Annotated in this window: 51 protein-coding genes and 1 tRNA gene (1 of these 52 only partly in view); 23 read left to right on the top strand and 29 right to left on the bottom strand. The window is 54.1% G+C overall.

The window, feature by feature from the left end:
- A protein-coding gene (locus AN476_RS08840; protein ID WP_054460882.1) for an acyl-CoA dehydrogenase family protein crosses the window boundary here: on the top strand, positions 1-699 show its 3' end. It extends 834 nt beyond the left edge of the window; the window shows 699 of its 1,533 coding nt (coding positions 835-1,533); the start codon falls outside the window, past its left edge; the stop codon is at positions 697-699.
- 33 nt (positions 700-732) lie between these two features.
- On the opposite strand, the gene AN476_RS08835 is transcribed toward AN476_RS08840, so the two are convergent.
- The 3 genes from AN476_RS08835 to AN476_RS08830 form a co-directional block, all read right to left on the bottom strand.
- A complete protein-coding gene (locus AN476_RS08835; RefSeq protein WP_157063719.1) occupies positions 733-882 on the bottom strand; it encodes a hypothetical protein in 150 nt (49 codons plus the stop codon).
- Between the two features lie 111 nt (positions 883-993).
- Positions 994-1,119 (bottom strand): hypothetical protein, encoded by a 126-nt coding sequence (locus AN476_RS23545; protein WP_083464295.1) that lies wholly within the window; start codon positions 1,117-1,119, stop codon positions 994-996.
- Positions 1,120-1,169: 50 nt separating this feature from the next.
- Positions 1,170-2,081, bottom strand: a complete 912-nt coding sequence (locus AN476_RS08830) for a LysR family transcriptional regulator (protein WP_054460877.1) — start codon at positions 2,079-2,081, stop codon at positions 1,170-1,172.
- A gap of 210 nt (positions 2,082-2,291) precedes the next feature.
- On the opposite strand from AN476_RS08830, the gene AN476_RS08825 reads away from it, so the two are divergent.
- The 3 genes from AN476_RS08825 (at position 2,292) to AN476_RS08815 (ending at position 8,338) form a co-directional block, all read left to right on the top strand.
- Positions 2,292-3,959, top strand: a complete 1,668-nt coding sequence (locus AN476_RS08825; RefSeq protein ID WP_054461107.1) for a GMC family oxidoreductase — start codon at positions 2,292-2,294, stop codon at positions 3,957-3,959.
- Positions 3,960-3,999: 40 nt separating this feature from the next.
- On the top strand, positions 4,000-6,507 hold the full coding sequence (locus tag AN476_RS08820; protein ID WP_054460875.1) for a CoA transferase: 2,508 nt from the start codon (positions 4,000-4,002) through the stop codon (positions 6,505-6,507).
- A 175-nt stretch (positions 6,508-6,682) separates the two neighbouring features.
- Positions 6,683-8,338, top strand: a complete 1,656-nt coding sequence (locus tag AN476_RS08815; RefSeq protein WP_054460873.1) for a BCCT family transporter — start codon at positions 6,683-6,685, stop codon at positions 8,336-8,338.
- 748 nt (positions 8,339-9,086) lie between these two features.
- Here the strand turns inward: AN476_RS08815 and AN476_RS08810 are convergent.
- On the bottom strand, positions 9,087-9,776 hold the full coding sequence (locus AN476_RS08810) for a class I SAM-dependent methyltransferase (protein WP_054460871.1): 690 nt from the start codon (positions 9,774-9,776) through the stop codon (positions 9,087-9,089).
- A gap of 85 nt (positions 9,777-9,861) precedes the next feature.
- On the opposite strand from AN476_RS08810, the gene AN476_RS08805 reads away from it, so the two are divergent.
- On the top strand, positions 9,862-10,782 hold the full coding sequence (locus tag AN476_RS08805) for a LysR family transcriptional regulator (protein WP_083464293.1): 921 nt from the start codon (positions 9,862-9,864) through the stop codon (positions 10,780-10,782).
- 235 nt (positions 10,783-11,017) lie between these two features.
- Here AN476_RS08805 and AN476_RS08800 read toward each other — a convergent pair whose 3' ends face one another.
- Positions 11,018-11,953, bottom strand: coding sequence for a GGDEF domain-containing protein (locus AN476_RS08800; RefSeq protein WP_054461105.1), 936 nt, complete (start codon positions 11,951-11,953; stop codon positions 11,018-11,020).
- Between the two features lie 424 nt (positions 11,954-12,377).
- Positions 12,378-12,680, bottom strand: a complete 303-nt coding sequence (locus AN476_RS08795; protein ID WP_054460868.1) for a DUF6476 family protein — start codon at positions 12,678-12,680, stop codon at positions 12,378-12,380.
- Here AN476_RS08795 and AN476_RS08790 point away from each other — a divergent pair.
- Entirely contained in the window at positions 12,679-13,719 is a 1,041-nt protein-coding gene (locus tag AN476_RS08790; RefSeq protein ID WP_054460867.1) for an RluA family pseudouridine synthase, read from the top strand. The genes AN476_RS08795 and AN476_RS08790 overlap by 2 nt on opposite strands.
- A gap of 150 nt (positions 13,720-13,869) precedes the next feature.
- A complete protein-coding gene (gene rpoH, locus AN476_RS08785) occupies positions 13,870-14,766 on the top strand; it encodes an RNA polymerase sigma factor RpoH (protein WP_054460865.1) in 897 nt (298 codons plus the stop codon).
- A 685-nt stretch (positions 14,767-15,451) separates the two neighbouring features.
- Here the strand turns inward: rpoH and AN476_RS08775 are convergent.
- The 4 genes from AN476_RS08775 to AN476_RS08760 form a co-directional block, all read right to left on the bottom strand.
- Positions 15,452-15,928 carry a DUF995 domain-containing protein gene (locus AN476_RS08775; RefSeq protein ID WP_054460860.1) on the bottom strand — a complete coding sequence of 159 codons (477 nt, stop codon included), beginning with the start codon at positions 15,926-15,928 and terminating at the stop codon, positions 15,452-15,454.
- A gap of 201 nt (positions 15,929-16,129) precedes the next feature.
- Positions 16,130-17,950: a M3 family oligoendopeptidase gene (locus tag AN476_RS08770; RefSeq protein ID WP_054460859.1), complete on the bottom strand. Its 1,821-nt coding sequence runs from the start codon at positions 17,948-17,950 to the stop codon at positions 16,130-16,132.
- Between the two features lie 172 nt (positions 17,951-18,122).
- Positions 18,123-19,088, bottom strand: a complete 966-nt coding sequence (locus AN476_RS08765) for an alpha/beta fold hydrolase (RefSeq protein ID WP_054460858.1) — start codon at positions 19,086-19,088, stop codon at positions 18,123-18,125.
- Positions 19,088-19,378 carry an SCP2 sterol-binding domain-containing protein gene (locus AN476_RS08760; protein ID WP_054460856.1) on the bottom strand — a complete coding sequence of 97 codons (291 nt, stop codon included), beginning with the start codon at positions 19,376-19,378 and terminating at the stop codon, positions 19,088-19,090. Before AN476_RS08760 ends, AN476_RS08765 begins: the two co-directional genes overlap by 1 nt.
- Positions 19,379-19,491: 113 nt before the next feature.
- Here AN476_RS08760 and AN476_RS08755 point away from each other — a divergent pair, with 113 nt between their 5' ends.
- From AN476_RS08755 to AN476_RS08735, 5 genes are all read left to right on the top strand, one after another.
- A complete protein-coding gene (locus AN476_RS08755) occupies positions 19,492-20,061 on the top strand; it encodes a tetratricopeptide repeat protein (RefSeq protein WP_054460854.1) in 570 nt (189 codons plus the stop codon).
- Between the two features lie 63 nt (positions 20,062-20,124).
- Positions 20,125-23,067, top strand: coding sequence for a helicase-related protein (locus AN476_RS08750; protein WP_054460852.1), 2,943 nt, complete (start codon positions 20,125-20,127; stop codon positions 23,065-23,067).
- A gap of 6 nt (positions 23,068-23,073) precedes the next feature.
- Positions 23,074-23,448: an RNA-binding S4 domain-containing protein gene (locus AN476_RS08745; RefSeq protein ID WP_054460850.1), complete on the top strand. Its 375-nt coding sequence runs from the start codon at positions 23,074-23,076 to the stop codon at positions 23,446-23,448.
- Between the two features lie 64 nt (positions 23,449-23,512).
- Positions 23,513-23,851 (top strand): ferredoxin FdxA, encoded by a 339-nt coding sequence (gene fdxA / locus AN476_RS08740; protein ID WP_054460848.1) that lies wholly within the window; start codon positions 23,513-23,515, stop codon positions 23,849-23,851.
- A gap of 332 nt (positions 23,852-24,183) precedes the next feature.
- On the top strand, positions 24,184-24,696 hold the full coding sequence (locus AN476_RS08735) for a CarD family transcriptional regulator (RefSeq protein WP_054460846.1): 513 nt from the start codon (positions 24,184-24,186) through the stop codon (positions 24,694-24,696).
- Between the two features lie 81 nt (positions 24,697-24,777).
- Here AN476_RS08735 and AN476_RS08730 read toward each other — a convergent pair whose 3' ends face one another.
- Positions 24,778-25,536: an adenosylcobinamide-GDP ribazoletransferase gene (locus tag AN476_RS08730; RefSeq protein WP_054460844.1), complete on the bottom strand. Its 759-nt coding sequence runs from the start codon at positions 25,534-25,536 to the stop codon at positions 24,778-24,780.
- Between the two features lie 100 nt (positions 25,537-25,636).
- Here AN476_RS08730 and cobT point away from each other — a divergent pair, with 100 nt between their 5' ends.
- Positions 25,637-26,653, top strand: a complete 1,017-nt coding sequence (gene cobT / locus AN476_RS08725; RefSeq protein WP_054460842.1) for a nicotinate-nucleotide--dimethylbenzimidazole phosphoribosyltransferase — start codon at positions 25,637-25,639, stop codon at positions 26,651-26,653.
- 62 nt (positions 26,654-26,715) lie between these two features.
- Here cobT and AN476_RS08720 read toward each other — a convergent pair whose 3' ends face one another.
- The 4 genes from AN476_RS08720 to AN476_RS08705 all read right to left on the bottom strand — a co-directional run bounded on the left by AN476_RS08720 (position 26,716) and on the right by AN476_RS08705 (position 33,214).
- On the bottom strand, positions 26,716-28,599 hold the full coding sequence (locus AN476_RS08720; protein WP_054460840.1) for a monovalent cation:proton antiporter-2 (CPA2) family protein: 1,884 nt from the start codon (positions 28,597-28,599) through the stop codon (positions 26,716-26,718).
- Positions 28,600-28,794: 195 nt separating this feature from the next.
- Positions 28,795-30,015 (bottom strand): PAS domain-containing protein, encoded by a 1,221-nt coding sequence (locus AN476_RS08715; RefSeq protein ID WP_054460838.1) that lies wholly within the window; start codon positions 30,013-30,015, stop codon positions 28,795-28,797.
- A gap of 62 nt (positions 30,016-30,077) precedes the next feature.
- A complete protein-coding gene (locus AN476_RS08710) occupies positions 30,078-30,533 on the bottom strand; it encodes an Lrp/AsnC family transcriptional regulator (RefSeq protein ID WP_054460835.1) in 456 nt (151 codons plus the stop codon).
- 122 nt (positions 30,534-30,655) lie between these two features.
- Positions 30,656-33,214, bottom strand: coding sequence for a hypothetical protein (locus tag AN476_RS08705; protein ID WP_054460833.1), 2,559 nt, complete (start codon positions 33,212-33,214; stop codon positions 30,656-30,658).
- Positions 33,215-33,387: 173 nt separating this feature from the next.
- On the opposite strand from AN476_RS08705, the gene AN476_RS08700 reads away from it, so the two are divergent.
- On the top strand, positions 33,388-34,107 hold the full coding sequence (locus AN476_RS08700) for an SIMPL domain-containing protein (RefSeq protein WP_054460832.1): 720 nt from the start codon (positions 33,388-33,390) through the stop codon (positions 34,105-34,107).
- Positions 34,108-34,193: 86 nt separating this feature from the next.
- Here the strand turns inward: AN476_RS08700 and AN476_RS08695 are convergent, their stop codons facing one another.
- Both AN476_RS08695 and AN476_RS08690 read right to left on the bottom strand, forming a co-directional pair.
- Positions 34,194-35,486 carry an O-acetylhomoserine aminocarboxypropyltransferase/cysteine synthase family protein gene (locus tag AN476_RS08695; RefSeq protein WP_054460829.1) on the bottom strand — a complete coding sequence of 431 codons (1,293 nt, stop codon included), beginning with the start codon at positions 35,484-35,486 and terminating at the stop codon, positions 34,194-34,196.
- Between the two features lie 185 nt (positions 35,487-35,671).
- The gene (locus tag AN476_RS08690) at positions 35,672-36,661 is read right to left on the bottom strand and encodes a hypothetical protein (protein ID WP_054460827.1); all 990 of its coding nucleotides are present in this window, start codon (positions 36,659-36,661) and stop codon (positions 35,672-35,674) included.
- Positions 36,662-36,819: 158 nt separating this feature from the next.
- Between AN476_RS08690 and AN476_RS08685 the strand changes: the two genes are divergently transcribed.
- Positions 36,820-37,239: a hypothetical protein gene (locus AN476_RS08685; RefSeq protein WP_054460825.1), complete on the top strand. Its 420-nt coding sequence runs from the start codon at positions 36,820-36,822 to the stop codon at positions 37,237-37,239.
- A gap of 36 nt (positions 37,240-37,275) precedes the next feature.
- On the opposite strand, the gene AN476_RS08680 is transcribed toward AN476_RS08685, so the two are convergent.
- Positions 37,276-38,151 (bottom strand): hypothetical protein, encoded by an 876-nt coding sequence (locus tag AN476_RS08680; protein WP_054460822.1) that lies wholly within the window; start codon positions 38,149-38,151, stop codon positions 37,276-37,278.
- A gap of 419 nt (positions 38,152-38,570) precedes the next feature.
- Between AN476_RS08680 and AN476_RS23540 the strand changes: the two genes are divergently transcribed.
- Entirely contained in the window at positions 38,571-38,942 is a 372-nt protein-coding gene (locus AN476_RS23540; RefSeq protein ID WP_157063718.1) for a helix-turn-helix domain-containing protein, read from the top strand.
- 56 nt (positions 38,943-38,998) lie between these two features.
- Here AN476_RS23540 and AN476_RS08670 read toward each other — a convergent pair whose 3' ends face one another.
- Positions 38,999-39,307: a hypothetical protein gene (locus tag AN476_RS08670; RefSeq protein ID WP_054460819.1), complete on the bottom strand. Its 309-nt coding sequence runs from the start codon at positions 39,305-39,307 to the stop codon at positions 38,999-39,001.
- 21 nt (positions 39,308-39,328) lie between these two features.
- Between AN476_RS08670 and AN476_RS08665 the strand changes: the two genes are divergently transcribed.
- Positions 39,329-39,404: transfer RNA gene (locus AN476_RS08665), tRNA-Thr, on the top strand.
- Here AN476_RS08665 and AN476_RS22385 read toward each other — a convergent pair.
- Both AN476_RS22385 and AN476_RS08660 read right to left on the bottom strand, forming a co-directional pair.
- On the bottom strand, positions 39,367-40,929 hold the full coding sequence (locus AN476_RS22385; protein WP_083464304.1) for a recombinase family protein: 1,563 nt from the start codon (positions 40,927-40,929) through the stop codon (positions 39,367-39,369). The genes AN476_RS08665 and AN476_RS22385 overlap by 38 nt on opposite strands.
- A complete protein-coding gene (locus AN476_RS08660; RefSeq protein ID WP_054460816.1) occupies positions 40,917-41,216 on the bottom strand; it encodes a hypothetical protein in 300 nt (99 codons plus the stop codon). The genes AN476_RS22385 and AN476_RS08660 overlap by 13 nt, the downstream gene beginning before the upstream one ends.
- Positions 41,217-41,779: 563 nt before the next feature.
- Between AN476_RS08660 and AN476_RS08655 the strand changes: the two genes are divergently transcribed.
- Together AN476_RS08655 and AN476_RS22845 are read left to right on the top strand one after the other, a co-directional pair.
- The gene (locus AN476_RS08655) at positions 41,780-42,502 is read left to right on the top strand and encodes a hypothetical protein (RefSeq protein WP_054460815.1); all 723 of its coding nucleotides are present in this window, start codon (positions 41,780-41,782) and stop codon (positions 42,500-42,502) included.
- Between the two features lie 82 nt (positions 42,503-42,584).
- Complete coding sequence (locus AN476_RS22845) at positions 42,585-43,895, top strand: hypothetical protein (RefSeq protein WP_157063717.1); 1,311 nt, start codon at positions 42,585-42,587, stop codon at positions 43,893-43,895.
- Here the strand turns inward: AN476_RS22845 and AN476_RS08645 are convergent.
- The 3 genes from AN476_RS08645 to AN476_RS23535 all read right to left on the bottom strand — a co-directional run bounded on the left by AN476_RS08645 (position 43,866) and on the right by AN476_RS23535 (position 46,918).
- Positions 43,866-44,933 carry a hypothetical protein gene (locus AN476_RS08645; protein WP_054460811.1) on the bottom strand — a complete coding sequence of 356 codons (1,068 nt, stop codon included), beginning with the start codon at positions 44,931-44,933 and terminating at the stop codon, positions 43,866-43,868. The two genes, AN476_RS22845 and AN476_RS08645, sit on opposite strands and share 30 nt — an antisense overlap.
- A gap of 72 nt (positions 44,934-45,005) precedes the next feature.
- Positions 45,006-46,364: a reverse transcriptase domain-containing protein gene (locus AN476_RS08640; protein ID WP_083464292.1), complete on the bottom strand. Its 1,359-nt coding sequence runs from the start codon at positions 46,362-46,364 to the stop codon at positions 45,006-45,008.
- Positions 46,352-46,918, bottom strand: coding sequence for an SLATT domain-containing protein (locus AN476_RS23535; RefSeq protein ID WP_083464290.1), 567 nt, complete (start codon positions 46,916-46,918; stop codon positions 46,352-46,354). The genes AN476_RS08640 and AN476_RS23535 overlap by 13 nt, the downstream gene beginning before the upstream one ends.
- Positions 46,919-47,990: 1,072 nt before the next feature.
- Between AN476_RS23535 and AN476_RS08630 the strand changes: the two genes are divergently transcribed.
- A complete protein-coding gene (locus AN476_RS08630) occupies positions 47,991-49,754 on the top strand; it encodes a reverse transcriptase family protein (RefSeq protein ID WP_054460806.1) in 1,764 nt (587 codons plus the stop codon).
- A gap of 221 nt (positions 49,755-49,975) precedes the next feature.
- Positions 49,976-50,482, top strand: coding sequence for an antirestriction protein ArdA (locus tag AN476_RS08625; protein ID WP_054460804.1), 507 nt, complete (start codon positions 49,976-49,978; stop codon positions 50,480-50,482).
- A 16-nt stretch (positions 50,483-50,498) separates the two neighbouring features.
- Here AN476_RS08625 and AN476_RS08620 read toward each other — a convergent pair whose 3' ends face one another.
- Entirely contained in the window at positions 50,499-51,173 is a 675-nt protein-coding gene (locus AN476_RS08620) for a hypothetical protein (protein WP_054460801.1), read from the bottom strand.
- A gap of 99 nt (positions 51,174-51,272) precedes the next feature.
- Between AN476_RS08620 and AN476_RS08615 the strand changes: the two genes are divergently transcribed.
- Entirely contained in the window at positions 51,273-51,827 is a 555-nt protein-coding gene (locus AN476_RS08615) for a recombinase family protein (protein WP_054460799.1), read from the top strand.
- 371 nt (positions 51,828-52,198) lie between these two features.
- Here AN476_RS08615 and AN476_RS08610 read toward each other — a convergent pair whose 3' ends face one another.
- From AN476_RS08610 to AN476_RS08595, 4 genes are read right to left on the bottom strand one after another with little or no spacing between them, the layout of a single operon-like run.
- Positions 52,199-52,726, bottom strand: a complete 528-nt coding sequence (locus tag AN476_RS08610) for a hypothetical protein (RefSeq protein WP_054460797.1) — start codon at positions 52,724-52,726, stop codon at positions 52,199-52,201.
- Positions 52,719-54,569: a type IV secretory system conjugative DNA transfer family protein gene (locus AN476_RS08605; RefSeq protein ID WP_083464289.1), complete on the bottom strand. Its 1,851-nt coding sequence runs from the start codon at positions 54,567-54,569 to the stop codon at positions 52,719-52,721. Before AN476_RS08605 ends, AN476_RS08610 begins: the two co-directional genes overlap by 8 nt.
- A 17-nt stretch (positions 54,570-54,586) precedes the next feature.
- Positions 54,587-55,855 (bottom strand): relaxase/mobilization nuclease domain-containing protein, encoded by a 1,269-nt coding sequence (locus AN476_RS08600; RefSeq protein ID WP_054460793.1) that lies wholly within the window; start codon positions 55,853-55,855, stop codon positions 54,587-54,589.
- Entirely contained in the window at positions 55,852-56,208 is a 357-nt protein-coding gene (locus AN476_RS08595; protein WP_054460790.1) for a hypothetical protein, read from the bottom strand. Before AN476_RS08595 ends, AN476_RS08600 begins: the two co-directional genes overlap by 4 nt.
- Before the next feature lie 217 nt (positions 56,209-56,425).
- On the opposite strand from AN476_RS08595, the gene AN476_RS08590 reads away from it, so the two are divergent.
- A complete protein-coding gene (locus tag AN476_RS08590; protein WP_157063715.1) occupies positions 56,426-56,956 on the top strand; it encodes a DUF6538 domain-containing protein in 531 nt (176 codons plus the stop codon).
- Positions 56,957-57,213: the final 257 nt, after the last annotated feature.

Below are 57,213 nucleotides of genomic sequence, written 5' to 3'. Positions count from 1 at the left end.
CATGCCCGCGCTGATGTGGCGCTGCAGGGGGTGGCGCATGCTGCGCGGGCCTATGACATCGCCAGTTCCTATGCGGCCGAGCGCGTGCAGGGGCGCAGAGCTGATGGGTCCCCGGCGCGCCTTGACCAGCATGCTGATGTGCGCCGCATGCTGACTGAAATCGACAGGCTTGCGGTCACCGGGCGCGCTATGGCCCATCTTGCCTGCGTGACGATGGAGCGGGGGGGCGACCCTGATTTGGTCGAGTTCCTCACCCCCCTGACCAAGGTCTTTTGCACTGAGGCCGGCATGCGCGCGGCGGAACTGGGCATGCAAGTTCTTGGCGGTTATGGCTATCTGCGGGAATACCGGTTGGAGCAAACCTACCGCGATGCCCGCATAACGGCGATCTATGAAGGGGCAAACGGTATCCACGAACGGATGCTGGCAACGCGCCTTGCGCCGGGGGCGGCAGGTGATGCATTTGAAGCCTATGTCGCCGCGCAAGCCGAAGAAACCCAGGACGACAGGATCCATCATGCTTTGCGCGCCTGGAGAGACCTGCGAACCCGCCTCGGAGAAGTTGAAGATCCATCTTCTCTGGCACATCAGTTTATGAGCAGTTCCAGTGACGTTCTCCTGGCCTGCATTCGAGCACGGATCAGTCAAATAGCGGCCCGTCATCCCAACCCAACCAGAATGCTAAGGCTGTCCGTGTAACGGACAGCCTGGTGGCCCTCGGCAGGGCGCAGTTCAGCGCATGTCGAAGGTATCGTCTTCATCTTTGTGGTCGATATAGATTACTTTTCGTGACCCTGATGCCCAAGTTTGCTTTTGAGCGGTTTCAGCAGTGTACGCTATCTCGTCAAAGGGCTGTTGAAACACTACGCGCAGGTCGATCACTGCATCGATATCCTGGTCCTTGCGTGTTTGCTTGAACATCGACGAGGCGGGATCGTTTTCAAGCCAATTTTCTAGAGTTTGGATTGACTAAGTACCTTTGCCATAAGACACCTAAACCCGCCAGCGACCATTGGCTTGGGCAACATGACCCAGATGCATCTGCATGGAACCTGCCAGACGTACCAATGGGGCTGAAAGGAACCGGCGACCAAAGATCTTGTCGCCAGGGCCGTTCATAGTCTTTTAGGGTGGCAACAGGTTGAATGTAGTGCCAGGCCCAACGGCAGTCACCATGAACTCTGCAACAGGTTGAACGTCTCTGCAAGCATCGGGGTGCCTTTGCGGCGCTCTAAGGCAACGAAACAAAGACAAGCAGGCACCGCAACTGAATTGCAGACCGCAAGACCGAAGGATTGTTTTTGGTGGAGCGCGATGGATTCGCGACAAAGGCTGAGGCCGATGCCAGATCGCACCATCTCGAGCATTGAGGCCTCTTGGTCGACACGTGCCACGACCCCCAGACGGTCGGCTGGATTTGTATAGATTTTGGACAAAAGGCGATAGTGGACGGACCGTTCGGGCGTGCCGATCCAAGGCAGTTTCGCCAACTCAGGCCAATCGGCATTCTCGATCTTCTTTTGCCACCCGATCGGACCGATCACGCGATAGGTGAAATCGGCAAGTTTGATCGCATGTATTGGATCTTCCGTATCCGATCCCATCAGGGATAGGTCGTCCGGTCCGCACAAATAGAAACCTGCATCAATCTGACCCCGTTTCAGCCATGTCATAATATCGCCGCTGACACCGTGGGTCAGTTCAGTTTCAATGTCCGGATGTTCTGTTCGCAGGCGCGCCAATATCCGACCAAGCCGGATAAACTCTGGATCAACGATCGTTCCGATCCTGAGTTTGCCGCTGATCCGGCCAGACCTTTGGCGGGCACTGCGCTGGAAATCACTCATTGCATCCAGAACCTGTTCGGCCTTTGCCAAGACTGCGGCGCCGTCATGGCTGATCTGAAGGCCGGTGGGTGTTCTGTTGAACAGTGTGATTCCCGTCTCTTCTCCAAGCCGTTTGATCTGGTGGCTAATGGCTGGCTGGGTCAGGTTCAGCACCTCAGCAGCACGCGAAACGCTTCCTTCCCGAGCCACGGTAACAAACGCCAGGATGGTGTTAATATTTGAAAAACGGTCCATATAAAAATCTCTAATATCGCATTGTGCGATTTGTCATTAGGTTTTTTCGCGTCCGTCGCCCAGAGATCATCGAAATCAGCGTTCTGGGAGGGACCGCGAACCGAAGCCCGAGCCTTCCACGGTCATTCGAAATGCCGTGTGTAAGCCATGGTTCTTTGCCTCTTTCAGCACGCCGGTCGCAAGGAAACGACGGATGGGTGGATGATCAAAATGTCTAAAGGTTTGAACGGGTTCGACTATATCGTGATTGGCGGCGGCTCCGCCGGGTGCTTGATGGCCAATCGCCTAAGCGCCGATCCGACCAAAAAGGTGCTTCTTCTGGAAGCCGGCAAGCCAGACACCTATCCTTGGATTCATATCCCCGTTGGTTATCTGTATTGTATCGGGAATCCGCGCGCTGACTGGATGTACAAAACCGAGCCGGACAAAGGTTTGAACGGGCGGAGTCTTCTTTACCCACGCGGCAAGACGCTGGGCGGGTGTTCGTCGATCAACGGCATGATCTATATGCGCGGGCAAGCCCGTGATTATGACAACTGGGCCGAACTGACAGGTGAAGCAGCCTGGAGCTGGGAAAACGCGCTTGCCGATTTCAAAGCGCATGAAAACCACTACAAGTTGGATGATGATGCTGATCCGGTCACGGGCAATAACAGCAGGTTTTCCGACATGCACGGGCATGGCGGCGAGTGGCGGATTGAAAAGCAGCGGCTGAGCTGGGATGTGCTGGACAGTTTTGCTGATGCGGCTGTTGAGACAGGCATCCAGAAAACCGATGATTTCAACAGTGGCGACAACGCCGGTGTCGGATACTTCGATGTGAACCAGCGTTCGGGCTGGCGTTGGAATACGTCCAAGGCCTTTTTGCGCCCCGCCAAGCAGCGCAAAAATCTGACAATCTGGACAGAAGCGCAGGTCGAGAAACTGGCTTTTGAGAAAGACGCTGATGGCGCGGTGCGCTGTGTCGGCGCAAAAGTTCATCGTGCGGGAAAACCGGTTACTGTAACTGCCACCAAAGAGGTTGTCCTGTCAGCTGGCGCCGTCAACTCTCCACAGATCCTGCAATTGTCGGGGATCGGACCTGCTGCTTTGCTGAAAGAGCACGGCATCGATGTGGTGATGGATCAGCCGTTTGTGGGTGAAAACCTGCAAGACCATCTGCAGATCCGCGCGGTCTTCAAGGTTAAAGGCACGCGCACCATGAATACCTTGGCCAATTCGATGGTCGGCAAGGCCAAGATCGGTTTGGAGTATCTTCTGAAACGGTCTGGCCCGATGAGCATGTCGCCCAGCCAGTTGGGCGCCTTCACCCGGTCTGACTCTGGTCGGACCCATGCCAATCTTGAATACCATGTACAGCCGCTGAGCCTTGAGGCCTTCGGAGACGATCTGCACGATTTTCCGGCCATGACGGTCAGCGTTTGCAACCTGAACCCAACCAGCCGAGGGCACGTTCGGATCACCTCATCTGATTTCCGCGATGCGCCTAAGATTGTGCCGAATTACTTGGACACCGAGGATGATCGCAAGGTCGCTGCAGACAGCCTGCGTCAGGTGCGCAGGATTATGGCCCAATCCGCGATGGCGCCCTATGAACCCGAAGAGTATAAGCCCGGCGTTCAGTATCAAACTGATGAGGATCTGGCCCGTCTCGCAGGCGACATCGCCAGCACGATCTTTCACCCGGTCGGCACAGTGAAAATGGGCCGTGACGACGACCCCACCGCCGTTCTCGATCCGCATCTGCGCTTGAAGGGTGTCGCGGGCCTGCGCGTGGTGGATGCCTCGGTCATGCCGGAAATCACCAGCGGCAACACCAATTCGCCCACGATCATGATCGCCGAGAAAGCCGCGGGCTGGATTCTGGCCGGTCAGTAACCCGGCATCTCTGAAATTCTGACGTCTAACTGGAGGTCACATGCGTAATTCGTTTTCCAACTTGCCGCTTACCGGCGTGAAAGTCGTTGATTTTGGCCAGTATATCGCAGGTCCCGCAGTTGCGATGTTGTTGGGGGATTTGGGCGCAACGGTTGTTCATATCGATCCTCCGAATGGCCCGATGTGGGACAGCCCCGCGAACGCCACATTGAACCGCAACAAGGTCATCGTGAACCTTGACCTGAAGTCCGAAGAAGGGCTGGAGCAGGCGCGCGCGCTCTGTGCTGAGGCTGATATCATCGTTGAGAATTTCCGGCCCGGAAAGATCGCAAAGCTGGGGTTCGATTTCGCAGCAATGCGCCAAGAGCGCCCCGAGCTGATTACGATATCTGTGCCCGGATTTGCGTCAAATGACACTGAACGGCGGGAATTGCGAGCCTATGAAAGTATCGTGGCGGCAAGCTCGGGTGTGTTCACCGATATGGGCTTGAACCGTGTGCTCATGGGGCTCAACCCGTCGTTCTCGCCACTGCCACTTGCCTCTGCCTATGCGTCTCAGATCGCAGCCTCGGCCACTGTTTTGGCGTTGCAATCGCGCCAGGTGACCGGCTTGGGAGATCAGATCGAAGTGCCGTTAGCGGCCGCCGTGATGGAAGGGCTGTGCTACAACTCAATCAAGGTCGATGGCATGCCCGAACGGTACCTGACCCAGCGTGAGGTTGAGATCGAACGCCGGCGTGTCGAAGGCCTGCCGATGAATGTTAGCTATGAGGATCTGCAGGAACTGATGGATCCCTTCTTCCGCAGCTATATGTGCAAAGACGGGCGGATGTTCTATGTTGTTTGTCCCAGCCACAAAAACCACGCACGGCGTTGTCTCGAGGTGCTCGGCATTTATGACGAATTGGTTGAAGACGGGCTGACCTCAGAGGAAAACACCTACAAGCCATGGTCGGAATGGGAACACGAAACCTCCTTGGGGGTCTACCCAATGCCCAAGGACTGGGCCGACAAGATCTCGGAGCGGATGAAAGAGGTCTTCATGACCCGCACATCGCACGAGTGGAAAAAAATGTTTGGCCGCGGCCTCATCCCCGGCGCGCCGCAACGCTGGCTGCAGGAATGGATCCACGATGAGTATGCGGAGACCTCCGGTCTGATGATTGATGTGCACGATCCGGTGTATGGCGACATGACACAACCTGGTCCGGTGGTCTGGATGGAAGAAAGCGGCGAAGAGGCTTTGCAGCCCGTTCCACGCCGTTGGGTGAATTTTGACGAAGCGTTGAAGATTCTGAAGAAGCACAGAACTGAAATTCCGGAACCTTCTGAAGAGACAGCACAGGACGGTTGGCTTACGGGCGTGCGAGTGCTGGATTTGTGCAACGTGATCGCAGGGCCGCATTCTGCAAGCTATTTGGCGCGGTTCGGTGCCGAAGTGATCAAGCTGGAACCAGCCGAGCCGATGTATGACAGCTGGAACACCGTTATCTACGGCATGTCACAGATGCGCGGCAAACGCTCGATCTTGGCAGACATCACATCGCGCCATGGGCGGCAGGTGTTTGAAGACTTGGTGAAGTCCGTTGATGTCATCGTTTGGAATGCGCCTGATAACCAGATCAAAAAGATGGGTCTGGATGCCGACAATTTGCGCAAGCTCAATCCAGACGCATTGTTCTGTAAGCTTGATTGTTTCAGCGGAGTGCGTCGCGGAACCAGAACCGACTATATCGGTTATGACGATCTTGTGCAGGCAACCACGGGCATCATGCTGCGCTTTGGTGGGGCAATGGACCGCCCCGAGGAACACGCCCATGTGGGCACTATTGACGTGATGTGCGGGTTTGGCGGTGCTTTGGGAGTCGCGGCGGCGCTGTATCAGAAATACCGTTTCGGCCGTATCGGACGCGGGCGTACATCCTTGTCGTCCAACAGCGGATTGCTGCAGGTGCCATTCGCCTTTGATTTCAAGGGGAGAGGGTTGTTCGATGAACCCTCGGGCCCAGAGGCGAGTGGCTATGACGCGCTGGCACGGTTTTACAGCACCGCATCGCGTCATATTCTCCTTAGTGCCTACGAGGCTGATCTTCCTTTGTTCCGCAATGTTGAGGGGCTGGAAGAGCTTCCTGACCTGCCCGAAGACGACCGTGCGGCCTATCTGGCAAATGCGTTCCTGACGCAACCGGCAACAGAGTGGGTGGAAGCCTTGCAAGCAGCTGATATTGGCGCAGTGGTTTGTGAAAATCTTGATGCTTTGCGCGCCCGGAACCTGCGCGACGCCGACGGAACGCCAGGAACCGATAACGGAAGCTATTCGTTCTCGAACTATCCCGACCACCCAAGTGGTCACGAGGTTATCCAGCTTGATCCCTACGCAGTGCGATCGGCTCGTGGAAAGGTCACCGCGGTCACACCCGCAGAAAAATTCGGAACGTCCACGCGCGCGGTTCTCAAGGACCTTGGCTATGCAGAGACCGCAATCGAAGCGATGATCAAATCTGGCAACCTCAGTGAAAGCTGGAGCGAGGAATACCTGCCCAGCTAATCAGATCAGCCGCCCTCCCAAATGCTGGGGCGGGCGGCTTTTGATGCAACAATAGGCCTGAACTCAATTTTAGGGCCCATCCACCCAAGCCTGACGCAAAAATTAGGTCGCGCGACGTTGCATCGCGCGGGAGGACCTATTGCGCCATGTGCTTGCGCGCCATTTAGGAGGAAACATGGCCAAGACACCCCCATTGATGGACTTACCCATCCAAACCGCAGATCGCGGCTTCTATGCTGGTTTCAGCAAAGATGTCGCGATCACATCCAAAATATTGATTGCTGCCCTTATTGTGTGGGCCATTGCCGTCCCAGAGACTGCAGCAAAAACCCTTGGAGCTCTGAACAGTTCTCTGCTGGGTACATTCTCCAGCTGGTACATCTATGTTGTCGCGCTTTTCCTGATCGCATGTGTGGTTTTGGCGCTTATCCCAAGCACAGGCCGGTTGAAGCTTGGTCTTGAGGGGGACGTGCCTGAGTTCTCGAACTTCTCATGGTTTTCGATGATGTTCGGTGCCGGCATCGGGATTGGCATGCTTACCTTCGCAACTGCGGAACCGATGTATCACTTCGCAACGAACCCGAATGTGATCATGGGAGACGCAGCCGGATCGTCCGCGGACAATGTCAACTACGCCTACATTTGGTCGTTTCTGCACTGGGGCTTTTCTGCCTGGGCCTGTTACGCAATCGTTGGTCTGTCGCTTGCCTATTTCTCGTACCGCCGCAATCTTCCCCTGACCATTCGCTCAGCGCTGACCCCTCTCTTCGGCGAAGGCCTGTCAGGCATCTTAGGCCACATCGTGGATATCGTCGCCGTCGTCGCTACCATTCTTGGTGTCGCACAGACGCTGGGCTTTGGGGTCGAGCAATTTGTGTCGGGCTTGCATCGCATCGGTTTTGGCGATTGGCTAATTGTCGCTGAAACGGGCAAACCGTCAACTGCAGGTGTTATCACCGCGCTTTTGGTCATCATGGGCGCGTCAACATTGTCGGCGCTGTCTGGTGTTGGCAAGGGGATCAAGTGGCTGTCCAACATCAACATGGGACTTAGCTTCTTTCTGCTTGCCTTTTTCTTGCTCTTTGGCTCGACCTTCTTCGGCCTAAGCGCGCTTGTCGAGGGCTTGGTCAGCTACATCGTTCAACTGCCCAAACTGCTTTTCACCGTTTGGACATCTGACGGTGTTGAGGGCAGCGAAGCTGCACAGTTGGCCGGCTGGCAAGGTGGCTGGTCGGTGTTCTATTGGGCATGGTGGATCGCGTTTGCTCCGTTCGTGGGCGTGTTCCTTGCGCGCATTTCCCGTGGGCGTTCCGTGCGCGAGTATATTCTTGGGGCGATCATCATCCCGTCGATCATGTGCTTTGTCTGGTTCACGGTCGTCGGAGGTACCGCCATAGACCTGACACTGAACGGCGGAGCTGGCGATGCGATCTCCGGTGCAGGGCAACAGAACCAGTTGTTCGCAATGCTCGACTTCATCCTTGGTACCGGCTCGGCCTGGATCATGGCTGTAATCGTTGTTGTCTTGTTGCTTACATATCTGGTGACCACAGCTGACTCCGCGATCTTGATCGTAAACACAATCAACGCAGCTGGGGCCGAGAGGCCATCCGGTCGCCCTCACATCATCTTTTGGGGCTTGGCTCTGTCGTTGGTTGTAGGTGGGTTGTTGATCGCTGGTGGTGTTGGTGCAATCCAATCCGCAATGGTCATCGGCGCCTTGCCATTCTCACTCGTGATGGTCCTGATGTGCGTCGCACTGGTCAAAGCGATCGTGAAAGACGGTATGCGCGAGAAAAACGGCGTTCAAACCGTTCATGTCGCCGAGTAAAAGCTGAAGGGGGGCCATGCCCCCCTTCTTTCCCTGCAGTTCAGACTAGAACTTGCAGCAATATCAGGTGGAAAATTAAGCGATCCCTGCGCGCTTGTATCTATTATTAGCATGTTGTTACAGAAATGCGCAGAGTTGCATCCACGGCTCAATACCAAACTGAGCAGCCCCACTTGAGTGATCCAATTAAAAGTTAGTGCATGGTTGGCCGTTGGCCCATCGGGATGATGGCCCTGGGTGTAGGTGGGCGGTAGCCTAGGGGCTCGCTTGATGTTGTCGTGTGTCCGAGCAAGCGATGATGATCGAAGCCGCTGGCAGTGAGTAGAAATTTTCCGCGCTTAGCAGTTTGTCGCGCATCCGCCCGTTGTCGTTTTCGTAAAATTCGTTCTCCCACACACTGCAAGGCAGTGCATGTTTTACATGCATTAGAGGGGGAGGACCGCTTGATGAGTGCAGTCTTTGCCCCAACAGCGTCGATCCTATTTCTGAGGGCCTCAGCGAAAAATTCTGGGTCGTTGCCCGGCCGAATGTAAACAGGCACGTTCGGCAGGGTAAACAGTTCGTCAGCGCGTCGATGGCTTTGGTAGAGTTCGGCTTCCGCTTCACCTGGATCGTCTGGCGTTGCGGACTGTGTTCATCCAGAATTTCAATGTTCTGCAAGCCCTGCGGTCAACAGTTCGATGACGTATCGAGCCCTTGAGAGCGCCATTGGTCCGAGCAAGAATGACGCGAGTCATTCGACCAGACGTCATTGCGATACGCGGGACTTAGTCGGACCTAGGTCCCGCCGTTGAGCCTTGCGTGCAACAAGGTAGCAGCTTGTAAACATCCCAACTTTATCCGCTCTCTCAATGATATCGAACCCTGCGTCCTTCAATTTGCGCTCAAGGATTTTTGCAGTTACAAAGTCAACAAACGGGGCCTTTCCAATGGCCTGCATAACAGGGATCGCAACCTTACTAATCATTGCGTATTTGAAGCCGCCATGCTCCGGGGCACAAACAGTTTTTGAGATGAAAATTCCACCCGGTTTTATCAATGAAGATATGTATTCAAGCGTGCTATCGAGCTCTGGTAGAAGGTGAAGCAAATTATGCGCCAGGACCGCGTCGTAAGATGCGCTATCAGGAGAATGATCTAGAACTTCAGCCACTTTGAATGTGACGTTTCCGACAGTTTCGCCTACGAGTTTTTCATTTGCGATCTCGATCATGCCTGGTGAGAGGTCAGTAGCCGTGATCTGGGCTACATGTGGTGCGATCAGCAGTGCTGTCGAACCTGTGCCGCAGCCAATTTCCAGCACTTTATCTTCGGATTTCAAATGAGATTTTGTGCGCTCAAGCGTCCTCAGATACCCGTCCATGTCCCGGATTGGATCCGTGGCATACTTGCGAGAAATTTTGCTCCAGAACGCGGCGTCTTTGGATAGTGCAGCCATTGAGAGTTTCTTTCTATTCACGCGATTTCAGTGCTTGTACGTTCAAACATAATTTAAGGGAATTGCCTTTCTTTGCAGAAGCTTTATGCATCTACGCATGAACTGGAAGGCTATCAACTTTGACTGGAACCAGGTGCGCTCCTTTCTCGCGACGACCGAAAAGGGGTCTTTCTCCGCAGCTGCGCGTGTGCTTGAGCAAACCCAGCCGACGGTGGGCCGCCAAGTTGCGGCACTGGAGCGGTCACTTGGAATAAAGCTTTTTGAGCGGGTTGGAAAATCACTGAACCTGACCAGCGCCGGAGCAGATTTGTTGGTGCACGTGCAGGAGATGGCAGAGGTTGCGAACCGAATTTCATTAACCGCGACAAGCCAGTCAAATACCGTGGAAGGGCAAGTCAAGATAACCGCATCAGATGTTATGTCCGCCTATCAACTTCCGCCCATCCTAAAGCAGATCCGTTTTGCGGCTCCGCGCTTGGAGATCGATGTTGTCGCAACGAATGATCTGCGCGACTTACAACGGCGCGAGGCTGACATTGCAATCCGGCATGTGCGCCCAATTCAACCGAACCTGATCGCGAAACTGGTGGCCGAAGCGACAGCACATTTTTACGCGGCGCCTTCGTACCTAGATCAGGTCGGGCGCCCTGAAACGGAAACTGAACTCGCAAAACTAGATTTTGTTAGTTTTGGAGACGTGGCAACGATGATTGGCTTTCTCAATCCGGCTGGCATTCCGGTCACCGCTCAGAATTTCCGGATAGGGTCAAAATCCGGGATCGTTTCTTGGGAGATGGTGCGGCAAGGCTTGGGGGTGAGTGTTATGTCTGACGAAGTCGCTGCAATGACCTCTGGCGTTGAGAGAGTGCTTCCTGGTCGAGAGCCGTTCAAATTTCCGATCTGGCTCGCCACCCATTCGGAACTGCATACTGCACGAAGAATACGTTTGGTGTTTGATCAACTTGCGGAGCAATTGAGTGCTCCAAGTAGGTTTCCTCAACTGTAGGCTTGAAGGCCGGGGCTGCGATCCGACATCCACAGCTTTCGAGATCTGAGAGACCAATGCCGTACACGGGAGACAGTGGTTCTATGCAGAAAGTGCCCCTTTTCAAAGTGCCTCATGACGGAACCAGTAGCTCACAAATCCGCTATGTGCTTCGTCTTTGCGCCTGTTTCAATTTCGAGGCCTCTGAGAGTTATTGGACGCCACGTGTGAATGAATTGGGGTAGAGGTGGAAAATCTATACTGCCGCTGTCGGCGACTTTTTCGCCATTGAAGACACCACCACCCCACTTTCTGTCATCACCTGATTCCGGCCTGAGTTTTTGGCAACATATAGCAACTCATCGGCACGTTTGAGTAAGGCCGCTGCAACGCTGGCCTCCTCGCAAATCTCTGTGAGCCCTATGCTAACCGTTAAGCGAATTCTGTTTGCATCAGCTATAATTTCGCTTGATTGGATCGTTGATCGTAACCGTTCGCATGCAGCATATGCGCCGATCAGATCCGTGTCAGGAAAGACCAAGGCAAATTCCTCACCGCCAAGCCTTCCCACAAGATCGATTGAGCGAAATTCACGTATCAGCATTCTTGAAAGCTGTTGGAGAGTCTTGTCTCCGGCATCGTGACCATATGTGTCGTTGATACGTTTGAAATGATCTACATCGAGCATTGCAACTGACATTGGCAACCCGCGTCGTTGCGCTCTGTCAAATTGAGTTTCCAATGTTTTCAGAAACGGCCTTCGGTTCGAAACCTGGGTCAAGGGATCCGTATTTGCCTCAATCTGCAGGAGCTCATAGGCTTTGGTCAGCTCTCGAATACTTAAAATGCCGACTAGCTTTCCTTTCTCAAGCACGGGTATGTGCCGGATCGCGTTTTCATTCATGAGGTGAAGCAGGTAGGTTACTTCATCCTCTGGACTGCAAGAAATGACCGAGCGGGTCATCACCTCGGAGACCAAGGCGTCTGCCGCCTTTGGGTCGCAACTGGCCACAACGGGTAAAAGGTCCCTTTCAGAGATGATTCCAACCAATGCGCTGGTTTCGTCGGTCACGACCAATGCGCCAAGTTTTAGATCGAGCAAAACCTTAGCAGCTTGCCTTAGAGTTGATTCAGGATGAATCCCTTCCACCTTGGTCGATACCTTGGATTCTAACAACTGAACTACTCTCACTCTACACACTCCGTATTCATCCGCCTGTAGTCTGCGGGCGATACATGAAAAGAGGTTAAAAGCCGCTTCCTGCATGCGTATTTGGTAGTGAAACTTTAACTCAACCGACAGTGCTTCATGTTTTGAGCGCAGGTCGCGTTTGGGTCTTGCTGCGGAGCAAAGTGCTTAGCTGTCATCGAATGGAGGCTCTATATCATATGGGACTAGAGCCACGGGGACAGGAGCTGGGGGACCACAATCATTCGATATTGGGTCAGGTGGTTTCCCGTTCGAGCTGGGGAGGTGGTACCACTCGAAACCAATATGTTTGTTGTTGACTGGCCTATGACAGTGGCCCGACCGAATATGTGATGCCAGATCTGCCGGGGCTTGGACGCGTGACAGGACTTCCCTGCGGGAGGCCGGTTCTGAACGGTGCGGTGGGTTACTTGATATCGATGGTCTGGCGAAGGCTGTGGGACTCGGGGTCCAGAATCAAGATCTGGTTTTCTGTGGTCACAACCGCAATCCAACCGGTTCCAAAGGTCACAGCCTGGGCTGTAGTGCCTGCGGGTAGGGTGATTTCCGCGGGCAGGCTGGGGCCATCGGCAGACAAGCGGATGACAAGCAGGCTGATAACCACTACAAGCCCGCCAATCATCACCACGGTCAATGTGGTCACCAGGCGTCGCAGGAATTTGAGCTGCGGCGGCTCGTCTTGAATTTCAGGCTCGGAAGGATCAGTCATGGGCAGCCGCCAGATTGAGTTTATCATCGCGGAAGATCCGCCTAAGAGGCTTGATAAAGCGGTTTCGCGCGATGTGCCAGCGGAAGCGACATTGTCACGCACCAGGCTGGCTCGATTGATTGAAGCGGGCAGTCTTACAGTCGATGGTGCCGTGGTGCAGGACGCCAAGGCCCGGGTTGCCGAGGGCGCTGTGATTTCCATCACCGTGGAAGAGGCCGAAGACAGCCATATCGGTCCCGAGGACATCAGTCTGGACGTGATTTTTGAGGATGACGATCTGATCGTGATCAACAAACCTGCTGGCATGGTGGTGCATCCGGCACCGGGGACGCCCTCGGGCACCCTGGTCAACGCCCTGCTGCATCACTGTGGCGAGAACCTCTCTGGAGTGGGGGGCATTAAGCGTCCGGGCATTGTGCATCGTATCGACAAAGAGACTTCGGGGCTCTTGGTGGTGGCAAAATCTGATGTGGCCCATCAAGGGCTGGCTCAGCAGTTTGAGAAACACACGGTCGAGCGCTACTATCGCGCCATCTGCTACGGAGTTCCCGATGCCAACGACCCGCGTCTGCGCGGGGTGAAAGGCACCAGTTTTGAGACCGGAAATATTCTGAAACTGACCACCCAGTTGGCGCGGCACAAACATGACCGTCAACGTCAGGCCGTGTTGTTTCAGGGCGGTCGTCATGCGGTGACGCGGGCGCGCATTGTCGAGCCTTTTGGCAATCCTCCCGTGGCTGCCTTGATTGAATGTTGGCTTGAAACCGGGCGCACCCATCAGATCCGGGTGCATATGACCCATGCGGGGCATGGGCTGGTTGGCGATCCCACCTATGGCGGCAAACGCAAGCTGGCAGCTAAGTCTCTGACCCCGGCGGCTATTGCGGCGGTGCAGAATTTTCCTCGGCAAGCCCTGCATGCGGCGGTGCTTGGATTCGTGCATCCAGTGACGGGCGAGGATCTGCGGTTTGAGGCACCGCTGCCCGAAGATATGGCAGGGCTGATTTCGGCCCTTTCTCAACCCGTTGTAAAAGCTTGATTGTTTTTGCAACTATCTGTGACGCATGTCACAGATAGTTCTGCAGCCGAAATATATAGTGTTTCTTGTAAGCACCTCTTGAAAGGTGTTTAGCGCTAACCCATATGACTTAATGTTAAGTCCATAAACATCTTGGGAGGGACCGTTTGAATGGCTAATTACGCAAATCTGCCCGCACCGACCCCCGAAGGCGGTCTGAACCGCTACATGCAAGAAATCCGCAAATTCCCGCTCCTGGAGCCGGAAGAAGAATATATGCTGGCCAAGGCCTGGGTGGAAAAAGAGGACTCCGGTGCGGCGCATCGGATGGTCACCTCGCACCTGCGTCTCGCCGCCAAAATTGCTATGGGCTACCGGGGCTATGGGCTGCCGCAGGCCGAGGTGATCTCTGAGGCCAACGTCGGCCTGATGCAGGCGGTGAAACGCTTTGACCCGGAAAAGGGCTTTCGTCTGGCCACCTATGCCATGTGGTGGATTCGCGCCTCGATCCAGGAATATGTCCTGCGGTCCTGGTCGATGGTCAAGCTGGGCACCACCTCGGCGCAGAAGAAGCTCTTCTTCAACCTGCGCAAGGCCAAGGCCCGTATTGGCGCCCTGGAAGAGGGCGACTTGCGTCCTGAAAACGTCGCCAAGATCGCTCATGACCTTGGGGTGACCGAAGACGAAGTCATCTCGATGAACCGTCGGATGTCCGGTGGGGATGCCTCCCTCAATGCCACGGTTGGCAGCGAGGGCGAAGGCACCATGCAGTGGCAGGACTGGCTCGAGGACGAAGACGCTGATCAGGCTGGCGATTATGAGGCCCGCGATGAGCTGGAAGCCCGGCGCGAGCTGTTGGCCCAGGCCCTGGACGTTCTGAACGAGCGGGAAAAGGATATTCTCACCCAGCGTCGCCTGGCCGAGAAGGTGCAGACGCTGGAAGAGCTGAGCACGCAATATAGCGTCAGCCGCGAGCGTATTCGTCAGATCGAAGTGCGCGCCTTTGAAAAGCTGCAAAAGAAGATGCGCGAACTGGCTTCGGCCAAGGGTATGCTGACAGCCCAGTAAGCCAGTTGTTTGAATGCGTACAGAAAAGGCGGGGCCAAATGGCTCCGCCTTTTTTGCTATTACGTTCAAGCGGGGGCTGGCAAATGGGCGGGCGGGTTCTTGAGCGGGATGGTGTAGGGCTGGAGGCCGGTTGCGGCGCTGGCAGGGAAGCTGGCGGAGGCTATGGCGGAATCTGGCGGGCTGGGGCTGTCTGGCGTGCTGGCGAGGGGCTGGCGCGCTGGAACGAAACCTGGCGGACTTGTGCGGACCAAACGGGGCACAAGGGTGCTGATTGTTCTGAACAGCAAGGGCACAAAATCGTACCAAAGCGTAAGGTAGCAGGGGAAGGCTTGGCTGGCTTGGAGCATAAAGGGGGCTGGCTTGGCTGGCTATCTGGCTGATCCGGTAAGACCCGAACTGGCTGGAGTGGCTTGCTGCGAGCTGCCGATGTTCCGGCTTGCTGTATTTCCTGACCCCTTGATAGGGTTCTTCCACCCAGAGGTCAATCTCATAGTTGGAAAAAATCAAACAAAATCAAATACTTGACACTTATTGTCAGGAATAAAATCTTCGGTGCAATTCTTTCGCTACCTGACGAAAATGGGTGGTTTTAGTAAAAACCTCCTTAGCGGTTGAAATTTCAACAAATTTTGCCGCCCTGGCAGAGGGTAACGGCCAGGGTGCCGCTGCACTCGCCCAGGCCAGACTATACTCCGTATCGTTGCCTCAGTCGTTTGACGCCAGATTTGATCCTGTTTCCGGTCTTAAGGCGTGTCTGAAATTCGTTTTTTGGCACATACCATTCCTGGTTCTTTACGTCCTGTTTCCACAAAACTCCTTGGCTATCGACTACGTGACGCCAGCAGCGTTTCATGTCATTGCCGGTGCTGTTCTCTGCTTCATGCCAAGTGGCGTCATAGCAGAGGCGACCATCGCTTGTGGCAGACCAAGTTCCAACAGCGACCCTCTTTCTTTTCCAAATGGCGAAAAAACTTCCGTCCTCTGCCCAATAGGAGCCCCCGGCACTCCAAACCCAGGTTTTCCCAACATAGATCTCAATAACGGAGTCCTTGCTGATGGGGGTCTGGCTGTCCGGTTGCTCTGCGGCCAATTGAGAGCCGATGAGGCCACTGGCAAAAGCCATCGTTGCCAGCACTCTGGCTGTATTGAAAAAAAATGGCATTTAAAGTCCCCAAAAAATGAAGCCTGACAAAAGGCTAGCTATCATTCCAGTATGACAGCGAATTTTGGGTAAGAAAAGCTGATGCTTTTCAGAAGCGTATATCGGAAGAGGCTGGTTTGGGTGGGGGATCTGGTCCACCACCTTATTGGTGCGGACCAGATCTAATTCTAAAGCGGCCAACTAGAAGTCAGCTGATTGTCATCAATCTTCCATGGCTTCCAATTCGTCGATCATGCCAGAAATCATCGACAGGCCCTTGTCCCAGAATTTTGGGTCCGAGGCATCCAGCCCAAAGGGTGCCAGCAGTTCCTTGTGGTGTTTGGAGCCACCGGCCTTGAGCATGTCGAAGTATTTGTCCTCAAAGCCCTCGCCACCCTCGGCATAGACCGAGTAAAGCGCGTTCACCAACCCGTCGCCAAAGGCATAGGCATAGACATAGAAGGGCGAGTGCACAAAATGCGGCACATAGCACCAGAAGGTCTCGTAACCCTCCATGAAGTCAAAGGCTTCGCCCAGGGATTCGGCCTGAACCGACATCCACAAGGCATTGATATCATCAGGTGTCAGCTCGCCCTCGGCGCGGGCTGCATGCAGTTTGCACTCAAAGTCATAAAAGGCGATCTGGCGCACCACGGTGTTGATCATGTCTTCGACCTTGCCCGCCAGCAAGATCTTGCGCTCCTCTTTGGTTTCGGCCTTGTCCAGCATTTTGCGGAAGGTGAGCATCTCGCCAAAGACAGAGGCGGTTTCGGCCAGGGTCAGCGGGGTGGAGGAGAGCATCTCGCCCTGTTCCGCCGCCAGCACCTGATGCACGCCATGGCCCAGCTCATGGGCCAGGGTCATCACATCACGCGGCTTGCCCAGGTAGTTCAGCATCACATAGGGGTGCACATCCGTGACGGTAGGATGGGCAAAGGCTCCGGGGGCTTTGCCGGGCTTTACGCCTGCATCAATCCAACCCTTGCTAAAGAAGGGAGCCGCGATCTCGCCCATGCGGGGATCAAAGGCCTCATAGGCCTCCATCACTGTCTTCTCGGCCTGTTCCCAATCCACCACACGGGTGTCTTCCATTGGCAGCGGCGCGTTGCGGTCCCAGACCTGCATGCGGTCCAGACCCAGCCATTTGCGTTTCAGCTCGTAATAACGGTGGCTCAGCTTGGGATAGGCGGCGACCACAGCTTCACGCAGAGCCTCGACCACTTCGGGTTCCACGTCGTTGGACAGGTGGCGCCCGGTCTGCGGCGTGGGCATACCGCGCCAGCGGTCCAGGATCTCTTTTTCCTTGGCCTGGGTATTATGCACGCGGGCAAAGGTTTTGACGTTGTCCTGAAACACCGCTGCCAATTCGCGCGATGCAGCCTCGCGTTTGCTGCGGTCCTGTTCGGTGAGCAGGTTCAGGGTGCCTTCGATGTTCAGCTCCTGGCCATCAACGGTAAAGGTGAGGCCTGCAATGGTCTCGTCAAAAAGGCGCTCCCAGGCATCGCCCACAACGCCCAGATCATGCAGGAACTTCTCCAGCTCATCTGAGAGCTGATAGGGCTTCATGGCACGGATACGATCAAACACCGGCTTATAGCGGGCGAGATCCGAATTAGCGGCAAAATGCGCCTCCAGTGTCTCGTCCTCGATGCGGTTGATCTCCAGGGTGAAGAACACCAGCGGCGTGGTGAAGATGGTGATCTTTTCCTGGCAGTCGGACATGAATTTGGCGCGCTCAGCATCCGTTGTCAGCTGGTAATAGCGCAGGCCAGCATAGGACATAACGCGCCCGGCAATGGAGTTGATCTTTTCATTGCGCAGCACACAGTTCAGCAGGCCTTCCGCCTCCAGATCCGCTAACTTGCCTTCGTAGTCTGCAGCAAATGCACTGCATTCCTGTGAGAGCCAATCCAGATCGCGGGTCAGTTCTGGCGCATCATCCGAGGCATAGAGATCGGACAGATTCCATTCCGGCAGATTGCCCAGCTCATCAGAGCCAGAGCTGGCATTGGCATCACGGACGGGAAAGGGGAGTTGCAACATGGGGGCTCCTTGGCGGGCATCTCTGTTATGGCGTTGCACAACATCTAAGCGCCGCATGGGGAGATCACAAGCAAAGCTCCCCGCCGAAGCCCGGGTCGGGGGCTAATTTTTCATGCGAATTTATTGCAAGCCCCAGGGGGCTGTTTGACTAAGAGCCCCCTGGCGTGCGGCTCTAGCGATATTGGTCAAACAGCTGTGTCATCTTGTCAAAGGCGCGGCGGCGGATGTCGCTGCCTTCCATGACAATTTCATGCTGCGCCGGATCAATTATGTCCAACTCACCGCCGGGCCAGCGCGCCATGCGGTCCTTTACGGCCTCGCTATTGACGATCTGTTCCTGGGTTCCCAGAAAGGTGAGACAGGGCAGCACTGGCGAGGGGCGTTTGGCTAGGGCTTCGCATTCTTTTAGCCCCTGGCTCAGCCAATTGATGGTGGGGCCGCCCAATACCAGGTCTGGTTCGGCCTGCAACTGGTCAATCATCAGCTGATACATTGCGGGGTCATTGGTCAGGGTGTTGCCTTTGAACGGAGCGGTTTCGACATAGTGACCCTCAGTCGTTGTTGGCACGCGCTTATCGCCAAACCCTAGGGTCGGGGCGAGCCCACCCAGAATGCGCGCGAGGGGTTTCATCGCCTTGGGAATGAGAATCCCCCACATTGGCGCCGAGAAGGCGCAGGCTTTGACCGGCAGCCCCTCCATCAGGGCCCGCAGCCCGATGGCGCCGCCCATAGAGTGGCCCAAGAGATACCATGGTTCGGGCAGGTTTAGCTGTTTGGCCAATTTGACCACGGCGGCGACATCTTTTTGAAAATCGCCGAATTCCTCGATATGGCCAAGGCGGCGGTCGCTCAGCATGCGATCGCCAAGCCCCTGTCCGCGCCAATCCACCGCCAAAGCAGCATAGCCGCGGGCATTGAGATCCCGAGCGGCGGGGCCGTATTTCTCGACATATTCTGTGCGTCCGGGAAAGATCAGCACAGTGCCCTTTGCCGGCGTTTCTCCGGCAGGCATCCAATGGCCGACGCGAATGCGCAAGCCATCATCGGTGGTTGCCCAATGGGCCTGACCTGTTTCGGGTCCTTCTGCGATTTCGGCAAAATAGGGCGCGGGGGTCAGGTCCATCAGGCTTTTGTCCATCAGGCCAGTGCCGATGCCAGCTGCATGGCTGTGCCCATGTCGCCATCAATGGTCAGCTTGCCAGACATAAAGGCGCTGGTGGGGTTCACCTCGCCGGTCAGGATGCCCTGAAAGGTTTCTGCATCGGCGGACATGGTAACATCGGCTTCTTCGTCGCTGACGCGGGCACCGTTGCCGTCCAGAACGATGGCGCCGAGGCCTTCGATTGCAAATTTGGCGGAGGCAGAGAAGTCGCTGCCGGCCATTTTCTCGTTCATGGCCGCTGCGGCCTGTTCAAGTGTGTCGCTCATTGTTACGTCCTTTGATCAATGGTGCAGCCTCTGGCACCGAAAACTGCAATTTTGCGTGAAGCACCTGCTTCCAGCACTGGATATAATGCTGCACGGGGTTACACTGGGCCATCATGATTGCAAATCACCTGAACCTCAAAGCTATCGTGGCGGCAACGCTGCTTACAGTCACGATTTCCATGCCTTTGGCAATCTCTGCAGGCGCGGCTACGACCGAATCGGACCTGTTGGATCAGCTGGTTTCCGCTGATGCAGAGGTGGCCCGCGGTCTGGACCGGGAGTTGCAGGCGCTCTGGCGCAAAAGCGGCTCTGCGGCAATGGACCTGTTGTTGGCGCGGGCAACCAAGGCGATGACAGAAGGTGATCTGCAGGCGGCGCTTGAGCATCTGACGGCCCTGACGGACCACGCGCCGGATTTCTCTTATGGGTGGTATCAGCGTGCCCGCGCCTATCATGCGCTGGGGGCCTATGGGCCATCCGTTGCGGATCTGGAACGCGCTTTGGCGCTCAATCCCAACGATTACAACGCGATCTACGCTTTGGGCACGGTGTTTGAGCAATTCCGCTCCCCCAAACGCGCCTATGAGGCCTATTTGCGTGCCAAGGCTATACATCCCCATCACGAGGAAGTACTCAGCGCGCTGGAACGTCTGCGGCCCGAGGTGGCAGGCAAGGATCTTTGAGCCGACCTGACGTCTGGATGTCATATTCGACCTCTAGGACAAGGCAGAACAAGGGCTGATCAGATGGCAGGCGCATCGCGGATCTTGGCGGTCTTGGGGCCGACAAATACCGGCAAAACACACTATGCGATTGAACGTATGCTTGGCTATCGTACCGGCATCATGGGCTTTCCGCTGCGGCTGCTTGCGCGCGAGGTCTATGACAAGATCGTCGCCATTCGCGGCCCCTCAGTGGTGGCGCTGGTCACCGGCGAGGAACGGATCGTGCCGCCGCGCGCCAAATACTGGATCTGCACGGTGGAAGCGATGCCGCCAGGTATGGGCTGTGATTTCCTTGCTATTGACGAGGTTCAGCTTTGCGCCGATCCCGAACGGGGCCATGTCTTTACCGAACGGCTGCTGCACGCGCGCGGCACCAATGAGACGCTGTTTCTGGGGGCCGATACCATGCGGGGGCCCATCAAGGCGCTGGTGCCCGAGGTCGAATTCCTGCGCCGTGAGCGCATGTCCGAGCTGGTCTATGGCGGCTCCAAAAAGATCAGCCGGATGCCGCCGCGCACTGCAATCGTCGGCTTTTCAGTAGACAATGTCTACGCTATTGCTGAATTGCTAAAGCGGCAAAAAGGCGGAGCGGCCGTGGTGATGGGGGCGCTTAGCCCGCGTACCCGCAATGCCCAGGTTGCGCTCTATCAGAATGGCGAGGTCGACTATCTGGTTGCAACCGATGCGATCGGTATGGGGCTGAACCTTGATATTGATCACGTGGCCTTTTCTGCCACCAGTAAATTTGATGGGCGGCGGATGCGGCCCTTGGCGCCAAATGAACTGGCGCAGATCGCGGGTCGGGCCGGGCGCGGCATGAGCCATGGCAGCTTTGGCGTCACCGGCGATGCCAGCCCACTGGAGCCTGAGGTGGCCGAAGCCATCATGGAACACCGCTTTACGCCGCTCAAGAAACTCAACTGGCGCTCGACAGACCTGCAGTTTGGCTCGGTCGAGGCCTTGATCCGTTCGCTCGAATCACTGCCCGAGGATGAGGTTCTGGTGCGGGCGCGAGAGGCCGATGATCTGGGAGCTTTGAAGTTTCTATCCCGCGACAGCGGCATAATATCGCGCACAACCAATGCACAATCCGTTCGCCTGTTGTGGGATGTCTGTCGGATCCCCGATTTCCGTGGCATCTCGCATGGGGAGCACGCGTCATTGATTGGCGGGATATTTGAATATTTGCACGGCGGTGGCGTGGTTCCGGACGACTGGTTGGCGCGTCAGATCAAACGGATCGACCGGGTGGATGGCGATATTGACACACTTTCCAAGCGCCTGGCCTTTATTCGGACCTGGACCTATGTCTCTCAGCGTAAAAATTGGCTGCGTGACGAAAGCCATTGGCGTGGCGTGACTCGCGCTGTAGAAGACAGGTTGTCAGATGCGCTGCACGAGCGCTTGACTCAGCGATTTGTGGACCGGCGCACATCCGTGCTTCTGCGCCGGCTCAAACAGAAGGAGGCCCTTTTGGCCGAAGTGAATGACAAGGGTGAAGTAACCGTCGAAGGCGAATTCGTCGGACGGTTGGACGGGTTCCGGTTTACCCCGGACAAAAGCGCACAGGGTGCCGAGGCAAAGACATTGAAGTCTGCCTCGCTGCAGGCGCTGGCGCCGCAATTCCATCTGCGCGCAGACCGTTTCTACAATGCGCCCGATACCGAAATCGACTTCACCGAGCAGGGCGGCCTGATGTGGGGCGATGCTGCTGTGGGCAAACTGGTGGCAGGCGCTGATCCGCTGAATCCATTGGTCGAGGTCTTTGTGGATGATGCCGCTGGTGCGGATGTCGCGCAGAAGGTGGAGCGCCGCCTGCAGCATTTCATCTCGCGCAAGGTTCAGGCCCTGTTCGAGCCGTTGATCAATCTACAAAAAGACGAAGAGCTGACCGGGCTGGCCCGTGGCTTTGCGTTCCGCTTGGTTGAGGGTCTTGGCCTGCTGCCGCGTCACACTGTGATGCAGGAAGTAAAGGATCTGGATCAGGATGCCCGTGGCGCATTGCGCAAACATGGCATCCGTTTTGGCCAATTTACCATCTTTATGCCCTTGCTGCTGAAACCTGCCCCAACGCGCCTGCGTTTGGTGCTGTGGTCGCTGGCAAATGGTGTGCAGGAATTCCCCGAGGCGCCGCCCCCCGGTCTGGTGACCGTTCCTGCCGCCAAAGAGGCTCCGCAGGGCTATGACACCATGTCAGGCTACCGCGAAGCAGGCGAGCGGATGATCCGTATCGATATGCTCGAGCGTCTGGCGGATATGCTGCGCTCAGAGGACAGCCGTGGCGGCTTTGAAGCCAAGGCGGATATGTTGTCGATCACCGGCATGACACTGGAACAATTTGCCGATCTGATGCAGGGCCTGGGCTACCGCGCTGAAAAAGGCGAGCGCGCCAAGGTGAAGGCCGCTCCGGAGGCCCCGAGTGAGGCCGCCAAAGAGGGGGCCACCGAAACCGAAGCGGAATCGGCCGAGGCCAAACCCGAGGATACGCCAGTGGCAGAGGCCGCTGAGGCGGCACCTGCCGCTGCGGATGCTGTTCAGGACACCAGTGCAGAGCCTTCCGTCGAGGGTGCATCTGAGGCGGCTCCTGAGGCTGCGGGGGATGCCCCGGCCGAGGTCGAGGTGTTTTATACCTTTGCTTGGGGTGGTCGTGCCCGTCAGGGTGGCGGCAATCGCGGTCAGCGCCGTGGTCAGGGTGGCAATCAGAGCCAAAACGCCGAAGGCGCAGGCGGCCAGGTTGGTCAGGACCGTCGCGGCGGCAAGCCCCGTGGTCAGGGTCGCTCCGGGGACCGCGCTGGCGGCAAGCCTGGCGGACGCCCCGGTGGCAAGCCCGGTGGAAAAAAAGGAGGCCGCCCACAGCAACAGGGGGGCAAGACTTATTCTGCCCGTCCTCCCAAGAAGGAAAAGCAGATTGATCCGGACAACCCCTTTGCGGCAGCTCTGATGGGGCTGAAGCAGGGGGACTGACCCCGGATGGAGCCTCGGGCGGCGAAAATCCGGATCGACAAGTGGCTGTGGCATGCGCGGTTTTTCAAAACCCGCAGCCTGGCCGCCAAACAGGTCAGCGCCGGACATCTTCGCTTGAATGGCACCAAGGTTGCAAAAACGGCTCAGAACGTTACCGCGGGTGATGTTCTGAGCTTCCCACAGGGGCGACAGATTCGCGTGGTCGAGGTTGTTGCCATTGGCGAACGCCGTGGACCTGCTCCAGAGGCGCAGGCGCTTTATCTCGATAAGACGCCAAAACAGGACATTCTGCCCGCAAATCCGCGTTTTGAGGGAAAAGGACGTCCGGACAAAAAGTCTCGCAGAGCGCTTGATCTTTCCCGCCAGCAGGACTTCACGTGACATCTTGAAGAAGTGGCGAGTCTGAATTAGCTAGTGGCCAAACAGTAAATGGGACCGAACCCGCATGACCTATGTCGTTACGGATAACTGCATCGCCTGCAAATACACGGATTGTGTAGAGGTATGCCCGGTGGATTGTTTCTACGAGGGGGAAAACACCCTGGTGATCCACCCGGATGAATGCATCGATTGTGGTGTTTGCGAGCCCGAATGCCCGGCTGATGCTATTCGCCCTGACACCGAGCCAGACATGGATAAATGGGTTGAATTCAATCGTAAATATTCCGAAATGTGGCCAGTGATCGTATCCAAAAAAGACCCGATGCCAGATGCTGAAGAGCGCGATGGTGAGCAAGGCAAGCTCGAGAAATATTTCTCCGAAGCCCCGGGCGAGGGCGGCTGAGCGGTTTTTGTCGCAGTCTCGGGTGCTCCGGGATGCGGTATTGACCGGAAAAGCCGCTGGAAGGAATGAAATTCAGATTTGATTCGCAGCAAATGCCTCCCTTCGCCTTTCGGAGTGGGGCATTTTGTGATATGATCTCTTCCAGATGTATATGAAACTGGATCCCATTTTGCCGCGCAGTGCTGAATCAGCACGCGGATTGGGGAATTGAACCACGGTAACGATTGAGCCCCTGATCTGCGATGCAGGCCGGGTGCGATAGCGTTGCCGTTGTTGCGTCGGGCCTACTGCCTTTTGGGATGGCCCGATCTCTAGAGCAAGGAAAGACCTGTATGACAAAATCGAAGAAGCTCGCATTCCGTCCTGACGAATATGTTGTTTATCCGGCCCATGGTGTTGGACAGATCATCTCGATCGAGGAGCAGGAAGTGGCCGGCTTTGCGCTGGAGCTTTTCGTGATCACCTTTGAAAAGGACAAGATGACCCTACGGGTGCCAACCAATAAGGCCATCGAAGTCGGCATGCGGTCGCTCAGCTCGCCGGATGTGATCGCGCAGGCGATGAAAACCCTAAAGGGTAAGGCCAAGGTTAAGCGCGCCATGTGGTCGCGTCGCGCCCAGGAATATGAGCAAAAGATCAACTCTGGTGATCTGATTGCCATCGCCGAGGTGGTGCGAGATCTGCATCGCACCGATGATCAGCGGGAACAAAGCTATTCAGAGCGTCAGCTCTATGAAGCCGCGCTTGAGCGCCTGACACGTGAAGTGGCCGCCGTTGCCGGTGGTGATGAAATCCTGGCAGCAAAACAGGTTGGCGATGTTCTGACCTCTCGCGTCGCGGCCTGATCCGCTCCCCAAGCGTTGGGTCTGATCACCGCAGGAATTCAAAAAGCCCGCAACCTTTGGTTGCGGGCTTTTTACTGGACCTCAGCCGTAGAGGACGACTAGGAGCAGCATGCCAGAGATTTCACAGATCTGCTGACAGGCTCCCAGAACATCTCCGGTCTGTCCACCAATCTTGCTTCGGGCCAGTAGACCTAGCCCCAGGGTCATCAGCGACAGCACCGCGACAATGGCAAGGCTGGCAATCCCCAGCAGGGGCAGAGACAGCGCGAGGGCGAGGCCAAGACCAAGGCCGATGGCCCGCCGGGTCGGGCGGCCGACGCTTTGCGATAGGCCGGACTGGCGGGCATTGGGCAGCCATCGCATCAGAACCGGCATCATCGCCCGGCTCAGCATCGCTAGGCTCAACAAGCTCCAGTTCGCTCCCAGGTCGAGCAACAGTGCTAGGGCGTGCCAGCGCAGCCCCAGCCCAAAGATAAGCGCCAGCACGCCATAGCTGCCAATCTGGCTGTCTTTCATGATCTCCAAACGCCGACCGGGGGTGAACCCTCCCCAAAATCCATCGGCACAATCGGCCAGCCCGTCTTCGTGCATGGCTCCGGTCAACAGCACTTGCACCAGCAAAAACATCCCGGCTGCTATACCCGGCGACAGGCCCAGCGTCAGGGCCGATAGGGCCAACAAACAGGCAGGCAGCGAGATGGAAAGCCCGGCCAGAGGAAAGGCCCAAACCGCTCGGGACTGCCGTTCAAAATGGCCCTGAGACAGGCGGGGCAGGGGCAGGCGGGTCAACAGAACCAGCGCCAGAGCGATATCCACCAGTGATATGTCGTTTTTTCGCATGTGTGGGCCTCTTGCGGGACTTGCGAAGCAGCCCGGAGCCGCTAAACAGTTTGAAACCTGATTTACGCGCGTCCACCACCCAGATGCAACGAGGCTTTCCATGCTGCCAACCCTGACCTCTCTTGACGACTTCCGCTCTCACCTGGCTACGGCCGCGGGTGCGGATCAGACTTTTGTTGATGCGGCCTCTGCGCGCAACGGCCAGCTGACCAAACCCCCGGGCGCCCTGGGACGGCTGGAGGATCTGGCGATCTGGTATGGGGGCTGGCGCAGTACCGATCGCCCCCAGATCACCGCACCTCAGGTAATTGTCTTTGCGGGCAACCACGGTGTCACCGCCCAGGGGGTCTCGGCCTTTCCACCCGAGGTGACAGCGCAGATGGTTATCAATTTTGAACATGGCGGTGCGGCGATCAATCAATTGGCCAAGCTGGCAGGGGCACGTATGGATGTGCATGCGCTGGATCTGGACAAGCCGGTGCAGGATTTCACCAAAGCGCCAGCGATGACGGAGGCAGAGCTTCTTGCGGGTTTGCAGGCGGGGTGGGAAGCGGTTGATCCGACTGCAGATCTGCTGGTGGTTGGCGAGATGGGGATCGGCAATACCACCCCGGCTGCGGCATTGGCCTTTGCGCTCTTTGGCGGCGAGGCCGAGGATTGGACTGGGCGTGGCACCGGGGTTGATGACGCCGGGCTGGCTAACAAGTCCCGCGTGGTGCGCGAAGGCGCGACACTGCACGCAGCCGCGATCAAGGATGGTTTGGATGCTTTGGGCTGTCTGGGCGGGCGCGAAATCGCGGCCATGGCCGGTGCCATCGCTGCAGCTCGCCTTCTTAAGATCCCGGTGATCCTGGATGGGTTCATCTGCTGCGCCGCTGCGGCCTGTCTGCAGCGCACCAGCGCGAGCGCATTGGACCATGCTGTTGCCGGCCACCAAAGCGCCGAGAATGCACATCCGGCATTGCTCGCCCAGCTGGGCAAACAGCCCTTGCTGTCTCTGGGTCTGCGTCTTGGCGAAGGCTCTGGCGCGGCGCTGGCCATTCAGGTGCTGAAGGGGGCGATTGCCTGCCACAGTGGGATGGCCACCTTTGCCGAAGCCGGAGTTTCCGACGGCTGATCCCTGCGACATAGACTAGCGAAACAGAAAGCCCCGCGGCGCAGCGCGGGGCTTTTTCTATGCTAGGATCGGTCCTGTTCCTTTTTCTCTGCCAGCTCCAACAGGGCTGTCTCCAGATCCTTCTCCAACTCGCGCGAGCGGTTGATATAGGCCTGGTTTTCACTGGCCGGGGTGCCGGGTTGCCAAAGCGAGGCCAGTTCACGCACCGTGAGACGGTCATGAGCATAGAAGGTCTGTTCGGCCTGGGCGGCCTCATATTCGCTGAGGCCAATCTTTTCGAGAACATAGCGCCCCGCGCGCAGCGAGCTGTCGAACATTTCTCGGACGATGTCATCCGCTCCGGCCTTGTAGAGCTCAAACACATGGTTGCGGTCATAGGCGCGGGCGATGATATGCAGATCCGGATATGTGCGCCGCACATAGGCTACCATCGTTGTGGTCTTGTCCGGGTCATCCAGTGCCACAACCAGGACATGGGCTTTGGCAATGCCAGCGGCCTTCAGCAGCTCGGGGCGGGTGGGGTCGCCCAGGAAGCTTTTGACGCCAAAGCGGCGCATCAGCTGCACGGCGCGTATATCATTGTCGAGCAGGATGGTTTTGAAACCGCTGGCGCGCACCAGCCGATTGACGATCTGGCCAAAGCGGCCAATGCCGGCAATGATGACGGGCCCCTGTTCGTCGATTTCGTCCGGTTCATGTTCGACGCTGGAATCTCCCATGTAATGGGACAGCAGATCATACAGGATGAACAAGAGCGGGGTGATCAGCATCGAGAGCGCAATGACTAGCAAGAGTTTTTCAGCCAGCGGCGCCGGAATGACATTTTGTTGCCTGGAAAAGGCGAGCAGGACAAAGCCAAATTCACCAGCCTGGGCAAGACTGAGGGTGAAGAGCCAGTGATTGCGGCGCCTCAAGCCAAAGGCCCGGCCGACAAAAAACAGGATCACGCCCTTAGCCAGGATTACCAAGAGGGCAAGTCCCAGGAGATCTCCGGGCTCGGCCAGCAGCAGCCGATAGTTGATGCCCGCGCCCACCGTGATGAAGAAGAGCCCCAGCAACAGGCCCTTAAAGGGCATGAGATCGCTTTCCAGCTCGTGGCGGAATTCAGAGTTGGCCAGAACCACGCCCGCCAAAAAGGCCCCCAGCGCCGGGGAAAGGCCAACGAGGGTCATCAGAAAGGAGATGCCGACCACGATCAACAGCGCCAGGGCCGTATACATTTCGCGCAGGTTGGTGGCGTGAATGAAGCGAAATAGCGGTTGCGTCAGATAGATGCCCGCCAGCACGATGAGGCCGATCATGCCAAGCGTCGTCAGAGTCACGGCCCATCCGGGCAGTCCTGCAACCAATGAGAGCCCTTCATGTGTTGCAGCCGCATGGCTGCCGGTGTCAGCATGGTCGAGAACGGCAGCGCCACCGGAATAGGGCACTTCGCTCATCGCCAGCAGGGGCAGCAGCGCCAGGATCGGAATGACGGCAATATCCTGCGTCAGGAGAACCGAAAAGGAAGCCCGCCCGCCACCGGTCTGCATCAGACCTTTTTCTGACAGGGTCTGCAGTACAATCGCGGTAGAGGACAGCGACAGGGCCAGGCCGATCGCCAGGCTCACCTGCCAGGTCTCGCCTGCGACTAGGCCGGCAACCATGAGCGCCAGGGTGCTCAGGACGACCTGCAATCCCCCCAACCCGACAAGTTTATGCCGCATGGCCCAGAGCGCCCGCGGGTCGAGCTCCAAGCCAATGAGAAACAGCATCATCACGACGCCGAATTCCGCTACATGTTGAAGATCTTCGGTTTCAGCCCCAACCAGCCCCAAAACCGGGCCGATGATAATGCCGGCAGCCAGATAGCCTAAGACGGACCCAAGTCCGAGCCGGGAAGCCAAGGGAACTGCGATAACAGCAGCAGCGAGATAGATTGTTGCCTGATACAGAAATGCGTCCATACATTGGGTATCGCAAGCGATTTGCGCCTTGGCAACGGTTTTAGCAAGATTGTGAAAGGGTTGGTTTTATCTGGCCTAAAGGGGGGGCAACAGGAGCGGGTTGATCCGTTTCTCAATGGGAAACGGCGGCCAGGTTTCCCCGCGCCGCCGTAGGTGTTTTGGTCAATCGAACTGCAAAATCAGCCAGATCCGAACCTATTGTTCCATCATCCGAATCTCATTGCTGAGTTTGGTGATATCGTCCAAACGGCGCGAGATGCGTTCCTGGAAGACCCCGAGCTGGTCAATGATATCAGACAGGGTTTCGCCAGATTCAGGCAGCCGCGCACTTTCGATTTTACACAGAACCCGGGTCGAGCTGAGCCCGAGAAACTGACGGTGCATGACTTGGCAGGCCCGCATGATCCGTTCCGCCTCGTGGTCCACTTCCTCGGCACCTTTGCGGGCGCGGTCAGTTTCGAACTTTACCAAGTCGTTCAAGATCTTGCGCTCAGCCTCCATGTCGACGTTTTCGTAGCTACGCCTTTCGATCTTCAGGTGCTCGTTACATTCGTTCAGGATGCGTGCCATGCCCTCGACAAAGAGACTGTTGGTAACAGCCTGTTTGATGGTGTTGAAGTTGCTGTTTTCCCCGATCACATGAGTGCCAAACCAATCTGACATTTCGCGCGACATGGCACCGTAATTCTGCGACAGAACAGTCACCGGACCGCCCGAGGGCTCAATTCGTGACGCGATGACGCGCAGGTTGTGCGGGATGGTGTGCATCGCATCAAAGTCTTTGACCAGGCCCTGGGTCTCGCCCACCAACACTTCGGCATTGGACATCATTCTGCGCAGGTCAGAGATCTTTGGATCCTTCGGGCGTTCCAGGCCGACATCACGCGCCAGAAGCTCCTCGCTCAACGCATGTGTGGCGAATTCACGGTAGTTGCCGAAACCTTTGCTGCGCACCCACTCCAGCAATCGTTGCGCACTTTCCTCCGGGCTGAGCTCCTCGTTTGTCTCGGCTTGTAGCAATTCGGCGTAGACCGTTTTGACCTCTTCAAACAATTCACTGCTGGGAGAAATACGGGCGGAAAGATAGCCGCCGTCACAGGGGACAATCACCGCAAAAACCCAGTAATACAGCCCGTCTTTGGCCTTGTTCTTTACATAGGCGCCGATGTTTTCACCCGATTTGATGGTTTCCCAGAACAGCTGGAAAACACCCTTTGGCATATCAGGGTGTCGGATGATCTTATGTGGGGCGCCAATGAGTTCTTCCCACTGGTAGTGCGCAACCCGTTTGAAAACATAGTTCCCGGCCTGAATCACCCCACGGTCATCCGTGCGGGAAAAGAAAACCTCATTCAGGGCAAATGGGGCTTCACCAGTCGAGGGGCGGGCTTCTAAACGACGGTCTTGGAAGGACAATGGAGGGCTCCACTAAATGAATATTCACCCGCCACCTTTAGAGTGGAAACCTTCCATTATTGTTAAGTCGGCAAAGGGGCATCGCGTTTTAACTGTGCCATTACGATCTGACTTTGGACGCGGGCGACCGCCGGATGTGGCAGAAGGACTTCGTGAATGAGCTCGTTAAGCGCCTGCAAATCTCGGCAATAGACGCGCAGCAGATAGTCGGCCTCGCCGGTCATGGTCCAGGCCGAGGTGATTTCCGTGCGGGTGCTGACCAGGCGGCTAAAGCTTTGGGATTGTTCGGGCCCATGGCTGCCCAGGTTCACATGCACAAAACCCTGGACGGTTAGTCCAAGCTTTGTCGGGTCAAGCCGGGCGCAGTAGGCCTGAATAAAACCCTCGGCTTCCAGTCGCAGTCGCCGCCTACCGGCTTGGCTGGCAGATAGGTTCAGCAGCTCGCCCAGCTCTTGCGAGGTGAGATGGGCATTCTTTTGCAAGGCGGCAAGAAGCTTGGTGTCTATAGGGTCGAGCATCTGCGGGTCTTTCGTGAATCTTGCCAATTCTGCGCGTGATCAGCGCAGTGGTAAAGGAAATGATGAAGAAACCCCGCAGATATTGCGTTTGATTTTCATCACATGTCTTATTTAGATGCCGCTTAGTTGCCCGGCAGTTTCAGCGTCGTATTGGTTCCGCGCTTTTGGTACTGCAGCTGGCTGTCGCTGATTGCCACAACGGTTCCGCCGTCCAGGCGGTCGCCAACCCGGACTTGGCGGGTTCGCCCGCTTGGCATCAGAACCAGCGCTTGCCGGTTCGAGGGTTTTCCGGATACTCCGATAAGGTTCAAACGCCGCAAATTGATAGCATTCTTGACGGTAGCCTGACGTGCCACCGAGGCGGAACTCGGAATGCTGGGGGTAACGGAGGGGGTGGGAACTGTCGCAACCGCAGCAGGGGTTGCCGCCGCAGCAGCGCGTTGCCGGGTGGCGCGATCCACCAGATTGGCAAAATTCGCTGGCCGTGCCCGCGGTTTGGTGGATGCAGCAATGGCCAGATCACTGACAGGTTGGTTTTCCTGTTCTTCGGTCTTGAGGCTGGCAGGGCGCGCCCGAGGGCGGATCCGCGCCAGTTCCGCGCGGCTCAACCCGCCCAAAAGGGCGCGTTCGGCCTGTTCCACCAAATCAGTGGGTCGGGGACGGGGACGCACCCGCGAAAGTGTGGCCAGGCGGGCGTTTTCAGCTTCGTTTGCAACCTCTTGGGCTGTGGTGCGGGGGGGCGTTTCGGGCGGAACAATGCTGGGGCGCCCAAGGTAGATCATGACTCCATCAGGGTTCAACGTGCCTTCGGGCGTGGCCGTCACCAAACCGCGGGGATCAAGGTCAAAATTGCTGCCTGCCGCTGCGGGAGAGCTGAGCGTATCTGGTGTGGCATCACGGTTGGTTTGCGGAGAAACGGGCAGCGCCACGGCATCCTGCGACAGATCACTGTTGTCAATTGAGGCGATGTAGATGTCATCAAGCGAAACCAGCGCCGGGGCCTCGGCAATTTCGGGGACCTGCTGCCAGATGCCGGTGGCAGCATAGAGAGCGGCTTCACTCAGGGCCTCGTCGGCGGGATTTTGCTCAGCATTTGGCCCTTCTAACGCATCAAGCACGGGCTGGCCCGTGCTTGCATCCAATTGACCGCCTGGTTCTAGGCTTGCGATTTCGGGGTTATCCGCTGAATCACTCAGCTCAACGATACCCGGATCTGCCTGCCCGGGGATTGCGCTCACCTGGGGCGCGATGCCGTCTGGCGCTGGATCAAGCTGGCTTAGCGGAAGAGTGCTAGGATCATTTGGATCTGCAAGACTGGCGGCCGGAGGTTCGGCTTCGATGCGGGGCTCTTCCTCAAGGGAGGCAGGCGGTGGGCCGTCCAGCGGCGCCTCCTCGCCTTGCTCAAGCGGCGGACGCTCGGAGGAGAAGAACAATCCCCCCTCGGAAAAGAGAGCAAAGGCTGCGATTGCGACCATGACCAACACCAGACCGGCTGTCAGGATCAGTCCAAGGAAGCGGGGCTTTTTCTGGCTGGTGGTTGCCTCACCCTTGGGGGCGGTCTCAAGGCTCTTTGCCGGTTTCGCTGCTGCGCCACTGATGGCGACAGGCTTGGCCGGAGCCGCGCCGGGGGCTGGGGGCACGGCAGGGCTGGATGCGGCCGACGAATTGAGGGCCTTTCCTGAAACGGGTGTAGATTGTGTTTCTTTTCCTGCCAAAGTCTTAGCCGTTGCGGGCGGGGCGGGAGCCACAGTGACACCGGGATTTGCCCCGGCTATTGGACTGGGCGCTTCGACGGGCTTGGTCGCAGGCGTCTTTGGGTCGGTCGCGGTGACGCTGGGCGCTGCCTTTGCCTGCTGTTTCTCTACAGCTTTGGGGGGCGCTACCTTGGTATCGGGCTGTTGCGCAGGTTTTGTGGGCGCGACTTTGGCAGGCTGCGCGGCCGCATCCGGCGACCTGCGGCGACGAGTGCTAAAGCCGGCGATGGGGCCGGGTTCTTCGGCATCACTGGCGGCGGATTCACCCTTCGGTTCAATCTCGGCAGGTGCCTTGGGCAAGGCTTCGACTTTGCCGGGGTTTGCCGCGTTGTTCTCAGCAACAGCTGCGTCAACAGCGGGGCTGGCAGGGGGCGTTGGGGCAGCGACGGGCAGGGCTGCCGGGCCAATATCAACCACGGCAATGCCATCGGGGGTCACGTCCCCTTCGCCAAGCGACGAGGCGGTGCCAAAGAAGGGCTCGCCGAGGAAGCCGGTTTCCCCCGGGGTCGCAACAAAAGAGGCGGGGTTAAACCCGTTCTCCAGCGCAAAACTTTCTGCCTCGGCCAGGGTTTCCTGAGCGACAGCTGCGATATGGGTCTGGCTGCCGTCCTCGGACAGATCAAAAGCCAGCTCGGAGACCGGATAGGGGGTGGCCCCTTCCAAAGCAGCTGTTGCCAGACGGTGGCGGCTTTCCAGGTCGGAAATGCCGGTTTCAATGGTCAAATAACGGATCTGATCATTTGGAATGATCAGCTTGCACAGGCCCTTGGGAGCCAGAGTGTCCCCCTTGGCCTTGAGCGCCGCGAGTTCGCTTGCCAGATCCGCAGCCTCAAGCGCAACTGAGCCCACATTGCGCCAGCCTCCGGCTGCACGATGCAGCAGAACAATACCCTCTGCGGAAAGAGAAAGAGCAAACTCCGGTTTCATGATGCGGTCAAACCATCCAAATCTTAAGTGCCCGGACCGCGAGGAGTCCTTTCAGGCTGTCTGGTCAGACCATAAAGCAGGTCTTCGCCGAGTGAAAGGAAAAGAGCGGTTTTTCCCCTTGTCAGCGGCGATCTGCCATCCCCATCTATGTGCAGAGCAAAGGAGCCTCAGCAATGAAAACAAAGACAGTTTTGGTAACCGCCCTGGCGATAGCGCTAACCTTTGGGGCGACGCTTAGGGCCGACACCAGTCCGGAGCGCCAGCTTATTGTCAGCGGAGCGGGGCAGATCGAGATCGCGCCTGATCTGGCAGTGATCACATTGGGTGTCAGCAAGGAGGCCAAGGAGGCAGGCGAAGCCATGGCCCTGGTCTCGGAAGATATGTCTGCCGTTGTGCAGGAATTGCGGGCGGTGGGGATCGCTGCCGAGGATCTGCAGACCCAGCGGATCTCGCTGCATCCGGTTTGGTCTGATGGCGGGTCCTATGGCAGCTCGGGGCAGCGCCGCATCACCGGTTTTGCGGCCTCCAATACCCTAAACCTGCGGGTGCGGGATCTGGATCAGCTGGGCGAGGTGCTTGACCGGGTCCTGCGGGCAGGTGCCAATCAGTTCCAAGGACTGCGCTTTGACGTGGAAGATCACGCGGTTCTGCAAGACCAGATGCGGGTCCGGGCCGTTGCGAATGCGCGTCACAAAGCTGAGCTGCTGGCGGAGGCCGCGGGTGTTACACTGGGTCCGGTGCGCCGCATTACTGATCAGGATCATGGCGGCGGAGCGCCGATGATGGCTCTGGAAATGTCTCGCAGTGATGCCATGCCAATCGAGGCGGGCGCACTGAGCTTTTCGCACACTGTACAGGTCATTTTTGATCTGGTGGTGCCAGAAGCAGAGTAATTGGCCGGGCGTGTAAAGCGACATGTAAGGCCGGGCGATTGCCCGGCCTTTCTTTTTTACTTCATAGGTTTACGTTGCGATGGGCCTTAGCCGCAGGCTTTGGTCAGGGCCTGATCCAGGTCGCGGATCAGGTCGGCAGCATCTTCCAGGCCAATCGAGACGCGAACAACATTGGCGCCTGCTCCGGCAGCTTCCTGCTGTTCGGGAGAGAGCTGGCGGTGGGTGGTGGAGGCGGAATGGATGATCAGCGAACGGGTGTCGCCGAGATTGGCGACATGGCTGAAGATCTCTAGCGAATCCACCAGTTTGATGCAGGCGTCATAGCCGCCCTTCACCGCAAAGGTAAACAAGCCGCTGGTGCCCTTGGGGTAGCAGGCCTGCGCACGGTCATAATAGGGGGAGCTTTCTAGACCCGCGTAGGTCACATAGTCGATGCGCGCGTCCTGTTCGAGCCAATTGGCAAGGGTCATTGCGTTTTCACAGTGACGCTGCATGCGCAGGGACAGGGTTTCGACTCCCATCAAGGTGTAATGCGCCGCTTGCGGGTTCATGGTCATGCCCAGATCACGCAGGCCGATGGCGATGCCGTGGAAGGTGAAGGCGAGGCCGCCAAAGGTCTCGTGGAACTTGAGACCGTGGTAGGCAGGTTCTGGGGCCGAAAGGGAGGGGAATTTGTCGCTGGCGGACCAGTCGAACTTGCCGCTGTCGATCACCACACCGCCCGTAACTGTGCCATTGCCGGTCAGGTATTTGGTGGTGGAATGTACTACCAGGGTCGCGCCCTGTGCGATCGGGTTGCACAGGTAGGGGGTTGCTGTGGTGTTGTCGACGATGAGCGGCACCCCTGCGGTGTCCGCGACATCTGCCAGGGCGCGTACATCCGTTACATAGCCGCCTGGATTGGCGATGGATTCACAAAAGACCGCGCGGGTATTTTCGTCGATGGCTGCGGCAACTGCCTCCAGATCGTCTGTGTCGACAAATTTGGCCGACCAGCCAAAGCGTTTGATGGTCTGGCTGAACTGGGTGACAGTGCCGCCATAGAGCCGGGTCGAGGCAATCACATTGCAACCGGGGCTCATCAGCGGGAACAGGGCCATGATCTGGGCCGCATGACCCGATGAGCAGCAGACCGCGCCAACGCCGCCTTCCAGTGTGGCCAGGCGTTCTTGCAGAACGGCAACCGTGGGGTTGGTCAGGCGGGAGTAGATAAATCCGACTTCCTGCAGGTTGAACAGGGCGGCAGCATGATCAGCATCCCGGAACACATAGCCGGTGGTCTGGTAGATTGGGGTTTGCCGTGCGCCAGTTGCCGGGTCGGGTTTGGCTCCGGCGTGGATTTGCAATGTGTCAAAGCCATAGCTTGGTGCATCAGTCATTTTTTAGTCTCCCTGATCAAAACTGTTGGCAAATGTGTAGGGCAGCTTGCCCGAAGGCACAACGCGGGCGTTGAAATTCGGAACAGCATTGCCAGGGTTTGCGCCTGAAGGGGAAATTGTCCCACGGCGCGGGCGGCGGGAGCTCGCCTTCCATGGCATATGCCGGGCGGGCGCTTGCGACGGGGCTAGCGCATCCACAGGCCTTCGGATTTGATCTTGTTGCGGATGGCCTGCTCGCGTCGGGGCAGGTGGTCCTGATCAAAGAGCGCCCGCACACGGGCGCCGCGGCCCTGATAGACCAGCCGTTTGATCGGCTCATAGGTTTTAAGAACCTTCTTGATCCAGTTCGGAGCTGCAATCTCTTCCAGCAGTGCGATTGCCGCATCGCTTTCGCGGGCATAGAGCAGGGGAAACAGCCGGTAGTGGCAGCTCACTTTCCCATCCAGATAGCCGGCGGGCAGGGTGTCGCGGCCACCGCCAAAGGAATGAATCACCAGCGGCAGGGCAATTTGATCAAGCCAGGGATCCAGGGACTGGCCGACCAGTTCGAGGGGCGGGTCTTTTTGGATCGACTGGGCGTAGACCGCAAAGCGTTTGCCAAAGGCGCGCGGACAGGCCCCGTAAAAAAAGCCTGCGTTGAAATAGAGGTAGCGTTTCCAGAACTCATCGGGCTGGCTCAAATCCAGGGTGGGGTAGATGTCCAGTCCAAACCGCTCGTAGAGGGAGCGCCAGATGTCAGTATACCCAGGCCCATAGAGCGTCGGCTTGGGCCAGGTGCCTTCGCGCCGCAATGAGGCGGAGGGGCGATCAAAGTCAAAAGGGACTGAAGTCAGGTCGCCGGTGATCAGCGTATCGCTGTCAAAAAACACAAAAGGCTCACCTTCGGGCAGGGCCTGCAGGGCTTCGATCTTGTTGCCATAGGGGTAGGACTCGCCAAAAATCTTGTTTTCAAAGGGCAGGATTTCGACGTCAAGCCGGGCCAGGGCCTCCAGCACGCCCGCATTGTGAATGCTGGGGTCTTTGCGCCACCGAGGGCCGGGCTGCGGCACTGCCACAAAGAGGCGTCCCGTGAAACCAGGTGCGCTGTGACGCAGGGAGGCGGCAAAGAGCAGCGCCTCATATTGCAAACGGCCCGTCTGGCCGACGATCACGACGTTGAAAGACTGCTGCGCCATTGCTTTTCCTGTCTTCCGCCTCTTGCGAGCGGTTTGGGCTTGGGTATCTTGGAAGCTATATTCGAAACTGACCTGAGGCAAAAGACAATCCGCTCATCCGGCGGAAACTGGCCCCTGAGGCGCGACTTGTTTGTATCAGTATTTGGGAGGAAATGGTTATGTCGAGAACACTATCAGTTTTGGGGTTTGCGCTGGGCCTGTTGCCCGGCCTGTTGCAGGCAGCGCCCTTTACCACCGCCGCAGAGGTCAAGCCCATCCTGGCCGCCACCAAGGCGAACTGGGTGTCCGTGCGCGAGTATGAAGGGCAGGACCTGCTCTATGTGACCCACCTGTGGTCCTGGCGCTGTGGCTTGGATGGGATGCGCCTCGGGATTAATGGTGCTGCGCCTGTGATCTGGCCGATGCCGCCCTGCCACGAAGATCAGGCCGCGCCCAATGCCATCCTGCCAGAAGATGGTTTGCCCTATGGGGTCTTTCCCCTGGGTTCGGTTCAACAGATCACCATTGAGGTGTTTTATGATGATCGCACCATGGAGGTGCTCAGGGTCGATCGGTCCGGGCAACCGGTTTCACCCTAAGGGGTCAAGCCTCGCCTCTGAAGGGGCAGGCGCAGATCACGGGGAAAGCATCGTGACACCGGGGATGCGCTGAACGGTTTCCATATCTTCTTCGTAAAGGCTGGTGACTGTATCAACCATGGCATCGCTCCAACCGGGCAGGTCGATTTCCTCTTCCAGCTCGTCGTCGCGCACATATTTGTCCAAGAAGGCTGAAAACACCCGTCGCCGGTGCATTTCAGTCATTTCCGGGTGTTGTCCCAGATAGTGGCGCAGCCGCTGCATGCCTTCTCGGGTCATGATGGCGGCGAGCAAATCCATGCCCCCGTCCAGGCGCTGGTTCATTTCTAGACCGGACATCTCGCGGATGATCTGGGCCCAGATCAGGGGCATGTCTTCAAAGCACCAGACCGTGATCGGGACTTCGGGCGCTGCGTTTCGCAACCGTTTCAGAAGGTCGGACCAGCGCAGGCCGTAGGGATCAAGCTCTTGCAAAACCTTCGTTTTTCGGTCCGGGTGAGCGTTTTCAAACAGGCCGGGCAACATGGTCGCCGGATTGCGCAGCCCGATATAGAGTTCGAGCTCATCCTGCGCAAAGAGCTGCCGCAGGGCCAAGAGTCGACCCTCTGCTTCGGGGTAAAATTGGCTACCCCCTAGGGATTGGCGTTGAGAGCCAAAGAAATTGGCGTTGGAGAGAATGACCCTGTCTGCCTGTTCCTCTTCGAGGATGGCATCCCATAAGACATCGCGCGCGTCGGCGGTGGCCTGTCCTTCCTCGAGGGCTGCGATGCAATCTTTGATCAGATATCTGTATTTGCCGGGACCCGGCACAACGGTTCCATGCTGGCGAAACCGGTCTTTGTTGCGCAGCAGGGTTTTGAGCAGGCGGTCTTCTTCGGTTCCGTGAGCGCCGCAATGAAAAATGACTTGCATTGGGTCGCTTATCTCCTGTCAACTTGCGTTCTCTCAGGCTTACTCTGCTGCGCCCCTTAGGTCAAACCGCAAGCTTGGCTGAGGGTCCCAATCACCTGGTGCTCGGGGACGCTGTTGCTCTCCACAACCGTGATGGCGGTTTTCCTAGGGTATCCCACCGCCTATTTTATTACCACCGGCTCTCCACACATGTCGGACCTGTGGATGCTTCTGATCCACAGCTTGGCGATGAACAATCAGTCCCTGAGGATCTGAAGCGCGCAGCCTATCTGGCGCAGTGCTGCCCGCTGGGTGTGCACGTGATCTGCACTCGTAGCTGGTCCGATTTGCAAGTGTTACCTGCATGGGAGGGGGCGGCGCGCTAACTTGAAGTGCGAAGCCTTTGGAAAAGGGTATTTTATCTGGCGAAAGGAAACGACATGGGAGCCGTCTCCAAGCAGTTGAGTATCACGGAACGACGCAGAATAGAACGTTGGAGACACGCTAAAGTCCCTGTCGACGAGGTGGCGCGTGTTTTGAAGCGCTGTAGGTTGACGACATTTTGTGAGTGGAAGCGCAATCATTTCAGCGATGAGAGCATGCCCAAATGCGATGGCTACTTCGGTGTAGCAGTCCAGCTCTCGACAGCTGACTGCCGGGCAAAACAGCGCAGACTGATCAAACATCCTGATTTGTGCAAATGGAATGTTGAACAGCTCAAGAGTGTCTGGAAACCTGAACAGATCGGCAATCGAATGATCCATGAACGCGCGCCTCTCCGGGTCTGCCCGAGCCAAGGCGGGCCAGTATAAGGGGCGCAGCTAACATGGGCATTGCTCTTGGGTGTGATCTGCAAAAGTGAACCGCACTATAGGGGGAAACTCCTAGATTTTGCTTCTTCAGGCAGCGCGGCGATATCTGAAGATTGAGCCTGCCCTCGATCCCAAAGAGCCCAGGTAAATGGCAACTGCAGTTCGAGATTAAATTGAAGGTCTGGCCTGTTTTTCTGAAAGATGAGCCTGTTTTCAGTCTTCCAAGAAGGGCGCGCAAGGAGCGCGGTTTCGCCCGTCCTGCGGGTCGCAATGGTGTTTGCCTCCTGTGCTGCAGAGAAGGCAACCTGCTTTCGGTATTTTATGAAACGCATGAGCCTTTTCTCTCTTGCATACTCCTTTTCCATTCTCTAAATGGTCCCCCAACGGCCCCTATAGCTCAGCTGGTAGAGCAACTGATTTGTAATCAGTAGGTCCGCGGTTCGAGTCCGTGTGGGGGCACCATTTCACATTTTGATGTAATTTTCTCAAAAAACTCAAATATTACAGACACTTGCGGAGTTCGATAACCGTTTTTTCGGTCGTACGCCAATGGGCTAGCAAAGGCCGTTTTTAGGATGGTTTTTCGCACTTCAAGGGTTCCATTTTCATAGATATTCCAAGGGTTTGCGAGGTATGCTCGCAATAGTTCGATAATTTCTCCCAGTGTGCTCTTGGGTTTTGTGTTTTGGGATAGCTTGTCGGTCAGCAAAATCTTGTCCTCTTCCAGCTTTGCGATCTTGTTTTCGAGCGCAGCCATCACCTTCGGATTCGAAGTCTCAACCATGCGTTCAACAAGCGCATCTTGCTGCTTGTCCAACTCTTTGTGCTGACGTTTGATTTCAGCTTTCGCCTGCTTGGCTTGTTCTCCTCGTTGATCCCATGCGTCTTTCAGCATCGACATGGCGATATCGAGAATTTGTTTGCTTGGTTTGAGCGAGCGCAGGATTGCTTCGAACCCCGTGTCGATTTTCTCGGCGCGAATACTTTTGCGATATTCGGAACAATCGCGGGTCTGACAATTGAAGTATGGATAGCGCTTCCCAGTAGCGCTTCTCGACCAATTGGCCGTCATCGGCTTGTCGCAGCAAGCACAGACAACTGCCCCACGTAACGGGAAGTCTTCGCTGATATCAGGACGCTTGGCGGCAACGCCTTTGCTGTTCCGACGCGCCTGAATGGTCTCGTATGTTTCCAGTGAGATCAACGCTTCATGATGGCCCTTGCGGCGTGTGATGCCCCAAGGCTCATGCTCGATATACCCAGCATAGATCACGCGGTTCAGCATATCTGTCACCTTCTGTTGGCGGATTTGCCCGTTGGGTAGGTCTTTAGGGAACTCAGGTTGAGCTTCAAGAAAACGTTTGATATCAGCCTGCCCAGAGAACCGACCAGAGGCGTATCCCTCCAACGCCTCTTTCACGATGGAGGCAATCGGTTCATCGCAGGTGAGCAGTTTGCCGTGTGATCCCGTCTTCTTGTATTTGTAACCCACAGGTGCGGAGAAGACGGAATAGCCATTCATCATCCGCCCTTTCATCCGATTGGAGGTTTGTTCGGCATTCTTCTCGCGTTGGTGCTGTGCCACTGATGCCAGCATGTGTTCGACAAGACGTGAGTCACTGTCCTCACCAAATTCAATCGAGGGGCTTTCCAAAATGCCCCCCGCATCAGCCAGAGTTTCACGCAGTTTGATATGCGCCTGAACATTACGCGCAAAACGGCTGATATCGTCGATGATGACAACAACGCTGTCTTTGGGATGCAGGCGCAAAAATGCTAGCATCCGATCCATTGCGGGGCGGCGTTCAAACTTGCCCGACATGTCATCCTGAAATACCTCGACCACGTCGTAATCTTTGTAGGTGGCGTATTCACGACAACGGTTTTCCTGAGACGCGAGGCCATCACCCTCACGTACCTGCTTCGCCCCAGAGACACGGCAATAGATCACCGCCTTGCTTGGTCTTGTTTTGCTTATTCCTGCCATTGGCCCTCCTCAGCACGGGTCTGTGCCCATTCACTATTTAATAAGGATACCAAATCAGTGGAATCCTGTTCCAATGCTTCCTGATCTTCTCCACAGATTTGCGTGGTGGGTTTCAGATCATAGCCCAGATCGACAAACATCACGACAATCGACCATAGGGTTTCGATCAGTTCTTTCTGGTCATCCAACGGCATATCGCTGTCTTCCAGCATGGCGGCGTAAACCTCCCAGTCAACAGAGAGGCTGGGGCGTGTGGGCGTATTGTTTTTATCAGGCGAACAGGTCATGCACGCGCTCCTTTCTTCAAATAGATTTTTGGAAAATGTGTGTCCTACGTCGCCAATTGTTCGGGGCGCACGTGTGGAACGAATATAGAACATACAACCACATTTTCCTGCGATCACGCAAGGAAAATTCACAAATGATCCTATGCGCTTAACCTGTCACTAGCATGGCAAGGCTGTGGCTATCTCGGGTGTTCAGGGGGTGAATACGGGTGTAGGAATATGTGCCTAGTGAAAATCAGGTGCGTGTTGTGGTAATATTGATTTATGAAAAATAAAATATCTCTACTATTTTCGGCATTGGCAGTTTCAGCATCATTATATGCAATGAAGGATTCCAACGTTTCTAATGACAGCAACCTCATTATATCGTCTGGCAGTTCTGCTTCGAAAGTGCGATCTGATAAGGAAATCTTAATGCAATCTGGCATTTGGTTTTGTGAATGCGCACCCGATGAGCAAGTTGCTTCTAGCTCTCAAAAATCTCCACACGGCCCCCAAATGCCATAGTCGATCCGGCATAGGTTAGACTCGGCTTTAGATCCAATATGTGCGTATTAAGACGCATGTCATTTGATCCAAAGAATAAGGCTGACAAGGCAAAGCTCTATCCTGTGCTCAAAGCACTGGCCGACCTTGATCCGCGCAAAACACCAGAATTGATTATGGATGACGCTGTGGGTTATCCCGTGGCGCGCGGGCAGGACTATGTCCGTAACATGCGCCGAGGTGAAATCGCGGTCACCTATGCCACTTTGATCCATCAATGGCTTACAGAGCATCATTTCGAATTAGCACGCCGCCTTGCGCCCGAGATATTCCCAGAGACACCAGAGCAACGCTGGCAAGCCATCGTTGACGAACGGGCTATATCAGATCGTTTCCGTCTTGTGCTTGTTCTCGTGACAATGGGCATTGTCGAGCGCGAAAGTCATTTGAAGCCAGCCGATACGATCATTCGACTTGGCGAGCGATTTTGCTTTGAGTTAGATGGTGAGGCAGATGGTTATGCCATCGCCATGCAGAGTGTAAGAGGCCAATGGCACAACATCCCGCTTGGCCCAAACGGTAGGATCAGCGCACCAATTCAATCAGGCCAGAACCGATTACCAATAATGCAAGATGGCAAACTTGATCCGTTGAGAGAAAACAACGATGAGGGAGTGCACGAATTCATACTGATCACAGCACAAACCGCTGACTTCCCATCCAGTCTCACAAACCTCATCAGTTGGGCTGCTGACAGCCAGTGCAAGTTGCATCGCGTTACGGTCAAGTTTGTGGCCTAATTATTGGTGGATCAATTTATCCTTAGGCTGTCGATGGCGCCAAATTACGCTTAGAATAGAACTAGGTGAGTGGAAATTATCAATGCGTCACAACAAAATTCATGCACAAACAATAGAACTCCTGCTGTCATCAATAACAATGACAATGGGCGATGACGGGGCAAAGGCATCCTTCTTTTATGGAAGGCCAGGAACTCCGCATTGGGACAGGAGAATGGGAGCAGATATATACTATCATTTTGTTGAATTGAAGCTCGCGTCTCTGTTCGTGCGAAGCAACGGTCCATCATATCTGCGCGCGCTTGCGATCAGCGACATTACGAGTAAGCTGCAGGATTTTATTTCTAGTAACTTCTGGTATTTAGGCGATGAAACTTTTGCAAAATTCCGTGATGAACCACTCAATCAGTGGATTTCTGAAGCAACTAAAGACAACCTTGCAGATGCCCTTTCAAGAGATGTTCTGTTTGCTCCAAAAATTGAACTGAACTTATTTCCACTAATTCCTGTCGTGGTGCGTAACGTTTTTGAAGGAGATCAATTCAGTCTTTCTCCAGCATCTTCGGGGAATTGCTTTGGGATCAAGGATGAACACATTGTAAAACACCTTGATGCGACACGGTTCCCTCCAGAGAAAAGCTTCAAAGGACCTTTACGAAGGCCGCAGTCTTGGTTGAGTGTTTTCTCTGCAGACAAAAAAGAGGCGTTAAAAGTTAGATCATCAATTCTTGGGGCTATCGCATTGACCAGTCTTCCCAAGCACAGGCATTTGTTCTCAGGGCGAGAAGTTTTTGGTGGTCAGTGTACTCTTGGAGATGACGGCCTCTCATATTCCTTCGAACCAAATCATACACCTCCATGCATGTATGACATCGTTATCTCAAAGTCAGATGCGCAATGGCTGCAGATATTGTCAAAAAAGATAAATGATCCAGCCAAAGACGTACGGCGTCAAATGATTGGTTTGGAATATTTTTTCAAAGCTTGGGACAATGCTCCTTCTGACCGATTTCCTATATTGTGCATGGTTCTAGAGGCGTTGTATGGCGACCCACAGAACGCCACCCAAGCGATCGTGGACGGTGTCCAACAAACTTTAGGGGCGCAAATTTCAAACGCTCGTTTGCGAGTGATACTACAGTTGCGTGGCTCTGTTGTTCATGGTCGTGCTCCCGACGTTTATGATTCCAGCAAGTATCCAAAATATTATAAAAAATATAAAGCAGACCCAATTTCTGATCTGGAACTTATCGCCGCTGCATGCCTTAGAAAAACTGTTTTTGATGATAAATTACTCGTTCATGTCGATCCGAACGCAGATATCATCAAAGAAGCCCAAGCAGCAGGGCGATTGCCGAGAAGGCTAAATAACCAGTCCATCTTGAGCGAATAACTCTTTGATCCGCTCATTGACAACCACCAGATCAGCCCATTGTTTCGCACCCGATGTGCGCAAGCCTTTGAACGCAGATACGTTGCCCATCTTAGCAGTTCCCACATCACAGAAGAAGTCAGAAGCTTCACCCAGATCGTTGCAGATACTGTCAGCTCCAGCAACGCGGGCTAAATTCACTACATCAAAGAATGAGGGGATAACGACCTCTCGATTGAAAGCACTTTGCTCTTCGTTCGAAGGAATATCGTTAGGATCAACGTTCGCAGCACCATTCAGTACAGCTTTGCGTTGAGCTAAGATTAATGGCATTTCCGTCACATGCCCCAATAGTTGAAAAATTCGTGTGGCAGCTTTGGGATGGGAAGAGTGTGCTTCAACTAGCTTGGCGTCCTCGCGCTCAATCAACATTATCATCGCCGCTATGGCAGCAATTCGTGCGCGCAGGCTAGGCCATTCATCGGTAGAATATGCATCCAGAACTAGATCGATCGCATCATGGTCAGCTTGTAGCTCAAGGCAAGGCTCAACCATTGGCTTGATTGTAGCGTCTAAATCATCGAAAATACTGGTCTTACTTACACCGCGAGATGTTAGAGCAAGGCGTTTCCCACGTGCTGTTTCGCTAAGGAATGTGCGGCCAACGATATCGAAGTGGCCTAGCACAAAGTGTTGCATTTCATGAAGCATCAACCATCCCAATGACATTTGGACGGCATCTGTCTTTTCAACTAACAATGGCGAGTGGACACCCAAAATGAAATTACTCTCGCTAAGTGCGTCATTCCACAGCGTCGTGATGGCAGGTAGGACACCACCACCGACATGGATTTTCAATCCACCTTCTTCTCGTTCTGCCAATGCCCAAAAATCAACATCGTCGTGAAGATCGAGACGGGGAATGACAGGAAAAGGAATGCCCGTCAGTTCGGAAAACTGAGCGAGTGCTAAATGTAGGGATTTTCGAAGATATTCGATTTTCAATTCCCTTTTGGTGCAGTCATAAATTCCGCCGAACACAAGCACATCAACCAACATATAGAGTTCAAGATGGCTCTATTTAGAAGTTCTGACGTGGGTCACATCAATAAGTGATCAGGGTGCAAAATATTATGAGAAAACTTCCATCATATCTTTTTCCAAATCTCCAATTTCTTTTGAAATGCACTTCCTAAATAGCTTGTCCAACTCGGCCCCTTCTAGGGTCTCAATTTCTTCCAGTGATTTCTGCGGCAGGAGAATGCCAATTTCCGCTCGTTTTTGCGCATCGTCAAACTGATCGAAATTCAAAAAGTATTTTGAATCTTCATAGTTGAAGCGAATTTCGTGATATGCACGTGTGAAAGTCTTTAAGCGTTCACGGTCAGCCGGATCGAGTACTTTTTTTGCTTGTTGTGACACGAAAGCGTCTAGACGCTTCAGCTGTTGTGTGTTGTTTGATTGAGCAAAGAAGAACAGCCATCCGACTCTTCTACCGTCAAAAATGCAACCTGATATACGAAGGTTCATTCTCCACAAGATTGGTCCCTTGTTGGAACGATACTTCATAGCGGAAAACAACTTCATCAAATTGCTAAACATCTTTTTGTAGGATGAACTTCGAACTTCAATTTTGCTCTGGCAAAAGTGATACCCAAGATAGTCGATCCCCTCCGCCAACGAAACGAGAATACTCTTGCTACCACTTCCTACAGGGTGGCACTTAATCTTTCGCTTCGATTTTAGAAGCACTGGTATTTCCGTAGAGAGACGTTTTGCAGTTGAATAGTCGGCTAAAACGAGCATGTCATCGACGAAGCGAAAATACTCAATTGATTTATCGGTTTCGAACTTTTTATCCATCTCGCTTAGGTAGAGAGATGCCAAAATGTTCGAAATACTCAGCCCCTGTGGAACACCTGTGATTGGGACGCTGCCCGAACCAGAATGGCTACCAGTTGGAGTCTTAATAGCATCTTCTACTAACTTTAAAAGTTGCTTCTGCCGAATTGTTCTCCTCAAGATCCGCATGAGAATCTTGTGATCAATTGAAGGGTAGAAATTTTGAATGTCCAGCCTCAAATAGTAGTTTGACGCGGGCTTTGCGGCTGAAGTTCTATGGATTCTCTTAATGTAATGATGGGGCGGCTGCGAAACATGCTCGGGATATATTTCGGCGAGTAGTTCTGAGAGAAATTTCAAAACTAGTTTGTCTCGGACAGTGGGGATTGAAATTTGACGAGGGTTTTTTCCAGCACCTTTTGAAATTAATTTCTCACGATAGGACGTATATTTGTAAGTTCCTGAACTCACCTTCCTCAGAATAATGGCGATTTCATTGTCGATATCGTTACCAAACCTCTCAACACGAATACCGTCTTTTCCAACTGCCGCTCCACTTTCGATGAACTGCGCGTGAAGGTCGAGAAGATGAGCCTTGGTTAGGCGCAAATGGAAACGCTTGGCGGGCTTCAAGTTTACCAAATCCAAAAAATTGAGCCTATACTAGCGACCACGACTGCTATCGGCAGGATCACCAGTAATAAGTGGTGTATTGCCCAGCGAACTAACATCCAAAATGACCACGAAATCGGGGTGCCAGTCGGGCTATGCATATTCTTTTTGTTGGGAAAGGTTCTACCAATAACCAAGCTTTCGTAGTCTGTGTCAGAGTGATTTGGGTACGACGACAAAATATCATGGTACTGTTGTAGAAGTTCTGAGGCGTTTTCGTTGCTATCATGTAATCTCTGCAATCGCAGGTAACACTCACGATGCAGTGTAGCGATCTCGCCAAATTTGAAGCCAAATACAATTATTGACGCTGCAAGAATGAACACCGAATAAACTACTGTGTAGGCATCGAGGGGCACTTCCGCTGGAAGTAAGTCCCGTAACAGGGTAATCGCTATGACGATGATGGATAGCATTGAAAGTGCTAAATGGGATATGACGTCATACCTTCGAAATCGACGTTCAGCATAAATTCGAGATTTGCATGTTATCCAAATACGATCTTTCACTTCAATATTCTCTTCAGTCATCTTCGTCAAAATTCTTTCTCCAAATAGGCGTGTGCGGGACAAGATGTTCTAAGGATTATCCCCTCCGAAGAAGGTAGTGATGAAGTAAACTTCACCGCTCGAATGTAAACACTCGCGTACCTAAGTTCAGCCCTTTCGAGCTAGCAGCATAGCTGCTCCCCCGCACACTCGCCCAAGGTGCCTAACTGATTGAGTTTTGTCTACCAATAGTTGTTGCATAGCATACGAATGTAGTCGCATGAGTTACACGCCAATAAGATCACCCTCAATCGACAGAACCTGCGAATTGTGTTTCAGATGACACCAAACGCTGAGATCCCTGCGGCCATCGTACAGCACTAAGTCGTGCTGCGAGATGTGGGTCAAATGACCCGTTGGCGCTGCGACCCTATGGGCACCTTACAGCACTAAGATGTGCTGCGAGATGTGGGTCTATGACCCATTTACGCTGCGATCCCTTCGGACACCTTCCGCCAATAAGTGATGGCGCGAGATGTGTGTCAGATGACACTAGACGCTGCGATCCATGCGGACAACTTCCAGCATTAAGGAATGCTGCAAGATGTGTGTGGTAGTACCACACGATCTTGACAAGGGGGCTGCTGCGCTCCCCCGTTGTATCCCCCGAAGCTGATGGCCGAGATTGGCATTGAGCCAGTCACGACCATGCAAACATATCTGTGTTTGATCCCTCGTTGGGGAGATGTCATCTCTCCCCAACACCCCATAGATCAACCCTGCGCGGATTGAATGCCGTCAGCGTATCGGCGCTGAACCCGACCAAAGGGCGTATCGTCGCCCCTTGTGACCCACTCGCAGGATTTGGAGAACTAACCTCGCCACCTGCACCAAACCATGCACAATCTTATGGTGATTGATCGCCATTTGAGAAAAGCTAGCCTTCGCTGCTTCAAACGGGAACCAACTAGGAGCTATTTCTACATCCCAATTAGTGTGTTACCCTGAATGTCAGGAGCAGCTTGGCGACATGGTTAAAGGTGCGAGTCGCATCTGCCTATTACGGAACCACTTGCTACGTGTGTCTGGCTGCTCCAACTGAAAGTTCTTGGAAATGGCATTTGATTACGATTTACGGCGAGTGAAGACAAAAGATCAGCTTCTCACTTACATTGGCTTGGAAGATATTTTCTTCACAAATGCGTCGGATTTTGACGTGCACAAGTATGAGGCTCGTTTGGCCGAGCCACTGGTTGAAATGGGTATTGCGCAGCTCCATTTTTCACCGTTTTATAAACATGAAATACCCAAACGTAATCCTAAGCGAGGAAGCCGAGTTGTATGGGAAGCTAGCGGCCATTTGAACAACGCTCTTAAGAGCCTCGCTAGACGCCTGACTCTGTTTTTCGAAATGATCATTTCCAATTTCCCTCACCCTCACAATTGTGGTTACGTTCGGGGGCGAAATACTCGAGATAATGCTCAATTTCATATTGGAGCAAAGTACATATTGAAATCGGATATTGAGAACTATTTTCCCTCAATATCACTCAGGCGATTGATTTCGTTCTTCGAAAGTTTAGGTGTAAACTCGGGTATTGCGATGCAACTTTCTCACTTTCTGTGTATTGATCAAAAACTGCCTCTTGGGCTTCCGACGAGCCCGATAATTGCAAATGCTATCAGTCACTTTATGGACATTGATCTCAATGGTTTGGCTGATAAGTATAAAGCAGTTTACAGTAGATATGCCGATGATTTGACATTCTCATCCAATGGCAACCTTCCTCAAGTGTCAGAAGTTTCGGAGATCGTTGCACGACACAAATTTCAGCTTAGTTCAGACAAGACTAAATACAGCACGCGAGGTCAAAACCACTATGTGACTGGACTCAGTGTTTCGGAAGAAAACGCGCCTCATGCGCCAAGAAAGATGAAACTTGCCTTGAGGCAAGAACTCTATTTTTCAAAGAAATATGGACTGAATGATCATTTAGATCATTTAGGAATAAGTGATTCATATCAGCGACAAAGCTATATTAATCATCTCGATGGTCGCGTGAAATATGTAGCCTTTCAGGAGCCTCGTTTGGCCTCCAAGATTGGCCCACTTTGGCAAGAAGTTTTGGAAGATAGCGGCGAGGCGGTTAACTATTCCCCAAAAAATCAACACCAAACGTCTTTTCAGTTCTATGTAGATGAAACAGAATTCACGCTAGACGGCGAAAAATACTTAGCCCTCGGAATTAGTGCTAGTCAACATCAAGAACAGCTTAACAACGTAACAAAAAGAATTTGGGAAGACTATATAGCGAACCCATGGTCCGATGGAGACCTCGACGCAATTACAAAAAACGGAATTCACTTTACAGATACGACTGAAGATTTGCGTAGAACCTACTTGACTGCGTTACAGCCGCTGCCGTTTACAGGTTACATAGTCTTTGGGAAATTAGGCGTGGACTACCAAGGCTGCTATCTGAGTCTATTGAAAACAGTTTTGAAACGTCGCTTGATGGCTGCCGAAAGTCGAGGAGCCTATTTCTATTTCGAGCAAACAAGCAAGGTTACAAAAAGTGCTATAACCGAAACCGTGAAGGCTGCGTGGTCAGAACTCAAAAACGACAACAATCGGCACCCAGAGTTTGTAGCCACTGAGATCGTAGACAAGAGTTATTTCGGCATTGCAGTCCCAGACTTTATGTTGGCCGTTTTTCGTAGATATCTGATGGCAGATTCAAAGGATAAGCAATATCGACGCAAAGTGAATATGTTTGAGATGCTACGGGATAAAATTCGCGTAATCGTCAACGCAGATACAGGTGAGGAGTTCGGGCGACGTAACCCGATCCGTAATCTAGATATCGAAAACACATAATTTTTCTGAAAGCTCTTTGCTGGATACCCCCATGACAACTAGGGCGGCTGCCCCCACGCGGATCAAAGGGTGGGTCCTCGCCATGCTCTGTTCGCGGTGCTGCACCTGTGCGTGGCTCTGGTCCTGCCTTCGGCACCTTTGATCCTTGCACCCCCGCTCCTCGGCGGAAGCCAGACGGTTGCATGCGCAACCCGTCAGAACAAAGAAGAGGAGACAAGACAATGCCGCAACTACACGCCCAACCGTATGATATTTCCGCCAATGGTTTCTATTTTGAGAGCCTTGAAGACTATGCCAAAAAGGCGAACAGCAACCTCAATGACTACGGCGATCCCGTCGAAGAATACGAAATTCAGTTCATTGATGGGGATCATATTGACTGTGATTTGGCTAAAGCGTGGGGGATAAATCAAGCCAACATCGGGCAGTATTTTGAGGCCTGTGAAATCTGGGGCGATCACGGGAAAACGGTGTTTGTCGTTGCTGTTGGAGAGGCAGGATACAGCTTTGATCCTGATAGCGTTTCACCATCGGATTTTGACGTTGATATCTATCACGTGGACAGCATGAAGGAACTGGCGGAGCAGTTTGTTGATGAAGGCCTGTTCGGTGAAATTCCAGAGCATCTGGCCAACTACATCGACATGGACGCCATCGCCTATGATCTGGCTATGGATTACACCGAGACAGAAGTTGCAGGGGGAAAACTGATCTATCGGGCGGCATGACGCTGCCCGATAGCAATCAATTCACAAGCCGATGGCTTGCATCGCATGATTGCCCATTGCCTAAGCGCGTGAGGTGCGGAGCGTAAATGTAGCGCTTCCCATCTACGTTGGACACGATAACGCTAGAATACGAGCCATTATTTACAAACATTTCCAGCAACTGAACGCAGTCCCCATGCAGCAGACGTGCACTGGCTGTTGAATTCGAAGAGCGCGGACGGTTTTCGATCACGGCAAATTCACCCGATACGAAATGCGTCGGTGTGAAATTAGCCATCTGAGTTTCGAGGCGTTCAATGGTTGCCGCTTGTGATTGACGAACCATGTGCTTTCCAATTTGCTTGCCATTTGCGCCAACTACGTTGACCAGAACAACAAGCCCCGCTGCGATAAGCCAAGACAGCTTTTCTGGGGCAATGAGTGTTGGAACGGCGATCAAACCACCAGCGATGGGCGTAAACCAAAACAGCACGAAAAATGTTAATCCGTCGAGGGCGTTGAACATCCAATACCAGAGGCACAGCGTTAGCAATACCGCAGTTGTGAAGAATACACCAAAGCTGGATTTACCGTCTCGGCTGGGCGCTAGATCTGAGGTGCTCAGGGACATTTTCGAAACTCCGAGACGCGCGAAGCTCAAAAGGGTTCCCTTTTGATAGAGATGCCACATCACGCCAGCAAAGTCACCCAACCCTTGTTTTCCACAGGAAATTTCTAAGGCTGATTACGCTGAAACCGTTCACCCAAGCGGGCTTGAAAAGGGAACCCTTTTTGCAACGGAGAAACGGCCATGAAACCCAATTGTGAGAAGAATTTTGCCTGCTACGATCAAGGCATGAACGAAGACACAAAACCCAAGGGGCGCAAGATCGGCTATGTTCGCGTATCCGACAAAGACCAAAGCGAAAACTTGCAAATCGATGCCCTAAAAGCGGCAGGATGCAAGGTGATTTATGGGGATCACGGCGTCTCTGGCGCGATCACAAAACGATGTGGTTTGGATGATATGCTCGACAGCCTTGAAGCGGGCGACACGCTGGTCGTCTGGAAGTTAGATAGACTGGGACGATCAACCATCCACTTGCTTCAATTACTCAGCGACTTGAGAGATCGTAGTGTGGACTTTCAGGCTATCACTCAGGGGATCGACACCACGACAGCCGTTGGGCGCATGCTCTATGGACAGCTTGCAGTCTTTGCCGAATATGAACGCAGCCTAATATCCGAACGCACCAAGGCTGGTATGGCCGCAGCTAAAGCACGCGGCGTACATGTGGGTAGGCCTAAATTGTCAAAAACCATGGATAAAGCCTTGGATGAGCTTGAACAGTTTGAAGTTCGCTAAATAGGTTTTCCTTTCTTTATGCGATCTTCAATATAATCTACGCAACCCTCTGGCTCTTTCCAAGGCGGTACGAGCTCGCCTCGATGGAACCGTTTGCATTCGTCTGCCCAAAGAACAACTTCAATGTTTTCGCTAAAATTTAATTGAGGGGCCCGCACCTCGTCGGCGCCTTTAATCCAAGCTTCCATGTCGAAGCCTTGTTCAACACACCAGTCATAGTACCGCCAGCTATAGCGTGGTATGACTGCTATCTCTTCAATACCGAAGCAGTTCTTAAGTTTGCGCCCAATTAATTCACTTCCGTGAGTAAGTCTTGTATTTTGATGTTTCACCACAATAAATTACTACTTTTTCACTTTAAATGCAAAGTGTTATAGGTCCAGATCATTGTCTGGATCTTGCCCGCGATCTGGATTTTCCACTTCCTGCTCTGTCCGGTTATATTCTTCACGTTTTTCCATCACGATCTGCTTTTCAAGAAAGGTCGAAGGTGGCTTTTTCCATTCTCCGTCATCAAAATGCGCTTTGATGTTTTTGGGATCACGCTCGCCTGCGACAAGGGTTAGGCGCGAAATGCGCCCACCCTCCAAACCCTTTTCGCTTGGTTCATCCTCAATCCTCATTTGAATTAAATAGCCATGCTCTGTGTCTTCGAGAGATAAATCATGACCATGTAGATCAATAGGGGTTTCCTCAGCTTGATGCTCTGGGTTTGAAGGCAAGTCGCGCTGAACGCCAATATGCCCAGTTGGTGCAAGTTCAGGCTCAAATAAGATTAAGTACTCTTTTGGGGTCAGTTTTCGCCCAACATTGCCTTTTTCAGCAACGACTTTTTCTTCATCAAACACCTCTTGGTTAAACTCGGTGCTCAGAACCTTGTTTTTTGGATCGTCACTCATGGCTTTGTTCCTCGTTCAAAACTTCTTCTACGGATGCAGGAGTTATGGTCGCCTCTTGATCATGGAGATTGACGCCGAGTGCTTTCAAACGCTCGTTCTCAAACCAGTAGTGTTTAATGCCTATGATCGGGTGCACATTTTCCATCAGAATAATCTGTAAGCGGTCGGTCATACGCATCAGTTCATCGGGGAAGGCCAACTTACGCTGGGTTAGTGCGGCGTTTGATGTTGTTGTGCTGGTACTCGTACCGCTTTGCCCTTGCTGACCAAAAGCCTGACCGACAGCATGTGACAACGCAGTACTAAGATTCCAAACGGTCTGCTCCCCGCACAGTGAAGAGAAATATTCAGCGGTTCTTTGATCTGTTGAACCGAAGTAATTCACCATGCCAGCGTTGGCGATGAACGACTGCCAACCTTTGTCGTAGATACGTTCCAACTGGCTCACATCTTGAACAATGGCCCAAAGCTGCATCCCAAATCCCGCCATGAGGCCATAGGCTTGCTCGACCATGCTCAGACGGCCAAGCGCTGCAAATTCATCCAAGATGAACAACACTGGTTTCTCTGGCTTAGTCTGGATATTTCGAGCATTTACCGTGATGGCTTGCTGCACAAGGAGGCGAAGCCAGCGGCTAAATGTGTTCAAGCGATCAGCAGGAAGAACCAAGTAGATTGTCATTGGCTTAGTTTTCAAATCCTCGAACTTGAAGCTAGAGATCTTCATATTTTCACGAAGGTACTCACTGTCCAAGAAATGGGTCTGTGCCTGAGCCGAAGCTAGAACATTTGATAGGAGTTTGTCTTCCTTTTGCAAACAGCGGTTGCCCGTGCTGGCAATCATGTGATGATCTGATTTTGCCATTTTGGCAAAAATCTTGTTCAGCTCATCTTTGCCAGACACCAAAATCTCTCTGACCCGCCCAAGATGCCTCTGACCGTCTTCCTCAGCATCAGAGGCAACATATAGCAGCAGACCTTGCAGCAGGGCCTTGGCTTCTTCGTTCCAGAAACTGTCATTGTGGTTTTCAGCCATCACGAGAGCGTCAGCCAAGATCATCGAGTTTTCGGTGATTTCGTTGTCTGTCGGATCGAGCCAGTCCAGCGGGTTAAACGACGATGTTTCGATACCATCGGCTTCGACAATGCCCCATGGGTCAACCACGTGAACTTCGAATCCTGCATCTTTTCTGGCTTTGGCGGTGATCATCGCATTTTCGCCCTTAGGGTCGATAACGACGACTGATCCAGCGTAAGAAAGCAGGTTTGGAATGATCTGACTGGTACCTTTGCCAGATCGAGTTGGAGCGACAGTCAGCAGGTGCCGATCTCCGTTGTATTCAATTGAGCTAAGCTCTTCGCCTTTTGCAAATTCACCGATGTAGAGGCCACCGTTTTCCAAAAAACCTGATTCCTCCATATCTTTCGAGGTGGCCCAACGGCTGGACCCGAAAGTATCGGGCATTTTCATGATGGACGAAACAGAAGAACGCGCCCAGAAAAATACGCCAACGAAGAAACCGACAACGGCAAATATCCAAGCGGCGCTCCATCCAAGAACGCCGTTGTTGAAAATCGCGACCAATCCAAAAAGCCCAGCAACGATGAAGAAACCGATACGGCGTAGCTCTCGACTGCGTGGTGAAATCAACCAACCGATACCAAAGCCCAGTCCAACGCAAATCACGACAAAGAAGAGCCGAGCAAGCGTTAAGCCCATAGCCTGTTGTCGTTCATAACCGTTGTCAGCAAAAAGGCTTTGTGCCGACGCCTGATCAGCTATGCAAAAAAGCGCGAACGTCAATGTGACGCACGCGTAGATTACTTGATATTGACGAGACATAAATTCCCCCGAAATGTTTAAATTGAAAGATCAGGTCCGCGATTGCGGGACCGTTCGAATTGGTGTGATTGTGATTGATTAACCTTGAGCGCCTGTCTGATTTTCTGAGCGACCAAGCTGCGTTCCTTCATGTGTTTGTATCGGATTTTTTGAAACTCTCGCTGCAAAGAACGCCGCTCCTTGATTTGTTCCACGACCATGAAGTCACGTTGTTTCTGGTCACGTTGTGCGGCCTTGCGGGCATCCATCTCGTTTTGCTGCCGAATGGATTTTCCTTTGCCAGTGAGACGGTCAAACAGGCCACGTAGGCCTTTGTTCAACAGATCAGAGCGAGCTTTGGTTTCTTCGGCCCAACGCTTGTCTTGCCCAATATCGAGCTTCTGGCGTTCATCATGGTGTGCTGTGTTCATGTCCCGCAGCTCGTCTCGCAGAGGATCAAGATCACTGTTTTGGCGGTCTTTGATCTGACCGATATAGCCGCGCATCTGATCCGACACCTTGGATCGAATATTGGATTGTGTTTCATCAACTGATGGTAGGCTTTTTGGCGAACCAAGCTTGGCGTTCACGTCTTTGGCTTTGAGGCTCGTCCATTTGGCGATGGAGTGAACATTGCCATCAACATCGAGGGCGACAAATCCACGCCGATCACCACGCGCTAAAAAATACCCACGATCTTCGAGGGCGTTTTTGAAACCTATCTGACGGTCACAACGTTCCCATGCCTGTTGGAAAGCCTGTTTGATCTCACGCGGATCAAGCCCTTGGCGTTTGGCCTGTTGCCATTCTTCTAGTGTGAAGTTCAGGGGTGATTTGTTCCCATAGGTCGCCAGACCATCAGGCAATTGCCACCCATGATCCAAAAACAGATCGCGGGACAAATCCCGCAGCTTGTTTTTGAAATGGGGCAGATTGATCGCTTTCATTTCATCAGCATCGATACGTGACCACACCACATGCGCGTGGCGACGGCCTTCTTTCTCATGCATGACAATTGCACGGGGCTGATCATTCAGTCCCAGTTGTTGTTCTGCGCGGTCTGCTGCCTCAAGGAAGTCTTGTTCGGTGGCGATGTGATCTGTTGGTGGGTTCAAACTGAGGGAGAACATAAACTGCTTACATTGTGTTGCCTTGGAAATTGCGTGCATCTCGGCGAGTGCACCATGAAGTTGATTGCTTGAAAAATCTCGCAACTCTAAGCATGACACATGATCATTGTCACGATCATTCATCAGATGATCAGCCAATGCCTTTGCACCTGATCTTTGCGAACCTTTGAGGATCATGATTTTACCCCCAAAGCGTCCATCAATGTCGCCCGCATCCACGCCACTTCGGCCACGGCACGTTTGAGGTCTTCTTCCAGTTCTGGATCAACGACCAGCGTGCCTTGGTTCAGGTGTTTGGCAATCTGGTTGAGGTTGCTTGCCTGTCGTGTTTGTCCAAGCCGCGCCAAAACCTCAGCCAAGAGCTGTTGCTCCGCAACAGGTGGTTTGCGCCGCTTCCGATATTTGGGAGCTTCAGCGGCAAAAACCACGGACTTGATATATGACGACAGCGGCATTGCCCCAGCTTGAACTTCAAGCTGATAGCGTTCCTCTGGGGTTAGTCTTAATGAAAACGGCGCGAGGCGGCTCATGGGCGTGGCCCTCGCAAGATATTCTTGTCATCTTTGAGGATATCGTTCCAACGCTCAAGCTCTTGAAATACTTCTTCAAAATCGAGTTTATCTTCATCGTCAGATGAGTTTGAACAAACTCCATCTGACCGCACCATTTATCATTGAAATTACAGTATTTTCATGGTGTTAGTGGTCATACCACTACACAAACGCTACACATTTTGTGGTGGCGTACATGAGGATCGCCTTGGATTTACCGCATCTCAAACCCGCTACAGCAACAGCAAATGCCAAGTATCGCAGGCGAGTCCCTGAAGATCTTCGAGGGGTATTTGGAAAAAGTGCTGTGGAGTGGTCTCTTGGTACAAAAGATCCCGCCGAAATCTATGAAGCTTGGAAGGTTGCTCACGCCAAGTATGAAGCAATGTCTGGTAGACGCTCAAAGGTTTCCACCGAACAAATCAGATGTGAGATCGCTCAGAAGGCGGCAATTGAGCATGGCCTTGCGACCCCCCGAGACAAACGTATCGGGCCCGTTGATTTAGAGCTTGAACAAGGAAAGTATCAGGACTTCACTGATGCGGTCCGCAAGGAAGCCGAGAAACTGTCGTCTCAGCAATTGGGAGCAAAGTTCGCGAACAATCCAGCTCCCTCAAGTTTTGACGTGCTTTTGGAGGCGAAGCTCAAAGGGATAGAGCGCCCTCCAGTGACCCTAAGAGACGCTGCTGACAACTATCTGAAGGACCGAGAGGCCCGAAACTTATAGGGATATTTCAAAGCAGGTTGGTCTTGTTCTGAATGGGATTGAAGAGGCTATAGGCTTAGAGAACCCTTCCCTTGAAGCGCTGTCCTTTGACCACGCCTATGCTTACCGGGATAGTCTGAGAGACAAGGGAAATGCGATCTCGACAATTGAGCGCCGCATGAACACCGTGAACGCCGTGCTGAACCATAGCAAAAAACGCTTCAGGCTTACCGCGTGGGAAAACCCTTTTGACGGTATCGAACTGACCTGCCCCCCGA

It is taken from the genome of Phaeobacter sp. 11ANDIMAR09 (assembly GCF_001294455.1).
Classification (GTDB): Bacteria; Pseudomonadota; Alphaproteobacteria; order Rhodobacterales; family Rhodobacteraceae; genus Pseudophaeobacter.
Note: the sequence above shows the minus strand (reverse complement) of the source record. Positions and strands in the feature narration are given on the sequence as shown.

What these genes read in the sequence shown, in the direction of transcription:
- AN476_RS08765 (WP_054460858.1), bottom strand. Translation starts at nt 19,088, where the DNA reads ATGGACAAAAGCCTGATGGACCTGACCCCCGCGCCCTATTTTGCCGAA.
- AN476_RS23540 (WP_157063718.1), top strand. Translation starts at nt 38,571, where the DNA reads ATGGGAGCCGTCTCCAAGCAGTTGAGTATCACGGAACGACGCAGAATA.
- AN476_RS08630 (WP_054460806.1), top strand. Translation starts at nt 47,991, where the DNA reads ATGGCATTTGATTACGATTTACGGCGAGTGAAGACAAAAGATCAGCTT.
- AN476_RS08795 (WP_054460868.1), bottom strand. Translation starts at nt 12,680, where the DNA reads ATGACTGATCCTTCCGAGCCTGAAATTCAAGACGAGCCGCCGCAGCTC.
- AN476_RS08645 (WP_054460811.1), bottom strand. Translation starts at nt 44,933, where the DNA reads ATGTTGGTTGATGTGCTTGTGTTCGGCGGAATTTATGACTGCACCAAA.
- AN476_RS08700 (WP_054460832.1), top strand. Translation starts at nt 33,388, where the DNA reads ATGAAAACAAAGACAGTTTTGGTAACCGCCCTGGCGATAGCGCTAACC.
- AN476_RS08615 (WP_054460799.1), top strand. Translation starts at nt 51,273, where the DNA reads ATGAAACCCAATTGTGAGAAGAATTTTGCCTGCTACGATCAAGGCATG.
- AN476_RS08730 (WP_054460844.1), bottom strand. Translation starts at nt 25,536, where the DNA reads ATGCGAAAAAACGACATATCACTGGTGGATATCGCTCTGGCGCTGGTT.
- AN476_RS08710 (WP_054460835.1), bottom strand. Translation starts at nt 30,533, where the DNA reads ATGCTCGACCCTATAGACACCAAGCTTCTTGCCGCCTTGCAAAAGAAT.
- AN476_RS22845 (WP_157063717.1), top strand. Translation starts at nt 42,585, where the DNA reads ATGCGTCACAACAAAATTCATGCACAAACAATAGAACTCCTGCTGTCA.
- rpoH (WP_054460865.1), top strand. Translation starts at nt 13,870, where the DNA reads ATGGCTAATTACGCAAATCTGCCCGCACCGACCCCCGAAGGCGGTCTG.
- AN476_RS08685 (WP_054460825.1), top strand. Translation starts at nt 36,820, where the DNA reads ATGTCGAGAACACTATCAGTTTTGGGGTTTGCGCTGGGCCTGTTGCCC.
- AN476_RS08720 (WP_054460840.1), bottom strand. Translation starts at nt 28,599, where the DNA reads ATGGACGCATTTCTGTATCAGGCAACAATCTATCTCGCTGCTGCTGTT.
- AN476_RS08690 (WP_054460827.1), bottom strand. Translation starts at nt 36,661, where the DNA reads ATGGCGCAGCAGTCTTTCAACGTCGTGATCGTCGGCCAGACGGGCCGT.
- AN476_RS08760 (WP_054460856.1), bottom strand. Translation starts at nt 19,378, where the DNA reads ATGAGCGACACACTTGAACAGGCCGCAGCGGCCATGAACGAGAAAATG.
- AN476_RS08770 (WP_054460859.1), bottom strand. Translation starts at nt 17,950, where the DNA reads ATGTTGCAACTCCCCTTTCCCGTCCGTGATGCCAATGCCAGCTCTGGC.
- cobT (WP_054460842.1), top strand. Translation starts at nt 25,637, where the DNA reads ATGCTGCCAACCCTGACCTCTCTTGACGACTTCCGCTCTCACCTGGCT.
- AN476_RS08660 (WP_054460816.1), bottom strand. Translation starts at nt 41,216, where the DNA reads ATGACCTGTTCGCCTGATAAAAACAATACGCCCACACGCCCCAGCCTC.
- AN476_RS08815 (WP_054460873.1), top strand. Translation starts at nt 6,683, where the DNA reads ATGGCCAAGACACCCCCATTGATGGACTTACCCATCCAAACCGCAGAT.
- AN476_RS08625 (WP_054460804.1), top strand. Translation starts at nt 49,976, where the DNA reads ATGCCGCAACTACACGCCCAACCGTATGATATTTCCGCCAATGGTTTC.
- AN476_RS08590 (WP_157063715.1), top strand. Translation starts at nt 56,426, where the DNA reads ATGAGGATCGCCTTGGATTTACCGCATCTCAAACCCGCTACAGCAACA.
- fdxA (WP_054460848.1), top strand. Translation starts at nt 23,513, where the DNA reads ATGACCTATGTCGTTACGGATAACTGCATCGCCTGCAAATACACGGAT.
- AN476_RS08600 (WP_054460793.1), bottom strand. Translation starts at nt 55,855, where the DNA reads ATGATCCTCAAAGGTTCGCAAAGATCAGGTGCAAAGGCATTGGCTGAT.
- AN476_RS08610 (WP_054460797.1), bottom strand. Translation starts at nt 52,726, where the DNA reads ATGAGTGACGATCCAAAAAACAAGGTTCTGAGCACCGAGTTTAACCAA.
- AN476_RS08805 (WP_083464293.1), top strand. Translation starts at nt 9,862, where the DNA reads ATGCATCTACGCATGAACTGGAAGGCTATCAACTTTGACTGGAACCAG.
- AN476_RS08820 (WP_054460875.1), top strand. Translation starts at nt 4,000, where the DNA reads ATGCGTAATTCGTTTTCCAACTTGCCGCTTACCGGCGTGAAAGTCGTT.
- AN476_RS08655 (WP_054460815.1), top strand. Translation starts at nt 41,780, where the DNA reads ATGTCATTTGATCCAAAGAATAAGGCTGACAAGGCAAAGCTCTATCCT.
- AN476_RS08605 (WP_083464289.1), bottom strand. Translation starts at nt 54,569, where the DNA reads ATGTCTCGTCAATATCAAGTAATCTACGCGTGCGTCACATTGACGTTC.
- AN476_RS08810 (WP_054460871.1), bottom strand. Translation starts at nt 9,776, where the DNA reads ATGGCTGCACTATCCAAAGACGCCGCGTTCTGGAGCAAAATTTCTCGC.
- AN476_RS22385 (WP_083464304.1), bottom strand. Translation starts at nt 40,929, where the DNA reads ATGGCAGGAATAAGCAAAACAAGACCAAGCAAGGCGGTGATCTATTGC.
- AN476_RS08755 (WP_054460854.1), top strand. Translation starts at nt 19,492, where the DNA reads ATGATTGCAAATCACCTGAACCTCAAAGCTATCGTGGCGGCAACGCTG.
- AN476_RS23545 (WP_083464295.1), bottom strand. Translation starts at nt 1,119, where the DNA reads ATGAACGGCCCTGGCGACAAGATCTTTGGTCGCCGGTTCCTTTCAGCC.
- AN476_RS08790 (WP_054460867.1), top strand. Translation starts at nt 12,679, where the DNA reads ATGGGCAGCCGCCAGATTGAGTTTATCATCGCGGAAGATCCGCCTAAG.
- AN476_RS08745 (WP_054460850.1), top strand. Translation starts at nt 23,074, where the DNA reads ATGGAGCCTCGGGCGGCGAAAATCCGGATCGACAAGTGGCTGTGGCAT.
- AN476_RS08695 (WP_054460829.1), bottom strand. Translation starts at nt 35,486, where the DNA reads ATGACTGATGCACCAAGCTATGGCTTTGACACATTGCAAATCCACGCC.
- AN476_RS08670 (WP_054460819.1), bottom strand. Translation starts at nt 39,307, where the DNA reads ATGGAAAAGGAGTATGCAAGAGAGAAAAGGCTCATGCGTTTCATAAAA.
- AN476_RS08735 (WP_054460846.1), top strand. Translation starts at nt 24,184, where the DNA reads ATGACAAAATCGAAGAAGCTCGCATTCCGTCCTGACGAATATGTTGTT.
- AN476_RS08750 (WP_054460852.1), top strand. Translation starts at nt 20,125, where the DNA reads ATGGCAGGCGCATCGCGGATCTTGGCGGTCTTGGGGCCGACAAATACC.
- AN476_RS08775 (WP_054460860.1), bottom strand. Translation starts at nt 15,928, where the DNA reads ATGCCATTTTTTTTCAATACAGCCAGAGTGCTGGCAACGATGGCTTTT.
- AN476_RS08830 (WP_054460877.1), bottom strand. Translation starts at nt 2,081, where the DNA reads ATGGACCGTTTTTCAAATATTAACACCATCCTGGCGTTTGTTACCGTG.
- AN476_RS08825 (WP_054461107.1), top strand. Translation starts at nt 2,292, where the DNA reads ATGTCTAAAGGTTTGAACGGGTTCGACTATATCGTGATTGGCGGCGGC.
- AN476_RS23535 (WP_083464290.1), bottom strand. Translation starts at nt 46,918, where the DNA reads ATGACTGAAGAGAATATTGAAGTGAAAGATCGTATTTGGATAACATGC.
- AN476_RS08595 (WP_054460790.1), bottom strand. Translation starts at nt 56,208, where the DNA reads ATGAGCCGCCTCGCGCCGTTTTCATTAAGACTAACCCCAGAGGAACGC.
- AN476_RS08680 (WP_054460822.1), bottom strand. Translation starts at nt 38,151, where the DNA reads ATGCAAGTCATTTTTCATTGCGGCGCTCACGGAACCGAAGAAGACCGC.
- AN476_RS08705 (WP_054460833.1), bottom strand. Translation starts at nt 33,214, where the DNA reads ATGAAACCGGAGTTTGCTCTTTCTCTTTCCGCAGAGGGTATTGTTCTG.